This window comes from Lentzea rhizosphaerae (assembly GCF_042649515.1).
GTDB lineage: Bacteria > Actinomycetota > Actinomycetes > Mycobacteriales > Pseudonocardiaceae > Lentzea > Lentzea aerocolonigenes.
The window spans coordinates 207,797-260,215 of sequence record NZ_JBHRZI010000030.1; the positions used below are offsets into that span (position 1 = coordinate 207,797).

Annotated in this window: 55 protein-coding genes and 4 pseudogenes (1 of these 59 running past the window's edge); 32 read left to right on the forward strand and 27 right to left on the reverse strand. The window is 69.0% G+C overall.

What is annotated here, in order from left to right; translation table 11 throughout:
• Window positions 1-404: pseudogene (locus ACFOWZ_RS35170) on the reverse strand (phosphatase PAP2 family protein) (its annotated part extends 88 nt beyond the left edge of the window); the annotation flags it as partial.
• Window positions 405-506: 102 nt separating this feature from the next.
• Here ACFOWZ_RS35170 and ACFOWZ_RS35175 point away from each other — a divergent pair.
• The 3 genes from ACFOWZ_RS35175 to ACFOWZ_RS35185 are packed head-to-tail and all read left to right on the forward strand — an operon-like array spanning window position 507 to window position 2,969.
• The gene (locus ACFOWZ_RS35175; RefSeq protein ID WP_035912729.1) at window positions 507-1,181 is read left to right on the forward strand and encodes a response regulator transcription factor; all 675 of its coding nucleotides are present in this window, start codon (window positions 507-509) and stop codon (window positions 1,179-1,181) included.
• Between the two features lie 10 nt (window positions 1,182-1,191).
• On the forward strand, window positions 1,192-2,583 hold the full coding sequence (locus ACFOWZ_RS35180) for a sensor histidine kinase (RefSeq protein ID WP_382378253.1): 1,392 nt from the start codon (window positions 1,192-1,194) through the stop codon (window positions 2,581-2,583).
• Window positions 2,580-2,969: a hypothetical protein gene (locus tag ACFOWZ_RS35185; protein WP_382378254.1), complete on the forward strand. Its 390-nt coding sequence runs from the start codon at window positions 2,580-2,582 to the stop codon at window positions 2,967-2,969. Before ACFOWZ_RS35180 ends, ACFOWZ_RS35185 begins: the two co-directional genes overlap by 4 nt.
• A 164-nt stretch (window positions 2,970-3,133) precedes the next feature.
• Here the strand turns inward: ACFOWZ_RS35185 and ACFOWZ_RS35190 are convergent, their stop codons facing one another.
• From ACFOWZ_RS35190 to ACFOWZ_RS35220, 7 genes are all read right to left on the reverse strand, one after another.
• Window positions 3,134-3,952, reverse strand: a complete 819-nt coding sequence (locus tag ACFOWZ_RS35190; protein WP_382378255.1) for a shikimate dehydrogenase — start codon at window positions 3,950-3,952, stop codon at window positions 3,134-3,136.
• A complete protein-coding gene (mltG, locus tag ACFOWZ_RS35195) occupies window positions 3,952-5,178 on the reverse strand; it encodes an endolytic transglycosylase MltG (RefSeq protein WP_382378256.1) in 1,227 nt (408 codons plus the stop codon). The genes ACFOWZ_RS35190 and mltG overlap by 1 nt, the downstream gene beginning before the upstream one ends.
• Window positions 5,175-5,663, reverse strand: coding sequence for a Holliday junction resolvase RuvX (gene ruvX, locus ACFOWZ_RS35200; RefSeq protein WP_030471636.1), 489 nt, complete (start codon window positions 5,661-5,663; stop codon window positions 5,175-5,177). Before ruvX ends, mltG begins: the two co-directional genes overlap by 4 nt.
• Entirely contained in the window at window positions 5,650-8,319 is a 2,670-nt protein-coding gene (gene alaS, locus ACFOWZ_RS35205) for an alanine--tRNA ligase (RefSeq protein WP_382378257.1), read from the reverse strand. Before alaS ends, ruvX begins: the two co-directional genes overlap by 14 nt.
• 57 nt (window positions 8,320-8,376) lie before the next feature.
• A complete protein-coding gene (locus ACFOWZ_RS35210) occupies window positions 8,377-8,646 on the reverse strand; it encodes a hypothetical protein (RefSeq protein WP_030471638.1) in 270 nt (89 codons plus the stop codon).
• Complete coding sequence (locus ACFOWZ_RS35215) at window positions 8,643-9,035, reverse strand: DUF948 domain-containing protein (RefSeq protein ID WP_030471639.1); 393 nt, start codon at window positions 9,033-9,035, stop codon at window positions 8,643-8,645. The genes ACFOWZ_RS35210 and ACFOWZ_RS35215 overlap by 4 nt, the downstream gene beginning before the upstream one ends.
• A 93-nt stretch (window positions 9,036-9,128) precedes the next feature.
• Window positions 9,129-9,623 carry a DinB family protein gene (locus ACFOWZ_RS35220; RefSeq protein ID WP_382378258.1) on the reverse strand — a complete coding sequence of 165 codons (495 nt, stop codon included), beginning with the start codon at window positions 9,621-9,623 and terminating at the stop codon, window positions 9,129-9,131.
• Between the two features lie 134 nt (window positions 9,624-9,757).
• Between ACFOWZ_RS35220 and ACFOWZ_RS35225 the strand changes: the two genes are divergently transcribed.
• Window positions 9,758-10,336 (forward strand): GNAT family N-acetyltransferase, encoded by a 579-nt coding sequence (locus tag ACFOWZ_RS35225; protein WP_382378259.1) that lies wholly within the window; start codon window positions 9,758-9,760, stop codon window positions 10,334-10,336.
• Here the strand turns inward: ACFOWZ_RS35225 and ACFOWZ_RS35230 are convergent.
• The 3 genes from ACFOWZ_RS35230 to ACFOWZ_RS35240 form a co-directional block, all read right to left on the reverse strand.
• Complete coding sequence (locus tag ACFOWZ_RS35230) at window positions 10,333-10,968, reverse strand: maleylpyruvate isomerase N-terminal domain-containing protein (protein ID WP_382378260.1); 636 nt, start codon at window positions 10,966-10,968, stop codon at window positions 10,333-10,335. The genes ACFOWZ_RS35225 and ACFOWZ_RS35230 overlap by 4 nt on opposite strands.
• Window positions 10,969-10,987: 19 nt before the next feature.
• Window positions 10,988-11,374, reverse strand: a complete 387-nt coding sequence (locus tag ACFOWZ_RS35235; protein WP_382378261.1) for a RidA family protein — start codon at window positions 11,372-11,374, stop codon at window positions 10,988-10,990.
• A gap of 290 nt (window positions 11,375-11,664) precedes the next feature.
• A complete protein-coding gene (locus tag ACFOWZ_RS35240) occupies window positions 11,665-13,014 on the reverse strand; it encodes a replication-associated recombination protein A (protein ID WP_382378262.1) in 1,350 nt (449 codons plus the stop codon).
• A 37-nt stretch (window positions 13,015-13,051) separates the two neighbouring features.
• On the opposite strand from ACFOWZ_RS35240, the gene ACFOWZ_RS35245 reads away from it, so the two are divergent.
• The 3 genes and pseudogenes from ACFOWZ_RS35245 to ACFOWZ_RS35255 form a co-directional block, all read left to right on the forward strand.
• Window positions 13,052-13,630 carry a uridine kinase family protein gene (locus ACFOWZ_RS35245; RefSeq protein WP_382378263.1) on the forward strand — a complete coding sequence of 193 codons (579 nt, stop codon included), beginning with the start codon at window positions 13,052-13,054 and terminating at the stop codon, window positions 13,628-13,630.
• Window positions 13,631-13,694: 64 nt separating this feature from the next.
• Window positions 13,695-14,036, forward strand: a complete 342-nt coding sequence (locus ACFOWZ_RS35250) for a chemotaxis protein CheB (RefSeq protein WP_382378264.1) — start codon at window positions 13,695-13,697, stop codon at window positions 14,034-14,036.
• A pseudogene (locus ACFOWZ_RS35255) lies at window positions 13,997-14,110 on the forward strand (chemotaxis protein CheB); the annotation flags it as partial. The gene ACFOWZ_RS35250 and the pseudogene ACFOWZ_RS35255, both read left to right, overlap by 40 nt.
• A gap of 492 nt (window positions 14,111-14,602) precedes the next feature.
• On the opposite strand, the gene ACFOWZ_RS35260 reads toward ACFOWZ_RS35255, so the two are convergent.
• A complete protein-coding gene (locus tag ACFOWZ_RS35260; RefSeq protein WP_382378346.1) occupies window positions 14,603-14,932 on the reverse strand; it encodes a hypothetical protein in 330 nt (109 codons plus the stop codon).
• 104 nt (window positions 14,933-15,036) lie between these two features.
• On the opposite strand from ACFOWZ_RS35260, the gene ACFOWZ_RS35265 reads away from it, so the two are divergent.
• The 3 genes from ACFOWZ_RS35265 to ACFOWZ_RS35275 are packed head-to-tail and all read left to right on the forward strand — an operon-like array spanning window position 15,037 to window position 16,462.
• The gene (locus tag ACFOWZ_RS35265; RefSeq protein WP_382378265.1) at window positions 15,037-15,705 is read left to right on the forward strand and encodes a CheR family methyltransferase; all 669 of its coding nucleotides are present in this window, start codon (window positions 15,037-15,039) and stop codon (window positions 15,703-15,705) included.
• On the forward strand, window positions 15,648-15,989 hold the full coding sequence (locus ACFOWZ_RS35270; protein WP_382378266.1) for a PAS domain S-box protein: 342 nt from the start codon (window positions 15,648-15,650) through the stop codon (window positions 15,987-15,989). Before ACFOWZ_RS35265 ends, ACFOWZ_RS35270 begins: the two co-directional genes overlap by 58 nt.
• On the forward strand, window positions 15,884-16,462 hold the full coding sequence (locus tag ACFOWZ_RS35275) for a PAS domain-containing protein (RefSeq protein ID WP_382378267.1): 579 nt from the start codon (window positions 15,884-15,886) through the stop codon (window positions 16,460-16,462). The genes ACFOWZ_RS35270 and ACFOWZ_RS35275 overlap by 106 nt, the downstream gene beginning before the upstream one ends.
• Here the strand turns inward: ACFOWZ_RS35275 and ACFOWZ_RS35280 are convergent.
• Window positions 16,459-16,794: an STAS domain-containing protein gene (locus ACFOWZ_RS35280; protein WP_382378268.1), complete on the reverse strand. Its 336-nt coding sequence runs from the start codon at window positions 16,792-16,794 to the stop codon at window positions 16,459-16,461. The two genes, ACFOWZ_RS35275 and ACFOWZ_RS35280, sit on opposite strands and share 4 nt — an antisense overlap.
• Before the next feature lie 111 nt (window positions 16,795-16,905).
• On the opposite strand from ACFOWZ_RS35280, the gene ACFOWZ_RS35285 reads away from it, so the two are divergent.
• From ACFOWZ_RS35285 to ACFOWZ_RS35315, 7 genes are all read left to right on the forward strand, one after another.
• Entirely contained in the window at window positions 16,906-17,886 is a 981-nt protein-coding gene (locus ACFOWZ_RS35285; protein WP_382378269.1) for a YciC family protein, read from the forward strand.
• Window positions 17,873-18,472 (forward strand): DUF4129 domain-containing protein, encoded by a 600-nt coding sequence (locus ACFOWZ_RS35290; protein WP_382378270.1) that lies wholly within the window; start codon window positions 17,873-17,875, stop codon window positions 18,470-18,472. The genes ACFOWZ_RS35285 and ACFOWZ_RS35290 overlap by 14 nt, the downstream gene beginning before the upstream one ends.
• Window positions 18,469-19,500, forward strand: coding sequence for a DUF4350 domain-containing protein (locus ACFOWZ_RS35295; RefSeq protein ID WP_382378271.1), 1,032 nt, complete (start codon window positions 18,469-18,471; stop codon window positions 19,498-19,500). Before ACFOWZ_RS35290 ends, ACFOWZ_RS35295 begins: the two co-directional genes overlap by 4 nt.
• On the forward strand, window positions 19,497-20,459 hold the full coding sequence (locus tag ACFOWZ_RS35300; protein ID WP_382378272.1) for an AAA family ATPase: 963 nt from the start codon (window positions 19,497-19,499) through the stop codon (window positions 20,457-20,459). The genes ACFOWZ_RS35295 and ACFOWZ_RS35300 overlap by 4 nt, the downstream gene beginning before the upstream one ends.
• A gap of 1 nt (window position 20,460) precedes the next feature.
• Window positions 20,461-21,750: a DUF58 domain-containing protein gene (locus ACFOWZ_RS35305; protein ID WP_382378273.1), complete on the forward strand. Its 1,290-nt coding sequence runs from the start codon at window positions 20,461-20,463 to the stop codon at window positions 21,748-21,750.
• Window positions 21,751-21,839: 89 nt separating this feature from the next.
• Entirely contained in the window at window positions 21,840-22,670 is an 831-nt protein-coding gene (locus tag ACFOWZ_RS35310) for a Scr1 family TA system antitoxin-like transcriptional regulator (RefSeq protein WP_382378274.1), read from the forward strand.
• A 14-nt stretch (window positions 22,671-22,684) separates the two neighbouring features.
• Window positions 22,685-22,840 carry a DUF397 domain-containing protein gene (locus tag ACFOWZ_RS35315; protein ID WP_382378275.1) on the forward strand — a complete coding sequence of 52 codons (156 nt, stop codon included), beginning with the start codon at window positions 22,685-22,687 and terminating at the stop codon, window positions 22,838-22,840.
• Here the strand turns inward: ACFOWZ_RS35315 and ACFOWZ_RS35320 are convergent.
• Window positions 22,837-23,844 carry a stage II sporulation protein M gene (locus tag ACFOWZ_RS35320; protein WP_382378276.1) on the reverse strand — a complete coding sequence of 336 codons (1,008 nt, stop codon included), beginning with the start codon at window positions 23,842-23,844 and terminating at the stop codon, window positions 22,837-22,839. The genes ACFOWZ_RS35315 and ACFOWZ_RS35320 overlap by 4 nt on opposite strands.
• A gap of 19 nt (window positions 23,845-23,863) precedes the next feature.
• Between ACFOWZ_RS35320 and ACFOWZ_RS35325 the strand changes: the two genes are divergently transcribed.
• Entirely contained in the window at window positions 23,864-24,595 is a 732-nt protein-coding gene (locus ACFOWZ_RS35325) for an RDD family protein (RefSeq protein ID WP_382378277.1), read from the forward strand.
• A gap of 200 nt (window positions 24,596-24,795) precedes the next feature.
• Here ACFOWZ_RS35325 and ACFOWZ_RS35330 read toward each other — a convergent pair whose 3' ends face one another.
• From ACFOWZ_RS35330 to ACFOWZ_RS35355, 6 genes are all read right to left on the reverse strand, one after another.
• Window positions 24,796-25,869, reverse strand: a complete 1,074-nt coding sequence (locus tag ACFOWZ_RS35330) for a hypothetical protein (protein ID WP_382378278.1) — start codon at window positions 25,867-25,869, stop codon at window positions 24,796-24,798.
• A gap of 130 nt (window positions 25,870-25,999) precedes the next feature.
• Window positions 26,000-26,479 carry a hypothetical protein gene (locus ACFOWZ_RS35335; RefSeq protein WP_382378279.1) on the reverse strand — a complete coding sequence of 160 codons (480 nt, stop codon included), beginning with the start codon at window positions 26,477-26,479 and terminating at the stop codon, window positions 26,000-26,002.
• Between the two features lie 80 nt (window positions 26,480-26,559).
• Entirely contained in the window at window positions 26,560-27,174 is a 615-nt protein-coding gene (locus ACFOWZ_RS35340; RefSeq protein WP_382378280.1) for a GNAT family N-acetyltransferase, read from the reverse strand.
• A gap of 41 nt (window positions 27,175-27,215) precedes the next feature.
• A complete protein-coding gene (locus ACFOWZ_RS35345; RefSeq protein ID WP_382378281.1) occupies window positions 27,216-27,695 on the reverse strand; it encodes a hypothetical protein in 480 nt (159 codons plus the stop codon).
• A 66-nt stretch (window positions 27,696-27,761) separates the two neighbouring features.
• Complete coding sequence (locus ACFOWZ_RS35350) at window positions 27,762-28,670, reverse strand: phosphotransferase (protein WP_382378282.1); 909 nt, start codon at window positions 28,668-28,670, stop codon at window positions 27,762-27,764.
• On the reverse strand, window positions 28,670-29,086 hold the full coding sequence (locus ACFOWZ_RS35355; RefSeq protein WP_382378283.1) for a nuclear transport factor 2 family protein: 417 nt from the start codon (window positions 29,084-29,086) through the stop codon (window positions 28,670-28,672). Before ACFOWZ_RS35355 ends, ACFOWZ_RS35350 begins: the two co-directional genes overlap by 1 nt.
• A gap of 78 nt (window positions 29,087-29,164) precedes the next feature.
• Here ACFOWZ_RS35355 and ACFOWZ_RS35360 point away from each other — a divergent pair, with 78 nt between their 5' ends.
• Window positions 29,165-29,680 carry a TetR/AcrR family transcriptional regulator gene (locus ACFOWZ_RS35360; RefSeq protein WP_382378284.1) on the forward strand — a complete coding sequence of 172 codons (516 nt, stop codon included), beginning with the start codon at window positions 29,165-29,167 and terminating at the stop codon, window positions 29,678-29,680.
• Here the strand turns inward: ACFOWZ_RS35360 and ACFOWZ_RS35365 are convergent.
• The 4 genes and pseudogenes from ACFOWZ_RS35365 to ACFOWZ_RS35380 form a co-directional block, all read right to left on the reverse strand.
• Window positions 29,659-30,447 carry an energy-coupling factor ABC transporter ATP-binding protein gene (locus tag ACFOWZ_RS35365; protein ID WP_382378342.1) on the reverse strand — a complete coding sequence of 263 codons (789 nt, stop codon included), beginning with the start codon at window positions 30,445-30,447 and terminating at the stop codon, window positions 29,659-29,661. The two genes, ACFOWZ_RS35360 and ACFOWZ_RS35365, sit on opposite strands and share 22 nt — an antisense overlap.
• 36 nt (window positions 30,448-30,483) lie before the next feature.
• Window positions 30,484-31,074: pseudogene (locus tag ACFOWZ_RS35370) on the reverse strand (energy-coupling factor transporter transmembrane component T family protein); the annotation flags it as partial.
• The gene (locus tag ACFOWZ_RS35375) at window positions 31,071-31,370 is read right to left on the reverse strand and encodes a PDGLE domain-containing protein (protein ID WP_382378285.1); all 300 of its coding nucleotides are present in this window, start codon (window positions 31,368-31,370) and stop codon (window positions 31,071-31,073) included. The gene ACFOWZ_RS35375 and the pseudogene ACFOWZ_RS35370, both read right to left, overlap by 4 nt.
• Window positions 31,367-32,053 carry an energy-coupling factor ABC transporter permease gene (locus ACFOWZ_RS35380; protein WP_382378286.1) on the reverse strand — a complete coding sequence of 229 codons (687 nt, stop codon included), beginning with the start codon at window positions 32,051-32,053 and terminating at the stop codon, window positions 31,367-31,369. Before ACFOWZ_RS35380 ends, ACFOWZ_RS35375 begins: the two co-directional genes overlap by 4 nt.
• Before the next feature lie 154 nt (window positions 32,054-32,207).
• Here ACFOWZ_RS35380 and modA point away from each other — a divergent pair, with 154 nt between their 5' ends.
• The 3 genes from modA to ACFOWZ_RS35395 all read left to right on the forward strand — a co-directional run bounded on the left by modA (window position 32,208) and on the right by ACFOWZ_RS35395 (window position 36,616).
• On the forward strand, window positions 32,208-32,915 hold the full coding sequence (modA, locus tag ACFOWZ_RS35385) for a molybdate ABC transporter substrate-binding protein (protein ID WP_382378287.1): 708 nt from the start codon (window positions 32,208-32,210) through the stop codon (window positions 32,913-32,915).
• Between the two features lie 211 nt (window positions 32,916-33,126).
• Entirely contained in the window at window positions 33,127-35,223 is a 2,097-nt protein-coding gene (locus ACFOWZ_RS35390; RefSeq protein WP_382378288.1) for a glycosyl hydrolase family 95 catalytic domain-containing protein, read from the forward strand.
• Between the two features lie 43 nt (window positions 35,224-35,266).
• Window positions 35,267-36,616, forward strand: a complete 1,350-nt coding sequence (locus tag ACFOWZ_RS35395) for a pyridoxal phosphate-dependent decarboxylase family protein (protein ID WP_382378289.1) — start codon at window positions 35,267-35,269, stop codon at window positions 36,614-36,616.
• 234 nt (window positions 36,617-36,850) lie between these two features.
• On the opposite strand, the gene ACFOWZ_RS35400 is transcribed toward ACFOWZ_RS35395, so the two are convergent.
• On the reverse strand, window positions 36,851-37,426 hold the full coding sequence (locus ACFOWZ_RS35400; RefSeq protein ID WP_030474059.1) for a MarR family winged helix-turn-helix transcriptional regulator: 576 nt from the start codon (window positions 37,424-37,426) through the stop codon (window positions 36,851-36,853).
• A gap of 315 nt (window positions 37,427-37,741) precedes the next feature.
• Between ACFOWZ_RS35400 and ACFOWZ_RS35405 the strand changes: the two genes are divergently transcribed.
• A complete protein-coding gene (locus ACFOWZ_RS35405; protein WP_382378290.1) occupies window positions 37,742-39,076 on the forward strand; it encodes a glutamine synthetase family protein in 1,335 nt (444 codons plus the stop codon).
• A 10-nt stretch (window positions 39,077-39,086) separates the two neighbouring features.
• Window positions 39,087-41,573, forward strand: a complete 2,487-nt coding sequence (locus ACFOWZ_RS35410) for a DEAD/DEAH box helicase (RefSeq protein WP_382378291.1) — start codon at window positions 39,087-39,089, stop codon at window positions 41,571-41,573.
• 235 nt (window positions 41,574-41,808) lie between these two features.
• Here ACFOWZ_RS35410 and ACFOWZ_RS35415 read toward each other — a convergent pair whose 3' ends face one another.
• Window positions 41,809-42,930: a hypothetical protein gene (locus ACFOWZ_RS35415; RefSeq protein ID WP_382378292.1), complete on the reverse strand. Its 1,122-nt coding sequence runs from the start codon at window positions 42,928-42,930 to the stop codon at window positions 41,809-41,811.
• Between the two features lie 586 nt (window positions 42,931-43,516).
• On the opposite strand from ACFOWZ_RS35415, the gene ACFOWZ_RS35420 reads away from it, so the two are divergent.
• The 5 genes from ACFOWZ_RS35420 (at window position 43,517) to ACFOWZ_RS35440 (ending at window position 48,316) form a co-directional block, all read left to right on the forward strand.
• The gene (locus ACFOWZ_RS35420; RefSeq protein WP_382378293.1) at window positions 43,517-43,804 is read left to right on the forward strand and encodes a hypothetical protein; all 288 of its coding nucleotides are present in this window, start codon (window positions 43,517-43,519) and stop codon (window positions 43,802-43,804) included.
• A 287-nt stretch (window positions 43,805-44,091) separates the two neighbouring features.
• Window positions 44,092-45,003 carry a LytR/AlgR family response regulator transcription factor gene (locus ACFOWZ_RS35425; protein ID WP_382378294.1) on the forward strand — a complete coding sequence of 304 codons (912 nt, stop codon included), beginning with the start codon at window positions 44,092-44,094 and terminating at the stop codon, window positions 45,001-45,003.
• Window positions 45,000-45,395, forward strand: a complete 396-nt coding sequence (locus tag ACFOWZ_RS35430; protein WP_382378295.1) for a hypothetical protein — start codon at window positions 45,000-45,002, stop codon at window positions 45,393-45,395. Before ACFOWZ_RS35425 ends, ACFOWZ_RS35430 begins: the two co-directional genes overlap by 4 nt.
• Window positions 45,392-47,128, forward strand: a complete 1,737-nt coding sequence (locus ACFOWZ_RS35435; RefSeq protein WP_382378296.1) for a sodium/solute symporter — start codon at window positions 45,392-45,394, stop codon at window positions 47,126-47,128. Before ACFOWZ_RS35430 ends, ACFOWZ_RS35435 begins: the two co-directional genes overlap by 4 nt.
• Window positions 47,129-47,140: 12 nt before the next feature.
• Window positions 47,141-48,316: a histidine kinase gene (locus tag ACFOWZ_RS35440; protein ID WP_382378297.1), complete on the forward strand. Its 1,176-nt coding sequence runs from the start codon at window positions 47,141-47,143 to the stop codon at window positions 48,314-48,316.
• A gap of 63 nt (window positions 48,317-48,379) precedes the next feature.
• Here the strand turns inward: ACFOWZ_RS35440 and ACFOWZ_RS35445 are convergent.
• Window positions 48,380-48,775: pseudogene (locus tag ACFOWZ_RS35445) on the reverse strand (transposase); the annotation flags it as partial.
• Between the two features lie 593 nt (window positions 48,776-49,368).
• Between ACFOWZ_RS35445 and ACFOWZ_RS35450 the strand changes: the two are divergent.
• The 3 genes from ACFOWZ_RS35450 to ACFOWZ_RS35460 are packed head-to-tail and all read left to right on the forward strand — an operon-like array spanning window position 49,369 to window position 52,378.
• On the forward strand, window positions 49,369-50,187 hold the full coding sequence (locus ACFOWZ_RS35450; RefSeq protein WP_382378298.1) for a metallophosphoesterase family protein: 819 nt from the start codon (window positions 49,369-49,371) through the stop codon (window positions 50,185-50,187).
• Window positions 50,188-50,847, forward strand: a complete 660-nt coding sequence (locus ACFOWZ_RS35455; RefSeq protein WP_382378299.1) for a 4'-phosphopantetheinyl transferase family protein — start codon at window positions 50,188-50,190, stop codon at window positions 50,845-50,847.
• A gap of 52 nt (window positions 50,848-50,899) precedes the next feature.
• A complete protein-coding gene (locus ACFOWZ_RS35460) occupies window positions 50,900-52,378 on the forward strand; it encodes a glutamate--cysteine ligase (RefSeq protein WP_382378300.1) in 1,479 nt (492 codons plus the stop codon).
• Window positions 52,379-52,419 lie beyond the last annotated feature (41 nt).

The following is a 52,419-nucleotide window of genomic DNA, read 5'->3' on the forward strand; positions in this document are numbered from 1 at the left end:
CCCGCGCCGATCGCCCCGGGAATCGCCACGAGCAGCGCGAACCGCCGTGGCACCGCCATCGTCACCGCGATCACCGACGCCACCGCGGCCGCCGTGTGTCCACTCGGGAAGCTGTTGTGCACCAGCACGGCGTCGTCGTCCAACGGCGGGCGCACCAGCACGTAGAGCTTCAGAACCTGCGCCAGCAGCACCGAACCGCCGAGGACGAGCAACGGCGGGAAAGCCTTCTTGCGCGCCAACAGCACGACGAGGATCGCGGCGACGATGATCGCCATGTCCACGTTGGACGCCCACGACCGTTGGAGTGAGAGCTCGGGCAACGCGGCGTTCTCCGCCTTCTGCCCGAACGACGTCCACACCAGTGCGAAGTACGTGAAGAGGAATCCCAGCAAGCTTCCGGCCATGCGGTCGAGACTCCGCGAGCCGCTCAACGGGAGCGTCCACGCAATGTCATGGTTCCGCTACAGATCCGGCACAGGTGCCGTGACCCGCCGATAATGGATCTCGTGGCGATGGTCTTGCTGGTCGAGGACGACCCCGCGGTGCGTGAAGGACTCGGATTGGCGTTGCGCCGCCAGGGACACGACGTCCGGGCAGCGGGAACGGGTGAAGAAGGCGTCGACAGGCTGCGCGAGTCCAGGCCCGACATCGTCGTCCTGGACATCATGCTGCCCGGCATCGACGGCTTCGAGACGTGCCGGCGGATGCGCGTGCAGGCCGAGGTGCCGATCATCATGCTCACCGCGCGCGGCGACGACTTCGACGTGGTCGCGGGCCTGGAGGCGGGCGCGGACGACTACGTGGTGAAGCCGGTCGAGCCGCGCGTGCTGGAGGCGCGGATCCGGGCAGTGCTGAGGCGGACCGTCTCCGAACCGTCGACCGTGGAACGCCACGGCTCGTTGCTGATCGACCGGGCGGGCCTTCAGGTGCTGAAGAACGACGCGAAGGTCGCGCTCACCCCCACCGAGCTGAAGCTGCTGCTCGAACTCTCCCGCACACCCGGCCGCGTGCTGACCCGGCAGCAGATCCTGGAGGCCGTCTGGGAGCACGACTACCTCGGCGACTCCCGCCTGGTCGACGCGTGCGTCCAGCGGCTGCGCGCGAAGATCGAGGACGTCCCTTCGGAACCACGTTACGTCCACACCGTCCGCGGCTTCGGCTACCGCTTCGGCCCGCGATGAGGTTCGCGAGGTGAGGGCACTGTTCCGCGGCCTGAAACCCAGGCTGATGGCGGCCTTCCTGCTCCTGACGCTGCTGGGCGCGGTGGCGGCGACGGGCGCCTCGTACGCGACCGCCCGCAACCTCCTGCTGGAGGACGCCCAGAACGGCTTCATGAACCCGCTGGTGGACGACGTCCGCAACGCCGCGGAACGCCTGAAGGTCCCGCCGGCGCAGCAGGACCTCGACGACTTCCAGGCCTCCCTGCGCAGCCCGGCGGTCGTGGTCTTCGACGGACTGCGGTCCCGCAACGGCCCCGACCCCTCGATCGCGCCCGCCGAGATGCGCGAGATGGTGAAGTCGAGCAAGACGATCATCTGGCAGCGCCGCACGGACCTCGTCGAACCGTACGTGGTCATGGGCATCCCGCTGCTGCGCCCCGACGGCTCCTCCACCGGTGTCGAGGTGTGGGCGTGGGGAACCCTCGGCGGCCCGCAGCGCGCCATCGACAGCTTCTCGACCGCCGCCTGGGTGGGAGTGAGCCTGGTGCTGCCGCTGGCTCTCGGACTGGCCCTCTTCACCGCACGCGGGGTGCTGCGGCCGGTTCGCCGTCTGGGCGCCGCGGCGCGCGCTCTCGGTTCGGGCCGCCTGGACACACGCGTCGACGAACGGGGCTCCGACGAGCTCTCCGACCTGGCGCGGACGTTCAACAGGGCCGCCTCGCAGCTGGAAGCCTCGCAGGCCGCCGCACGCCGCTTCGTGGCCGACGTGTCCCACGAGCTCCGCACGCCGCTGACCGCGATGAGCGCCGTGACCGCCGTCCTGGACGAGGACGCCGACTCACTCCCCGAGGACACCGCGGTGGCGGCCCGCCTGGTCTCGGCCGAGACCCGCAAGCTCACCCGCCTGGTCAACGACCTGATGGAGATCTCACGCTTCGACGAGGGCCGCAACGTCCTGGAGCTCGACGAGTGGGACATCAGCACCGCCGTCCGCGACACCCTCGCCGCCCGCGGCTGGACCTCGTCCGTCGAGGCCTCGCTGCCCGACGGCGTGGTGGGCAGGGTGGACCGCCGCCGCCTGGACGTGATCGTGGCGAACCTGGTGGGCAACGCGCTGAAGCACGGGGTTCACGCGACCGCGCGACCCGACCGCAACACACCGGCACACGGCGGCGCTCACGTCCGCGTGACGGTGCGGCCCGACGGCATCGAGGTGGCCGACAGCGGCCCCGGCATCCCGGAGGAAGCCCTCCCCCACATCTTCGACCGCTTCTACAAGGCAGACACGGCCCGCTCCCGTTCCGAGGGCAGCGGACTGGGATTGGCGATCGCATGGGAGAACGCACGCCTGCACGGCGGGACGATCGAAGCGGCCAACGCACCATCGGGCGGCGCGGTCTTCACCTTGCGCTTGCCCTGGTGACCCTGTCGGCCTGCGGTGTGCGTCCCACCCCGGTCCTGACCGGCGCCGAGGCACCGACCGTGTCGGCGCACGAGCTGACCGTCTACCTGGTGAAGGCGGAGCTGGACGGCCTGGTGCGGCGCACGCGGTCGTACACCGGGACCGTGGACACCGCCACGGCGATCAACCTGCTGGTGGCCGGGCTGACCGACGAGGAGAAGAAGCTCGGCCTGGTGACGGAAGTGCCTGCCACGTCGTCGCGGGTGTTCGCGGTCTCGAACGTGATCGTGCTGCCCGAGGACATGGGGCCGCTGTCCAAGTGGGCACAGGTCCAGCTGTACTGCACGGCGATCGCGAGCCGGGCGAAGGTGGAAGGGGTGCCGGGGCCGGGCATCGAGTGCCCGTGACCACGCCAGCTCCGGTGGCGTCTGCAAGTACCACCAACTCAACATCAACAGGCGCTTTCCTACCGCCAACAGGCCTTGTCCGGTCACGCGGACGAGGACAGGTTGGGTGTAGTTGGCGGCGGTTTGATCAAGAGTTGGTGGTACTTGCAGACGCCCATTAGCCCCTAGGAACGCGAGGCCAGCTCGGCGGCCAGCGCCTCCCGCATGACCTCCTGCGGCGCCGGCTTGCCCGTGAACTGCTCCACCTGACCGAAAGCCTGGTGCAGCAACATGTCCAGCCCTGTCGCCAGCCGCGCGCCCGACTCCTCCACCGCCGCGGCGACCGGGGTCGGCCACGGGTGGTAGATCACGTCCAGCACGTACGGGGCGCGGGCCAGTGCGGCGGCCAGTGGAACCGTTGCCGAGGCCGGGACCGTGGAAACCACCACGTCCGAGGCGCCCGCGAGGACGGCCAGGTCCACAGAGGACAGTGACAGCACCTCGGCCTTGATGCCCACGCGGGACGCCGTCTCCAGCGCCTCGGAGGCGCGCGACGGATCCCGCACCACCAGGGACACCGACGAGATGCCCAGCTCGGCGAGGCCTGCCAGCGCGGCGGTGGCCGTGCCGCCTGCACCGATCACGACGCCGTGCGTGCCGTCGGAGAAACCCTTCTCCCGCAACGCTCCTACGACGCCGTCCACGTCGGTGCAGTCGGCGTGCCAGCCGGAATCGGTGCGCACCAACGTGTTCGCGGCACCGACGGCCGTGGCGCGCTCGGTCACCGAGGACGCGAACGCCAGCGCCGCCCGCTTCGTCGGCATCGTGCACGACAGTCCTACCCACTCCGGGCCCAGCGACGAGACCAGAGCGGGCACTTCGGCCTCTGCGCACTCCAGCCGCGTGTACTCCAGGTCGAGACCCAGTGCGGCGTAGGCGGCGTTGTGCAGCACGGGGGAAAGGGAGTGCTCGATCGGCGAACCGATCACCGCCGCGCGCAGCACTAGTAGACGCCTTCCTTCCGAGCCTTCGCGACCAGCGCGTCGTGCTCGTCGATCGTCTTCGAGAAGCACGTGGTGCCGTCCTTCTGGCACTTCACGAAGTACTTGATGTCGCCACCCTCGGGCTTCATCGTCGCCGCGACCGCCTGCTGCGACGGCGAGCCGATCGGCGTCGGCGGCAGGCCCTGGTTCACGTAGCTGTTGTACGGGCCGGCCTTCTCACGGTCCGCGTCGGACGTGCGGATGTGCGGCTGGTTGAGCTGGTAGTTGATGGTCGAGTCGAACTGCAGCGGCATGGGCTCCTTCAGGCGGTTGTAGATCACCTGGGAGACCTTGGTGAAGTCCTTCTCGACGGCTTCCTTCTCGATCAGCGAGGCCATGACCAGGACCTCGTACGGGCGGAAGCCGGTGTTCGCGGTGCCACCGGGGATGCCGACGCTCTGCAGCTTCTGCACCGAGGCCACGACCACGCTGCGGATCAGCTCCACCGCGCTGACACCCGGCTTGACCTGGTAGACGCCGCGCATGATCAGGCCTTCGAGGCGGTGCACGGGCTCGGCGCGCTTCACGTCGGCCAGCGCCCAGTCCGGGACGCCCAGGGCGACCGGGTCGGTCTGCTCGGCCGCTGCCTTGATCTCGTCACCGGTCAGGCACTTCTTCTGGCCGTCCTTCTCCGTGCAGCTCGCCTTGGCGAGCTGGGAGTAGATGCCGAGGACGGTCTTGCCGTCGGCCTGGATGTCGGTGAGCTTGATGCCGCCGACGATCTGGACGGCGGGCACGCGGGTCTTCGGGTCGATCATCCGGGCCACGGCCTGCTGGCCTGACATCTTCGTCTTCATCAGGTAGAAGCCGGGCTGGATCGACGTCACGCGGGCGTCGGTCTTGCTGGCCTCGAGGAAGGCGCGCGCGGACGCGATGACCCCGTTCTCGTAGAGGGTCGACGCGATCTGGCCACCGACCTCGCCGTCCTTGACCTCGACGATGACGTCGGCCTCGCCGCTGCCGGCGAAGTCCTCGTACGAACCGATGCCCCGCAGCTCGCGGTAGCCGTAATAGGCACCGCCCATGCCCACGGCGAGAACCAGCGCGACGACGAGCCACATGATCGTCTTCTTGCGCTTCTTCGCCTTGATGCGGGCACTGTTGTCACGCCCGCGCTCGCGCTCACGCTTGACCGGACGTCGTTCATCCACGTCGGGGTCGGTGAACAACCCGAGATCGTCGCTCACACCTCGTCCTTTCGGGCGGCCACAGAGCGTGCCCGTGCATCCAGCCAAGACTGCAGGATCTCGACAGCGGCAGCCTGGTCGACCACGGCACGCTGCTTCTTGCCCTTCACACCGCGCTGCGCCAGCACGCGGCTCACCACGACCGTCGTCAGCCGTTCGTCGCTGAGCCGCACCGGCACCGGTGCGATGCGGCCGGCCAACGCGGCAGCGTACGCGGTCGCCGCTTCCGCTGCCGGGCCGTGCCGACCGGCCAGTGTTCTGGGCAGACCGACCACGACCTCGACGACGTCATGCTCGGCCACGAGACGTACGAGCTCGGTGAGGTCCGAGCCGCGCTTCTCGTCACGCTGGAGGGTAACCAGCGGAGTCGCCAGAAAAGCACCCGGATCGCTGAGAGAAATTCCCACACGAACCGACCCGACGTCGACGCCGAGCCTCCTGCCGAGGCCCGGATCGTCGACTCCGGCGACATCAGCGCTGCTCAAGCACCTTGTCCAGTTCGTTCGTGAGGGCCGTGATGGCCTCGGGCACGCCGGCCGGGTTCGTGCCGCCGCCCTGGGCCAGGTCCGGCTTGCCACCACCGCGGGCGGCGATGGACGGGCCGAACACGGGCACGAGCTTGCCGGCGGCCAGGCCCAGGTCGCGGGCGGCGGCCGTGGTGGCGACCACGAAGCTCACCTTGTCGCCGTCGACCGAGAACAGGGCCACCACACCGGGCTTGGTGCCGAGGCGGTTGCGGACCTCGCCACCGAGCGTGCGCAGGTCGTTGCCCGACACGCCCTCCAGGCCGAGGGCCACGAGCGACAGACCGCGCACGTCCAGGGCCTTGTCGGCGAGCGACCCGGCGTTGCCGAGCAGCTGGGCGGCGCGGACCTTCTCGAGCTCCTTCTCGGCGGACTTCAGCCGCTCGACCAGGGACTCGATCCGCTCGGGCAGGCCATCGGAGCCGACCTTGAGCATGTCGGAGAGGTTCTGCACGATGGCGCGTTCCTTGGCCAGGAACCGCATGGCCTCGATGCCGACGTAGGCCTCCAGGCGGCGCACGCCGGAACCGACCGAGGATTCACCCAGCAGGGTGATCGGGCCGATCTGCGACGAGTGCTCGACGTGGGTGCCACCGCACAGCTCACGCGACCACGGACCACCGATCTCGATGACGCGCACGGTCTCGTCGTAGGTCTCGCCGAACAGGGCCACGGCACCCATGTCCTGGGCACCGGCCATGTCGGTGTAGACGATGCTGACCGGCAGGTCCTTGCGCACGGCGAGGTTCGAGACCTCCTCGATCTCGCTCTTGGCCTCGGTGGACAGCCCACCGGTCCAGGCGAAGTCGAGCCGCAGGTAGCCGGGCTTGTTGTACGAACCGCTCTGCAGGGCCGACGGGCCGAGCACCTGGCGCAGGGCGGCGTGCACGACGTGCGTGCCCGAGTGACCCTGACGGGCACCGACGCGCCACTCCGGGTCGACGCGGGCCTCGACGTGCTCGCCCTCGCTGATCTCACCGGACCGGACGCGCACCTGGTGCACCCACAGCTTGCGGGCGACCTTCTGCACGTCGAGGACCTCGAGCTCGGCGTTGCCCGTCACGATGGTGCCGGCGTCGGACTCCTGGCCACCGGACTCGGCGTAGAGCGGTGTGCGGTCGAGGACGACCTCGACGATGTCGCCTTCCTTGGCCGACTTGATCCGCTGGCCGTTCAGCACGATGCCGCGCAGCGTGGCCTCGGAGGCCAGCTCGGAGTAGCCCGTGAACTCGGTCGGGCCCTGCTCCAGCAGCTCGCGGTACACGGACTGGTCGCCGTGGCCGGTCTTCTTGCCGGCGGCGTCGGCCTTGGCGCGGGCGCGCTGCTCGGCCATCAGCTTGCGGAAGCCGTCCTCGTCCACCGACAGACCGGCCTCGGAGGCCATTTCCAGCGTGAGGTCGATCGGGAAGCCGTACGTGTCGTGCAGCTGGAAGGCCTTGTCACCCGGCAGGGTGGCGCGGCCGTCCGACTTCACCTCGGCGGCGGCGTTCTCGAAGATCCGCGAACCGGCGTCGAGCGTGCGGAGGAACGTGTCCTCCTCGGCCTTGAGCACCTGCTGGATGCGAGCGAAACCGCTGACCAGCTCGGGGTAGGCCTCACCCATCGAGTCGCGGACGACTTCGGCGAACTGCTGCAGCACCGGCTCGTTGACGCCCAGCAGGCGCGACGAGCGGATGATGCGGCGCAGCAGGCGGCGCAGCACGTAGCCGCGAGCCTCGTTGCCGGGCGTGACGCCGTCGCCGACGAGCAGCACACCGCTGCGGGCGTGGTCGGCGATGACGCGGAACCGGACGTCGTCGACCTCGCTGTCGCCGTACTTGCGGCCCGACAGCTCCTCGGCCTTGTTGATGACGGCGCGGACCAGGTCGGTCTCGTAGACATTGTCGACGCCCTGCAGCAGGTAGGCGACGCGCTCGACGCCCATGCCGGTGTCGATGTTCTTCGACGGCAGCTCGCCGAGGATCGGGTAGTCCTTCTTGGCGCCACCCTCACCGCGGATGTTCTGCATGAAGACGAGGTTCCAGATCTCCAGGTACCTGTCCTCGTCGACGACCGGGCCGCCCTCCTTGCCGTACTCGGGGCCGCGGTCGTAGTAGATCTCCGAGCACGGGCCGCACGGGCCGGGCACGCCCATCGACCAGAAGTTGTCCTCGACGCCGCGGCGCTGGATGCGCTCCAGCGGCATGCCGGCGACCTTCTGCCACAGCTCGATGGCCTCGTCGTCGTCCAGGTAGACCGTCACCCAGATGCGCTCGGGGTCGAAGCCGTAGCCGCCCTCGTCCTGGGACTTGGTGATGAGCTCCCAGGCCAGGCGGATGGCGTCTTCCTTGAAGTAGTCGCCGAGCGAGAAGTTGCCGGCCATCTGGAAGAACGTCAGGTGGCGCGTGGTCTTGCCGACCTCGTCGATGTCCGGCGTGCGCACGCACTTCTGGATGCTCGTCATGCGCGGGGCGGGCGGCGGGGCCTCGCCGAGGAAGTACGGCTTGAACGGCACCATGCCGGCGTTGACGAACAGCAGGTTCGGGTCGTCGAGCAGCAGCGAGGCGCTGGGGATGTACTTGTGCCCGGCGTTCTCGAAGTGCTCGCGGAAACGCTTGATGATCTCGTGGGTCTGCACGGGAATGTCCTTGCTATTTCAGGAAGTTGTCAGGGCGCGACGACGAGGCGAACGGTGCTAGTGCTTTCCGTTCGCCCTGGGCGCTCGACGCCCCGGCGTGAAGCCCGTCTGACGTTCCACGGTCTCCTGCAACTCCTGTTCCCGTTCGGCCATGCCCGCGCGCACCTCGGCCCCGAAGGAACCGATCGCGCCGGCGAGCTCACGCAGGCCTTCACCCACGTTAGCGCCGATACCGGCGGGAGTCGCCTGCTTTGTGACCTCGGCGGCCTTCTTCGCGACGAAGAGACCGGCGGCGGCACCCAGCCCGAACCAGAAGAGGCGGCTCATCGCGAACCTCGCTTCGGACGGCGCTTGGCGTGCTTGTTCGGCTGCTCCGCGGCCTTGCGGCGGGCCTTGACGGCCTTGCTCACGCCGTACGACAACGCGGCGGCCTTGACCAGCGGACCGCCGAGCGTGGCGGTGAACAGGCTGGTGAGCGCCGAGACGTTGCCCGTGACGGCGCGCGCGTTCGCCGTGATGCCGTCGACGCGCTCGAGCTGCGTGTTCACGTGCGTGAGCGTCGTGTTGGCCTCGGTGAACAACGGGTCCGTGTTCTCGTGTGCCTTGCGCATCGCGATCGTGGCCTCGTCGAAGAACCGTGCCGCCTTGATCCCCACGAACACCAGCACGATCACGAGCAGCACGAAGGCACCGGCGGCGAGCCACCCTGGCGACACAGATCCTCCTGGTGAACAGGCGTTCAGGCTTGGTTGCGGGTGAGATTACCGGGTGGGTCCGACACTCAGCTGAGCGGCACCTTCAGTTGATCTTCAACGGCCCGTGGCGCCGTCGATCTGCTCCCTGAGGATGTCGGCGTGGCCCGCGTGCCGGGCGGTCTCGGTGGTCATGTGCGCGAGGATCCAGCGCAGCGACATGCGGTTGCCGTCGATCGGAATCGCCATCAGCGCCTCGGGCCCGCCGGCGTTCTCGATGGCCCTGTCGCTGTCGGCGATGGCCGCGCGGTAGCCCTCGATCACCTCGTCGGCGGACGTGGTGGCGGGCACGGTCATGCCGAGCTCTTCCTCCTCGTCCCAGTGGTCGCCGCCGAGGTGGTGGTAGAACCACATGCGCTCGGCCTCGGTCAGGTGCTGGACCAGGCCGAGGATCGACGTCCCGCTCGCGACCAGCGGCCGGCGCAGCTGCTCCTCGGTGAGCCCCTCCGCCTTCTTCAGCACGCAGTGGCGCTGGAACTTCAGGAACGCGTGCGCGACGTCGAGCTCGTCCGTGTCGACGCGCGGCACCGGCTCGCGCTGGGTCTCGAACATGACCCGACCGTACGGGATGAATCAGACGACTCATTGACTCGCGCCGGTCACTGCCTGTGAAATACCCGTCACACAGGGCTTGACACCGGCGGCCCCGCACCGTGAAGTAAGGCAACCCTAAGTCTGGAGGCCACGTGAAGCCGGTGTCGCACCTGGACTCCTACCGCAGGCACGCCACGGCGGGCGCCCCTCCGGTCCCGGAGCTCACCGCCCCGTGGGAGGCCCGCCTCCCCCGGCCGGACGGTTACGACCTGCACCTCGTCCACCGCTGGAACTCCGCACCACACGTCGCGGCGTTCTCGCGGCAGGCGTGGCCCCTGCCGCGCTGGGAGGAGCAGCTCAGGACGCACCTCGGCGGCGACGACGTCCGGCCGTTGCTGATCAGCTGGCACGGCCGCCCGGTGATCTACGCGGAGGTCTACCGGGCGGCCCGCGCGGCCGTCGCCCGGTGCTACCAGGCGCGGCCGCACGACCTCGGGCTGAACCTCGCGGTCGGCGAGCTGGCGATGACCGACCAGGGCCTGGTGCGGTCGCTGCTCCCCCGGCTCACCGACGCGCTGTTCGAGGCCGATCCGCACTGCACGCGGATCGTGATGGAACCGGACGTGCGCAACACACGCGCCATCAGGTCGTTCGAGGCAGGTGGGTTCATGGCCGCGGACGAGATCATGCTGCCGAACAAGCTCGCACTGCTGATGGTCTGCAAACGCTAGAACGCGGTGATGTCCTGCGGTGCGCGTTCCTTGCGGCTGAGCGCGCGCACCAGGTCGATCGCCTTGTGCCGGTTGAGCGACATGCGGGTCAGCAGGTCGATCGCCGTCTCGTTCACGCGGCGCGGGAACTCCGGCGTGTCCACCCCGACGCTCACCGCGAGGTCGTCGGCGTGCACGACCAGTTCCATCACGCGGCTGACCAGGTACTCGTCGAGCGCCACGGCCCACGGACCCCAGTGCGGCATGCGGACGCCGCGGTTCTCCACGCCGGGCAACGTCTTCTCGAGTTCGTCGAGTGTCTGCTCGAACCTGTTGCCGAGCGCTTCCGGACCTTCCGCAGCGAGCTTCTCGCCACCCGCCCGGATGTTGGTGTGCATCTGCGAGTCGATGTCGAGCTCCGTCCAGTTCGCCCGCTTGTAGTGCTCCATCAGCGGAACGACCTCCTCGTCACCGAGGGGCAGGGAGAGCATCGTCGGCAGCGGCAACGCCTGGTACGCGAGGTGGCCCGCGAGCCCGCTGACGCGGTACTCGGCCAGCGCGCTGGGCTCGGTCCACTGCGCGGCCACCTGAGGGTCGCGCAGGAGGTCGAGGGCGATGCGGGCGGAGGTCAGAAAGTCGTCCCTGATCGTCACGCGACCGAACGTACTCGGCTCACCCGGCGGCGATCACCTCGATTTCGACCAGCCAGTCGCTGACCAGCGTGGCGGCGACGATCGCGGTGGTCGGCACGGGCCGGCCGCCCAGCGCTTCGACGCGTGCGGCGGCGTTGGCCTCCGCGTACGAGGAGTCGCGCAGGTAGCTGGTCAGCCGGACGATGTTGGCGACGGTCATGCCCGCGGAGGCGAGGATCGTGCGGATGTTCGACCAGATCAGGTCGAGCTGCTCGGCCAGGCCGGCGCCGGGCCTGCCGGCCGGGTCGAGGCCCATGGTGCCGGCGACGAACAACAGCCGTGAGGCACCGCGGACCTCCATGGCGTGCACGTAGTCGTCGGAGGCCGGGTACACGCCGTCGGTGGGGTTGTGCGGCACGAGTTCCATGGGGCGATCATGCGACATGGCCTCAACCGAAACACGGGACGCGGTGGCGGGCGACGTCGCGGCCATCTGCCGGTTCGGCCGCGGTTCCCCCGTCCCACGTTTGGCGCGAAAAGCACGTTCGGGCCATCTATCGGCCCGAACGTGCTTTTCGCGCCAACAACAAGGGGTGACACGCTGGCGACACGCCGAGAGAACCCTGACCGTTCAACCTCAGCAGCACTTCGCCGCCAACGAACGTGCGGCCGCCTTCTACGAGCGCGAGGGCTTCGAGAGCGAACGGGTCGGGCCGCTCACTCGCCCCTGATCACCCGGCGCAACCTCGGCAACCGCTCGGCGACCGCCCGTTCGGCACCCCGCCCGGTCGGCTCGTAGTAGTCGCGGCCCACCAGGTCGTCCGGCGCGTACTGCTGCGTGAGCACGCCCTCCGGAACGTCGTGCGGGTACCGGTATCCCTGCGCGTTCCCCAGTTTCGCCGCGCCCGCGTAGTGCCCGTCCCGCAGATGCGCCGGCACGGCACCGATGGCGCCCTTGCGGACGTCCGACATCGCCGCGTTGATCGCCGTCGTGACCGCGTTCGACTTCGGTGCCGTGGCTAGGTGGATCGTGGCCTGCGCGAGGTTCAACGCGCACTCCGGCAACCCGATGAGTTGCACGGCCTGGGCCGCCGCCACGCACGTCTGCAGGGCGGTCGGGTCGGCCATGCCGATGTCCTCGCTGGCGTGGATCACCAGCCGCCGCGCGATGAACCGCGGGTCCTCGCCCGCCTCGATCATCCGCGCCAGGTAGTGCAGCGCGGCGTCCACATCGGACCCGCGGATCGACTTGATGAACGCCGACGTCACGTCGTAGTGCTGATCGCCGTCGCGGTCGTACCGCACCGCCGCCTTGTCCACAGTGGACTCCAGCAGCTCCAGCGTGATCACGCCCGAGTTCGACGCCACCGCCGAGTCCGCCGCCGCCTCCAGCGCCGTCAGCGACCGGCGCGCGTCCCCGCCGGCCAGCCGGATCAGGTGGTCCTCGGCCTCGGGCTCCAGCACGACCTTTCCGCCCAGCCCGCGCTCGTCCGACACGGCACGGCGGATCACCGCGCGCACGCCGTCGTCCGTCAGCGACCTGAGCTGCAACACCAGCGACCGCGACAGCAGCGGCGACACCACCGAGAAGAACGGGTTCTCCGTGGTGGCCGCGACGAGCAGCACGATCCGGTCCTCGACGGCCCCCAGCAACGCGTCCTGCTGGGTCTTGGAGAACCGGTGCACCTCGTCGATGAACAGCACGGTCGACTCGCCGGACCGCACCAGGCGCCGGCGCGCCTCGTCGATGACCGCCCGCACCTCCTTCACGCCCGCCGACAACGCCGACAGCGCCACGAACCGGCGCCCGGTCGCCTTCGACACGAGCGTCGCGAGGGTCGTCTTGCCGGTGCCGGGAGGGCCGTAGAGCATCACGGACGCGGGCGTGGCGCCCTCGACGAGACGGCGCAGCGGCGCACCCGGCCCGAGCAGGTGGTCCTGGCCGACGACCTCGTCCAGCACCGCCGGACGCATCCGCACGGCCAGCGGGGCGTTGGCCGCGATGCGCTCGGCCTTCTCCTCGTCGGTCGCGCCGAAGAGGCCCTCGTCGAACAGACCTTCGCTCATGCGTTCGAGCCTAGGTCATGTGCGAGGATTGCGTTCCGTGCCCATCCCCAGAGCCGTGTTGCTGGCCGGACCGTCCGGATCAGGCAAGTCGACCCTCGCCGCCCACCTCGGCTGGCCGGTGCTCCGCCTGGACGACTTCTACCGCGACGGCGACGACCCGCTGCTGCCGAAAGACGAGCACGGCCGCGCGGACTGGGACGACGTGAACTCCTGGAACGCGGACAAGGCGTTGCAGGCGGTCATCGAGCTCTCCGAGACCGGCAAGGTCGAGGCACCGGTCTACTCGATCAGCGAGGACCGCGCGGTCGGCACGCAGACGATCGAGCTGGGCGACGCGCCGGCGTTCATCGCGGAAGGCCTGTTCGCGGATCTGCTCGTGAACGGCGCGAAGGAAGCAGGCGTGCTCCGCGACGCCATCGTGCTCGCGCCGAGCGCTCCGGTCACGTTCGTCCGCCGGTTCGCCAGGGACGTCGCGGAGGCCCGCAAGCCGGTTCCGACGCTGATCAGGCGCGGTCTGCGGCTGATGCGCGAGCAGCCTCAGGTCGTCCGGCGCTGCGTCGACGCGGGCATGCGGCGCACCACTCCGTCGAAGGCCAGAGCTGATCTGTCCGTGTGAGACCTGTGACCACGGGTACCCGGAGCGCACGCGAGTCGAGGAGTTCCGGTGCGCAGAGACCTGGGTGGTCGTCGGCGCTTCCGCGGGAGGTGTCGAAGCGCTGCGACAGCTGGTGGCCGCGCTGCCGAAGGACCTGCCCGCCGCGGTGGTCGTCGTCCTGCACATGCCCGCGGGTGGTTCGTCGGCACTGGCGGCGATCCTCGCCCGCAGCGGCCCCTTGCCCACGGCGACCGTGCAGGACGGCACCGAACTGCGCAACGCCCGGATCCACGTCGCACGCCCCGACCACCACGTCGTGGTGCAGGACGGCGTGCTGCGCCTCTCCGGGGGCCCACCGAGAACGGCCACCGGCCGGCCGTCAACACGTTGTTCCGCTCCGCCGCACTCGCGAGGGGTCCCTCGGTGATCGGCGTGATCCTGTCCGGAGCGCTCGACGACGGCACCGCGGGCATGGCCGCCATCAAGAGCAGGGGTGGCCTCACGGTCGTGCAGGACCCCGCCTACGCGGTCTACCCGGCATGCCGGAGAGCGTGCTGCAGCACGTCCAGGTCGACCACGTCCTGCCGGTGGTGCAGATCGGCCCGTTGCTGTCCCGACTGCTCCGGTTCTCTCGTGGAGATTCCCGGTGACAGCGTTCAGTACCGCTGTCTGGTCGGGCACGCCTGGACGGCGGACGCACTCATGGACGCACACGGCGGAACCCTGGAACGCGCGATGTGGACGGCGTTGCGCACCCTCGACGAGAAGGCCTTCCTCGCTCACCGGATGGTCGGCGTGTCACGGGCGCGGGACGGGAGCTGGTGGCCGAGCGGTACGTCCGGCAGGAGGAGGAAGCGCTGGCCGCGGCCGACGTCCTGCGCAAGTACCTGCTGCGAGGCGGTGTGCGCGAGGAGACCGGCACGTGAACGTCGAGACGACCGATCTCGCGGGTGTCGTGGTCGCGACCCCGGTGGGACGGCTCGACCTCACCTCCTACATCCCGTTGCGCGACGGCCTGCTCAAACTGGCGGCGGACGCGCCTGCAGCCCTGGTCGTCCGGCTCGGACCCGGCTTGGAGGTCCCGAGCACGACGATGCTGTCGGTGTTCACGACGATCGAGATGAGGATCTCGCAGTGGCCGGACATCCCGCTGGTGCTGCTCGCGGAGACCAGCGAGCACCGCGAGCAGCTGCGCACCAGCGGCGTCGCGCGGTTCGTCCGCACCACGGATGACATCAAAGAGGCAATCCACGCCGCGGAACGACCACCGCTGCGCAGGTTCCGGAGCGTGCCGCTGCCCAGCTCCCCGGCGGCACCGATCACGGCGCGTGCCGTCGTGCGGGCGGCCTGCGAGCTGTGGGACCTCCCGAGGCTCAGCGACGACGCGGTGCTCGTGGTGAGCGAGCTGGTCGAGAACGCGGCACCGGATGAGTCAGATCGACGTCGAGGACTACGGCGACTACATCGACCAGCTCCAGGTGAACGCGGACGAGTTCAGCGTCCTGTTCAACACGATCCTGATCAACGTCACGGCGTTCTTCCGCGACCCGGAAGCGTGGGAGTACCTGCGCCAGAACGTCATCCCGGCCCTGCTGGCCGAGGCGACGGGTCCCGAACGGTTCCGGCAGCAGGTCAAGATCTACGCCACGGACGTCGACGACGAGGCGCTCTCCCACGCCCGGCACGCCAGCTACGCCGAGCGCGACCTCCAGTCCCTGCCGTCCGAGCTGGCCACCAAGTACTTCGAGCACCAGAACGGCCGCTACAGCTTCCGCGAGGGCCTGCGCCGCTCGGTCATCTTCGGCCGCAACGACCTGGTCCAGGACGCGCCCATCTCGCCGGCCGGTTCCACTTCGCACTGGTGCCCGAGGGCGTGCTGTTCCTCGGCAAGGCCGAGATGCTGCTCAGCCACAGCCGCATCTTCGACCCCATCGACCTCAAGCGCCGCCTCTTCCGCAAGACCGCCACAGGTCCGCACCAATCGGCGAACTTCGTTTCGCACGCGATGGTGCACGATCGCAGGGTGGACCTGCGCGGTATGGACGAACTGCGGGAACACGCCTTCTCCGCGAGCCCGGTGGCCCAGATCGTGGTGACGGAGGAGGACGTCGTCGCGCTCGTCAACCGGCAGGCGGAGACCACGTTCGGCCTCTCGTCCAAGGACGTCGGCCGGCCGTTGCGCGACGTGGACATCTCCTACCGCCCGGTCGAGCTGCGCGGCTACGTCGAGCAGGCCCGGCTGGAGCGCAAGTCGTTGCGCATCAAGGACGTCGAGTGGCTGTGCGGCCCGGCGAGTCGATGTGGTTCGAGGTGCACGTCAACCCGCTCGTCGGCGCGGACAACACCATCCTGGGCGTCTCGGTCGTCTTCCACGACGTGACGGCCGCGCGCCGGCTGCTGGAGGACCTCGAACACGCCAACCGGCAGCTCGAGTCGGCCTACGACGAGCTCCAGACCGTCAACGACGCCCTGCGCGAACGCACCGGCGAGCTGGACCGCGTCAACGACTTCCTGGAGTCGATACTGACGTCGTTGCGGGCCGGTGTGATCGTGCTCGACGTGCAGATGCGGGTGCCGGCGTGGAACCGCGGCGCCGAGGAGCTGCGGGGCGTGCGGCGGGACGAGGCCGAGGGCGAGCACCTGCTGAACCTCGACATCGGGCTTCCGGTCGCCGACCTGCGCCCGGTGGTGCGGTCGGCGCTCAGCGACGGCACGTTCATGGAAGAGGTCAAGCTCTCCGCGGTGAACCGGCGCGGCCGCGAGGTGGTCATCCGGGTGGTGTGCAGCTCCCTGCGCGCGAACGGCGGCGAACCGGACGGCGCCATCCTCGTGATGGAGCAGCAGGAGCGCTAACCGGTCACGTTCTCCCCGCGCAGGAAGAACCCCGTGAGGCCGCTGAGCTCGAACGTCCGCAGCACGATGAACGAGCACTCGGCGAACACCAGGTCGATCCGGCGGCGGTCGCATTCGGCACGCACCTCGAGCAGCGTGCGGAGACCCGCTGAGCCCATGTGGTTCACGCCGGACATCTCGACCATGAGCACGGCGTGCGTGTGGTCGAGCTGCTCGCGCAGGAACGCCTCGAGCTTCGGCGCCGTGGCGAGGTCGATCTCCCCGGCCACGCTCACCACCGTCGACACACCCCTGTGGTCGGCGGTGAGGCGCAGTGGTTGCGGAGCGTCCACGTCTTCCATGCTCCCACAACTCGCCGGACACCGTTTCGTGATCGGGTTGCCCTGTGGCGGTGGGGCTGATCTGGCAGGATGCCGCTCACACCACGACGGGGGTAAGCCGCGATGACCGAAACGCCCGGCTGGTCCTCACCGGACCAGCAGCCGAACCAGCCGCAGCAGCAGCCGCCTCCCGGCTACTACGCGCCGCCACCTCCGATGCCGCAGCCGTCGATCAAGCCGGGCGTGATCCCGCTGCGACCGCTGGGCGTCGGGGAGATCGTCGACGGCGCGATCTCGACGATGCGCCGGTACCCGAAGCTGATCATCGGCGCGGCCGCGGTGGTCGCGGCGATCACGCAGATCATCGGTCTGCTGGTGCAGCTGCCGTTCCTGAAGGACCTCACCGCGGCGGTGTCGGTCGACCCGAACACGGTGTCGCAGGAGCAGTTCGTCCAGCAGCTCACCGACTCCCTGGTCGGCTTCCTCGGCGGTACGGCGCTCAGCGGGATCCTGGCGCTGCTCGGCACCGTGTTCCTCTCCGGCTACGTGACCGTGATCGTGGGTCACGCGGTGCTCGGCGAGCCCGTCACGTTCGCGCAGGCGTGGGACGAGTTCAAGCCGCGTCTGCTGCGGCTGCTCGGCGCGTCGCTGCTGTCGACTCTCGTGATCGCCATCGGCGTGATCTTCTGCATCGTGCCCGGCATCTGGCTCGGCGTGATGTTCTCGCTCGTCACGCCCGCGCTGGTGCTGGAGCGCTGCGGCGTCGGCACGGCGTTCGGCCGCTCGCGGGCCCTCGTGAACGGCGCGTGGTGGCGCACGTTCGGCATCCTGGTGCTCTCCTACATCATCGGCGCGGTGATCAGCATGATCATCGCTCTGCCGTTCAGCCTGCTCGGCAGTGCGGCCACCGGCTTCAGCGACGACCCGGCGGTGGCGCTGAGCGCCGGTTCCCTGGTCCTGTCCGCGATCGGCGGCATCATCGCGTCGACGATCACGCTGCCGTTCAGCGCCGCCGTGACCGTGCTGGTCTACGTCGACCGCCGGATGCGCGCCGAGGGCATGGACATCGAACTCCAGCGGGCCGCAGGACATGGCGGTATCTGACGTACCGGTAGATCTCGGCCGCGACGACGCGCGCGAGGCCGCCGCACGGGAGCTCAGCAACCCGGCGTACGTCTCCGACGACCCGAACCCGCTGGAGCGAGCGATCCAGTGGATCCTGGAGCGCCTCGGCGAGCTGTTCGCCGGGGCAGGGGGCATGAGCGGCATCACCGCGGTCACGACCCTCGTGGTGCTGGCGGTGATCATCGTGATCGTCGTCCGGCTCCGGACCGGCCGCACCGGCCGCGCACTGCGTTCCGGCGGCAAGGTGTTCGGCTCGACCGTCCTGACCGCCGACGAGCACCGTGCCGCCGCCGAACGTGCCGCGGCAGCCGGTGACCTGGCCGAGGCCGTGCGCGAACGCTTCCGCGCGGTGGTGCGGGAACTGGAGCAGCGCGGTGTGCTCGACCCGCGGGCCGGCCGCACCGTGGACGAGGTGGCACTGGAGGCGGGCACGGCCCTTCCGGTGCTGGCGAACGACCTGCGCGGAGCGGCCGTGCAGTTCGACGACGTCTGGTACGGCGGCAGGCCCGCGACGGCGGAGGGCTACCGGCAGCTGGTCTCCGTGGACGACAGGGTGCGCGGATGACGGCGGTCTCCCCCGACGCCGGGCGGATCTGGACGGCCGCGCGCGGCCCGTTGCTGATCGGCGTGATCATCCTGTTCGCCGCCGTCGTGATCACCTTGATGCGCGGCAGCGGCGAGGGCGGCTCGCTCGACCCGCGTTCGTACCAGCCGGAAGGCAGCCACGCGGTCGCGCGGTTGCTGGAGCAGAACGGTGTGCGCGTCGAGCTGACGGACAACGCGTCCTCAGTGGACGGTGCCACGCTGTTCGTGCCGCAGCCGAACCTGATCGACCCGCAGCGGCTCGCGGACCTGAGCCGCCGCGCCTCCTCGACGGTGCTGCTGGCTCCCGCCGGTGGAGTCGGCCGGGTGGAGATCGAGACCCGCCAGCCGGGTTGCCCGCTCGCCGACCGCGCCGGTGCGGCAACGACCGGCGGCTTCGTGTACGAGGGCGATCAGCGTTGCTACGACTCGACGTTGGTGCGCACGGGCACGGTGACGACGATCGGCAGCGGCGCGATCTTCACCAACCGCTCCCTGGACGAGGAGGGCAACGCGGCGCTCGCGTTGTCGTTGCTGGGTCAGCACGAACGGCTGGTCTGGTTCCTGCCGTCGGCCGCGGACCGGTCCGTGCAGAAGTCGTTCACGGACCTGATTCCGGACGGCTGGAAGTTCGGCGCGCTGCAGCTCGGCATCGCGGCCGTGCTGATCGCGCTGTGGCGGGCGCGGCGGCTGGGCCGGGTGGTGCCCGAACCGCTGCCGGTGGTCGTGCGGGCCGCCGAGACCGTCGAGGGCAGGGCGCGGCTGTACCGGCGGTCGCACGCGGCTTCCCACGCGGCTTCGGTGCTGCGCCAGGCGACTCGCGACAGGCTGACCCCGCTGCTGGGGCTGCCGGCCGGTGAGGACCCGTCGGTGGAGATCGCCGTCCGGACGTCGCGTTCCGCTTCGGACGTGCGGACGTTGCTTTACTCGCAGGAGCCGGTGGACGACCGGGGGTTGGTCGCGCTGGCAGCTGAGCTGGACGCTCTGGAGGACGAGGTGCGCAAGGCATGACGGCAGTGGTCACCACCGAGGAAGCACGCACGGCGCTGGTGGCGTTGCGCACGGAGATCGGCAAGGCCGTGGTGGGCAACGACGCCGCGGTGACGTCGTTGATCCTCGCGTTGCTGTGCAAGGGACACGTGCTGTTGGAGGGCGTGCCGGGCGTCGCGAAGACGTTGCTCGTGCGCGCGATGGCCCGCGCGCTGGACCTGTCGACCACGCGCGTGCAGTTCACGCCGGACCTGATGCCGGGCGACCTGACCGGCTCGCTGGTCTACGACTCGCACAACGCGGCGTTCTCGTTCCGCGAGGGCCCGGTCTTCACGAACCTGCTGCTGGCCGACGAGATCAACCGGACGCCGCCGAAGACGCAGTCCGCGCTGTTGGAGGCGATGGAGGAACGGCAGGTCTCCGCCGACGGCAAGACCCGGCCGCTGCCGTCGCCGTTCATCGTCGTGGCCACCCAGAACCCGGTGGAGTACGAGGGCACCTATCCGTTGCCCGAGGCGCAGCTGGACCGGTTCCTGCTGAAGGTGACCATGCCCGTTCCGCCGCGGGAGCAGGAGATCGACGTGCTGACCCGGCACGCGTCCGGCTTCGACCCGCGCGACCTGTCGGCCATTTCGCCGGTGGCGGGTGCCGCGCACCTGGAGGCGGGTTCGGCGGCGGTGCGTTCGCTGACCGTGGCGCCCGAGGTGATCGCCTACGTCGTCGACGTGTGCCGTGCGACCCGTCAGTCGCCTGCGGTCCGTTTGGGTGTGTCTCCGCGTGGCGCAACGGCGCTGCTCGCGGTGGCGCGCGCGTGGGCATGGCTGTCCGGCCGTGACTACGTGACGCCAGACGACGTGAAGTCCCTCGCACGGCCTGCTTTGCGGCACCGCCTGGAGCTGCGCCCGGAAGCCGAGCTGGAGGGCGTGACGGCCGACGGCGTGCTGGACGGCGTGCTCGCCCAGGTCCAGGTGCCGCGCTGACGTGGCGCTCACGGGCCGCGCGGGCCTGCTCGCGCTCATCGGGGTACTCGTCGTCGGACTCCTCTTGCCGTCGTGGCAAGGAATTCTCGTGTTCCTTGCAGTGCTCGTTGTGTGTGTTGCGGTCGACTTGTTGTTGGCGGCGAGTGTCCGGCGTTTGACGTTCACGCGCGCAGGAGCGACGTCTGTCCGTACGGGCGAAGTGTGTGAGGTCCAGCTGACCGTGCACAACCCCGGACGTCGGCTCCGTGGCGTCCTTCGTGACGCATGGGCACCTTCTGCCGGTGTGGTGACCGACCGGGTTTCCGTTGATGTACCCGCTAGTGGCTCACGTGTGTTTGCGTTTGAGTTGCGCCCGTTGCGACGCGGCGACCGCATGGCCGACCGTGTGACCGTGCGCTCCCTCGGCCCGTTGGGCATCGCCGCGCGCCAGGGCTCACACGAAGTTCCGTGGACCGTGCGCGCGCTGCCCCCGTTCCACAGCCGACGCCACCTCCCACCGTTGCTGGAACGCCTGCGCGAACTGGACGGCCGCCGCGCCTCCCTGATCCGCGGCGCCGGCACGGAGTTCGACTCGTTGCGCGCCTACGTCATCGGCGACGACGTCCGCTCGATCGACTGGCGAGCCTCAGCCCGTTCGTCCGACGTGGTGGTGCGAACCTGGCGCCCCGAACGCGACCGCCAGGTGACGATCGTCCTCGACACCGCCCGCACAGCAGCGGGCCGAGTCGCCGGCGCCCTGGGCGGCCTGCCTCGCCTGGACACGTCGATGGACGCGGCATTGTTGTTGTCCGCCTTGGCATCGCACGCCCGGGACCAGGTCGACTTCCTCGCCTTCAGCCACAAGGTGCGCGCCTCCGTACCCCGCGCCACGCTGCCCGTGCTGGTACAAGCCATGGCGCCGCTGGAGGCCGAACTGGTGGAGTTCGACGCCCGCGGCGCCGTGGCGGAGGTGCTGCGCCGGGCGAGTCGCCGTTCGTTGGTGGTGCTGCTGACGTCGTTGGAGCCGTCGATCGAGCACGGGTTGCTGCCGTTGTTGCCTTCGCTGGCTTCTCGGCACCGGCTGCTGATCGCGTCGGTGTCCGACCCTGCGGTGCACGCGATGGCCGCCGGGCGTGGAGACCTGGAGTCGGTTTATGCGGCTGCTGCTGCGGAACGGACGTTGGCCGAACGCCGCCGTCTGACCGCTTTGCTTGCACGGCACGGAGTTGACGTTGTGGACGCACTGCCGGATGATCTGCCACGCGCGCTTGCGGACCGTTACCTGGCGTTGAAGGCCGCAGGCAAACTCTGAACTTGTACCGCTTCCAAAAAGTACTTCCTTCGGGGCTATTCGGGCGGAAACGATGGAGCGCAAAGCCTTGCTGCTCCTAGTTTCTTGCCATGCCACGACGAAACTCCAGCGTGGTGGGCCGGGAGTTCGGCAACGGCGTCCGTGACGCCATCAAGCAGACCCAGATGACCCACCGCAAGATCGCCGAGATGCTGGACTGGGACGAGTCCAAGCTGTCCGACCTGATCCGGGGCAAGGGCGGGGTCGGTGAGGCCGAGGTGCTCCAGCTGCTCGCCTTCTGCCGGGTACCGCCTGCCGAGGTCCGCCACCTGCTCGCGCTGTACCGCGAGACCCGCGAGAACGGCTATTTGAAGATCCCCGAGGACGGCGTCCCGGACCTGGTGCGCAGCCTGGTCGAACAGGAGCGTCTCGCCAACGTGATCACGGTCTGGTCGATGAACCTGGTACCAGGACGACTCCAGACAGTCGACTACATGCGGGCCGTGGTCGCAGGGTCCGCCCGCGCTGAGTCGGTCGACTACGAGGAAGTCATCGCGGCCAAGATCAAGCGCCGCGAGCTCTTCCACTGGAGCCGGGAGTTCGTGTTCTACATCCACGAGCAGGCGTTGCGGCTTCCGGTGGGCAGTCCTGACGTGATGAAGGACCAGCTCATCCATCTTCTCGCAATGGCCCAGCGTTCATACGTTGCGGTGAGGGTGGTGCCGATCGCCGTCGGCGCACATGCCGGGCTGGGAGGCTCGTTCATGCATCTCGGCTACGAGAAGTTCGAGCCTGTCGTCTACCTCGAAGGGGAGAACTCCAGTCTCTTCCTCGAAGACAAGGGTTCACTCGCCACCTACACCAAGGTGCTGAAGCTGCTCGACCGGCAAGCTCTGGATGCGGAACAATCAAAGGAGCTGATCAACAGCATCCTGATCTGAGGAGATGTTCCGGCATGTCGGTCTGGCGCAAGAGCAGCTACAGCGCGAACTCGAACGACTGCGTCGAGATCGGCCGCGGCGTCGGCGTCCGCGACAGCAAGGCGCCAGCCACCCATCTCCCCGTGTCCTCCGCGGCCTGGTCGGCGTTCCTGCGCGCCCTCAAGGCCTAGACGGCGACCGGCGCGACGTCCTCCCGCTCACTCGCGTCCACGTCCCCGGTCTCCCCCTGCGCCGCCGCCCGCCGCCCCACCACGAACACGTACAGCAGGAACAGCACCTCGGCGACCACCCCGATCCCGACGCGTGCCCACGTCGGCAGCCCGGACGGCGTCACGAACCCTTCCAGCACACCGGAAACCAGCAGAACGACCACCAGCCCGAGCGCCACCGCCACCACCGACCGCCCCTCGGCGGCGAGGGCTTGAGCGCGCGTGCGTTTGCCGGGGTCGATCACCTGCCAGCCCAGCCGCATCCCGATGCCCGCCGCCACGAACACCGCCGTCAGCTCCAGCAGGCCGTGCGGCGCGAGGAGGCCCAGGAACAGCCAGCCCCGGCCGGCGCCGAACATCACGCCGATGCCCACGGCGACGTTCACCGCGTTCATGAAGAGCAGGTAGATCGGCGGGATCGCGAACAGCACGCCGAGCAGCAGGCACGCGGCGGAGATCCAGGCGTTGTTCGTCCACACCTTCGCGGCGAACGAGCCCGCCGGGTCGCTGGAGTAGTAGGACTCGTAGGCGCCGCCCGCCTTCGTCATCTCGCGGAGCTCGTCCGGGGCGGCGATGGTGGCCTGCACGTCCGGGTTCGAGGCGATCCAGGCCGCCAGAATGCCCGTGACGAGGTAGAACGCGACGCCGGCCGGCACCCACCAGCGCCAGCCGAGGTAGATCGCGGCGGGCAGGCGGTGGGTGAAGAAGCGGGTGACCACTCGCCACGCCGGGGTGTGCGTGCCGGTCAGCGCCGAGCGGGCGTGGGCGACCAGGGACGACAGGCGTTCGACGGTGGCGGGGTCCGGGGTCTGGCTGCGCACGATCGACAGGTGCGTCGTGACGCGCTGGTACAGCTCGATCAGCTCGTCCGCCTCGGGCCCGCTCAGCCGGCCCGATCGCTTGACCAGCTGTTCGAGGCGCTGCCACGACTCGCGGTGGCGATCGATGAACACGTCCAGATCCACGATGAGTCACACTATCCGCGTGGGGGACCTCGTCACCGGTGAAGCCGTAGTTCTGGACCTGCGCGTCGCTCAGCTCGCGAGCAGGGCGGTGGCGTTCGCGTTCGACGTCGTCGTGCAGTTCGGCCTGCTGTTCCTCGTGACACTGCTGGTGCCGATCGGGTTCGACAACGCGCTGCAGACGGCCATGGCGCTGTCGTTGTCGGTGCTCGTGCTGGTCGGCTACCCGACGGCGGTCGAGTCGCTGTCGCGCGGCCGTTCGCTGGGCAAGCTCGTCATGGGCCTGAAGGTGGTGCGCGACGACGGCGGCGCCATCCGGTTCCGGCACGCCCTGGTGCGCGCGCTCGGCGGGTTCTTCGTGGACTTCTGGGCGCTGGGCCTGGGCGGCGCGGTGGCGTTGTTCGTGTCGCTGTTCTCGCCGAGGGGCAAGCGCGTCGGCGACTACCTGGCGGGCACGATCGTGATCCACACCCGCGTGCCGAAGGGCCAGGTGGAGCTCGCCGAGATGCCGCCGCAGCTGGCGGAGTGGGCGCGCGGCCTGGACCTCTCACAGCTGTCCGACGAACTGGTGCTCGCGGCGCGGCAGTACCTCAGCCGCTACCACGAGCTGGGCGAGAAGACGCGGTACGAGCTGGGCGCGCGGCTGGCGGACGACGTGGGCGCGGCGATCCGATCGCCTCGGTTCGAGTACACGCATCCGCATCCGTATCTGGCGGCGGTGCTGGCCGAACGGCGGCGCCGGGCGGCGGGCTAGTGTCCTGCGCCGGAAATCCGTGATCTAAGTCATGTTTGGCGCGAAAAGCACGTTCGGGCGATCTAGCGGCCCCGACGTCCCGTTCGCGCCATACGGCTCCCTTGAGCGAACGAGGAGCCAAGGCCATCTAGCGGCCCGAACGTGCTTTTCGCGCCAAAACAACAGGACACGACTTGGCGGTTGATTTACGACGCGGGACACTAGGTCGAGAACTTCAGCGCCTCGATGATGATGCGCAGGCACACCTGGATGTCGTCCGGATCGGCCGCCTCCTTGTCCCGCAGCAGCAACCACGTGGTGCACAGGAAGTTGACCACCGTCGGCAGGTACTCGAAGTCGAAGCCCCCCGAGCCGCCCGCGATGTGGTAGTTCGCGGAGTCGGCCATGTTGTCGCAGTAGGTGTGGACCGCCCGGTAGATCGCGAGGAGGTCCTCGTCGGAGCCGCCGAAACCCCGGAACCTGAGGTTCGTCACCACGTTCTCCTCGCGGCGGTGCGCGTCGGAGTCGTCACCTCCCTCCTTCACCAGGTGCCTCGTCTGCACCGTCCGGAACAGGTTCGTCCGGCTGTCCGTGCACGTGAAGTGAATCTCCGCGATCTTGCAGAGCCAGACCAGGATCTCCGCGTAGCACCAGGCCCGGTCGAGGTAGTCGGGTGAGTCGAGCACCAGCAGGTCGCAGTTCTTCACCACCTCCGCGAGAGAGGCGAGCCCCGCGCGGAAGTTCTCCTGGTCGCCCGGCGCGAGCGGGCCGCCGGTTCGCTGGGGCAGGCAGCAGAAGTCGATCCACAGGTACATCTCGCCGGCGGCCCGGCGACGTTGCTGCGCCGGGGCGAGCCGCTCGACGATGCGCCGCAGCTCGGAGCCGGTGGGGTCCGGATGATCTCCGGTCCGCCACCGGTGTGAGACGAAGACGCAGGGTGACTCGGACAGGTCGGTCCCGCCCCACCACGAGAGCCTGCCGCGCAGCGCGAAGTCCGGGACGTCGCGGTGATCCACGAGCTCGTCGGCGACCTCGTGGTAGGAGGGCAGCCGTTCGTACCTGGTCAACACCGACAGCGGAACGAACTTGACGAACGGATCCGAACCCGGCTTGCGGGCGTACTTGTCGAAGACGTCGACCAAACAGGACTTCGCGAGCTCGAGCGGGAGCCCGACCTGGTCGAAGTAGGGGCGGAAGTACTCGAAGTCGATGACCCGGCCCTCGACGTCGGTGAACATGTCGGAGGCAGACTGCGCCCACACGTAGAGGCCGTTGAAACCGTCGTCGGTGGTCACCGAGGTCAACTCCACGGTTCGTAGCTGCTCCGCCGAGCCCCTTGTTTTCGGGCACGACAAAGCAGGGGCCCCAGAGGGACCCCTGCTTCAATTTTACCGGCGAGCACCGACAGTCTTCGACGCTCGTTGATCAGGTGCTGATGTCCTTGTAGTAGTGCACGCCTTCGTGGGACGGCGCGTAGTCGCCTGTGCTGGCGTAGACATCGATCGTGTCCTGCACGTAAACGGCCGAGTTCGCCCGGAAGTGCAGTTCCGGCCACGCCTCACCCGGCACGACGAGATCGGGGTGGTGGCAGTCGATGCCGCCCTCGGTGTCCTCACACGACCAGCCGTCACCCCACGACTGGACGTCGAGCTCATCTGGCACGGAGAGGAACACGGTGGCGCCCCGCTCGTTCTCCTCGCCGATGTCGGTGAGCAGCACCGAGAAGTCGAAGCTCCCCCTGCTGCTCCAGCCAGTTCCGTCTTCACTGACGGACTCCCAGACGTCCTGCGCCTTGTCCAGTGTCATCCGGATGTCGATCGGCGCCGTTTCGGCGGCGTGAGCAGTCGGCGCGCCCGCAAAGGCGACCAGTCCCGCGACAGCGGTGGACAGCAATGCCTTGATCATGGAACTCCCCCAGAGTTCAGCGATGGTCTCAACCAATCAGGACGCCCACCGGTCCGCCGGGTTGCGTCCACACCGAGACCTCAGACCGCCAGGTGCGCTGCCGTGATCGGTGATTCGACCTTCCACCCGAGCTTCTCGTACAGCGCGCGTCCCGCTTCGGTGGCGACCAGCACGGCGCGCACCGCACCGCGGTCCGCAGCAGCGCGGGACAGCTCCGCCATGACGACACTGCCCAGACCACGCCTGCGGTGAGCAGGGTCGGTCTCCACCACGTCGATCACGGCGGCGCGACCGCGCACCGCGACACGACCCTTCGCCGCGCACTCGCCGTCGGCCGCGCGGACGACGGCGTCGTGCACGTCGCCGGTGCTGTGCAGTTCGACGGTGTAGGGGTCCGGCGGAGTGGTGGCCGCGATCGGCCCCAGTCCGGTGCTCATCAGGTATTCCGGGGCTTCGACCGTCCACCTGGGACTCAGCGGCACCTGTTCCGCCGAGCCGCAGACCTTCAGCCACGTGCCGGGTTCGGTGAGTCCGCCGGCCCGCGGGCCGGCGGAACTCGGGTCCAGCAGGACGTACCGCACGCGGTGTGCAGGCAGGCCGACGTCGATTCGGTAGCCGTCAGGCTCCGTCACGGGATCAGGGGTGCCTCGGGACAACGCCCAGCCCCACACCCAGTCGCTGACAAGATCGATCACCGCACGATCTTGTCATCTGACGTTCGACCGCCCCTCGGCGATCAGGTGCTGGTGTCGTTGAAGTAGTGGACGCCTTCGTGCGCGAAGTCGTAGTCGCCCGTGGTGGCGTAGACGTCGATCGTGTCCCGGATGTAGGCGTTCGGCCACACCCGGAAATGCAGTTCCGGCCACGCCTCACCAGGTACGACCAGGTCGGGGTGGTAGCAGTCGATGCCACCCACGGTGTCTTCGCACGACCAGCCGTCGCCCCAGGCGTGGACGTCCAGCGGCGCCGGCGGCACGGAGAGGAACATGGTGACGCCCTGCTCGTTCTCCTCGCCGACGTCGGTGAGCAGCACCGAGAAGTCGAACAGTCCCCTGCCCTCCCAGTGCATCCCGTCCTCGTCGACGTACTGGCGCATCCCGGGGTTGTCGACCGTCATCCGGATGTCGATCGGCGCCGTTTCGGCGGCGTTCGCGACCGGTGCGACCGTGAAGGCGACCACTCCGGCGACAGCGGTGGACAACAACGTTCTGATCATGAAGCTTCTCCCCAGAGTTCGTTGATGGACTCACCCCTAAGTGGCCGGTCGGGCCGCGGTGTTGCGTCACACGCCGCAGTTCGCTCTGCGGAGACGTTCGGCCGCCTGCTCACGAACGGCTGCAAGAGACACCGGAGGATCGCCGTGCAACGCCTCCCAGCGCGCGTTGTGCACCGCGGTCCACAGGCTCGCCGCCCACGCCATCTCCAGCTCCTCCGCGGTGAACGAGCGCCCACGCACCTCCTGGTACGTCTCCAGGAACGCCGCCGAACTCTCGACCGGGACCAGCGAAGGCGGCGGCACGTTGGCGAACGCCCCCGAAGCCGCGCCCACGAGTGCCGCCTCCGGTTGCCACGCCAGGCTGTCCCAGTCGTGCACGGCCCACACCTCGCCGTCTCGCCACCGCAGGTTCTGCGCCTCGAAGTCGGCATGCCCCAGCACACACGGCAAATCGGTGGCGAGCAACCGTTTGCGGACCAGTGAAGCGACGTCCAGCACGAACGACGGCACCACACTCTGGTCCCGCGCGTCCAGGAAGTCGATCGACGGCCACAACCCCGGATCCGTGTGGTCCCACCGAGCCCAGCGCGGAGCAGGCACCGGCGGTGCAACGGACACATCGGCCAGCAAAGCCATCGACCGCGCGAACACCGCTGCGTAGCGCCGAGCGATCTCGGCCGAAGAGCCGCGGAGCATCGATCCACCCGCCAGAGACTCTTCGGCGTGCACTGCCAACGAGCCGACAACAACAACCGGCGTGAGGGGGCGGGGGCACGGAAACCCCCGCTCCGCCAGCGAAGTCTGCGCCGCCAGGCACGACGTGGCGCGGCCGTCGTCCGTGCGCGCCTTCACGAAGACCTCCCGCCCGTCCGTCAGCCGCACACCGTGGACCGAGGAGATCGACACGCGCTCGTAGAACACGTCGACCGGAGAGCTCCCCAGCCACTCGTCGCACCAGGCGGGCAGGTCGAGCATCAGACTCCCAGCAACTCGGTGAGCAGCAGCGGGTTCATGTAGTCGTCGTAGCGGACGATCTCACCGTCGCGCAAGTGGATGATCGCGACGGCGGTGAACGTGTAGTAGTCCTGCTTCACCTTCGACCAGCCGCGGTGCACGATCTCGGACACCGCCACGGACGGGTCGTTGGTGCGCCAGCAGTTCGCCTCGACGCTCTGGATCTCGATGCGCTCCCGCACCGACGCGCCGCGGACCTGGTTGAAGTACACGCGGATCTCCTCGCGTCCCTTGATCTCCTCCGGCTGGTAGTGCGTTGGGAACTTGTACGCCATCACCCCGTCCTCGGCGAAGAGGTCGGCGAACTGGCCGTGCGTCTCCTCCCCCGCCACCATCCGGCGAACGTGCTCGACGATCTCTTCGGGTGTGCGTGTCATCGGTACTGCCCCCATCTCTAGAATCGGAACGGTGACCCCGGTTAGGACGATACGGAACGCACGCCCCGGTTGGCAACGATGAGGGCCGATGCGGCGCGGAACCGCGAGAAGGTGCTGGACGCGGCACGGGAGCTGTTCGCAGAACAGGGCTTCGAGGTGCCGCTGGACGAGATCGCGGCGAAGGCCGGGGTCGGGCCCGGCACGGTCTACCGCCACTTCCCGACGAAGCAGGCGTTGTTCCAGGCAGTCACCGAGACGCGGGTGACGGCCATGATCGCGTCGGCCTCCGAACCCGCGGAGGACCCGAAGCAGGCGTTGTTCGCGTTCCTCGGGCGGATGGCGGACGAGGCGGCGGTGAAGCGGGACATGTCCGACGCGATCACCGTGTCACCCGAGCTGCGCAGGGCCCTCCACGCCACGCTCGGCGGACTGCTCGAACGTGCTCAGGAGGCGGGCGCGGTGCGCACCGACGTCACCGCCACCGACCTCGTGGTGCTGATGAAGGGGATGCTGCAGAGCCTGCACGAGGGAGGGAATCCCGCCGTGCTGCTGGAGATCGTGCTGAGCGGGCTTCAGTCGAGCCGGAAGCCGTAGGGCAGTTCGAGGCGGTGCCGCGCGAGCAGCGCGGCGTCGGCGAGGATTTCGCGGGTCGGACCGTCCGCGACGACCACGCCGTCGTCGACCAGCACGCTGCGGGGGCAGATCTGCAACGCGAACGGCAGGTCGTGCGTGACCATCAACATGGTGCGCCCCAACGACAACAGCAGTTCGGCGAGCTCGCGGCGGGCGACCGGTTCGAGGTTCGCGGACGGTTCGTCCAGCACGAGGATCTCGGGGTCGCAGGCGAGCACCGAGGCCAGCGCGACCCGGCGGCGCTGGCCTCCGGACAGGTGCAGCGGTGAGCGGTCCGCGACCGACTCCATGCCGACCGACTGCAACGCCTTCAGCACCCGTCCATCCACATCGGACAGACCGAAGTTGCGCGGGCCGAACGCGACGTCCTCGCCGACCGTGGGGCAGAACAGCTGGTCGTCCGGGTCCTGGAACACGAGTCCGACGCGGCGGCGGATCTCCTTCAGGTTCGCCTTCGTGACCTCCAGGCCCGCGATCGACACCGTGCCCGAGCCTCCGGAGAGAACTCCGTTGAGGTGCAGGGCGAACGTCGTCTTGCCGGCGCCGTTCGGGCCGAGCACCGCGACCCGTTCACCGCGCTCGACGCGCAGGTCGACGCCGAACAGCGCCTGGTGGCCGTCGGGGTAGGCGAAGGCGAGCTTCGAGACCTCCAGGGCGGGAGCGGCGGGGGTCTCCGGAACGATCACCGCGGAGCCTCCCGGCTTGCCCGTCCAGCCGCGCGACACCATCGCGAGGTGCACCCTCTCTCCGCGTTCGTAGGACCGGATGAACAGTGTGCCGACCGCCCTCGCGGTGGCGCCCGCCTGCCAGAGGAAGCGCGGGTCGTCGCCGCGCGAGATGCGGGCGACGCGCATGCGTTTCGCCTCGCCCACAACGACTTCGCCGTAGCGGAGCATGAGCGTGGCAATCATGATCAGCGGCGCGGGCACCTTCAGCGTCTGGAGCCCCTTGAGCAGGTCGCCAGGAGCCGTGGTCGCCGCGAGCGTGAGGCTGACCAGGACGCCCAGAGTGCCCTTGGCGAGGATGTTCCAGCCCGCCAACGACCCCTCGACCGACACCGAGAGGCCGAGGAAGTCGGTGCGCGGGTCCGTGCCGAAGATCGGCAGCAGGAACGCCAGCACGACGAACGGCACCTCGATCACCGCGCGCCTCACGAACCACAGCGCGGGAACCCGTGCGACGGCCCACACCGCGACGATCACCAGCAGGTAGAGGCCGAACAGCGGGAACCACGTGCGCGGGGTCGCCACGACGCCCAGCACCGCCCCGAACGCCACGAGGATCTTCACGTGGGGCGCGAGGCGGTGCACCGGCGAGTCGCCGGCGTGGTGCAGGACGTGGTGGCTACCGCTCACTGGTCCGCCAGGTCAGATGAAGGAGTCTTCTTGCGCAGGAACCAGAACAGGCTGAACGACACGGCCAGCACCACGATCACGCCGAGCACGCCGGCGAGACCCGTGAACTTGTCGTCGCCGCCGAGCGCGTAGTCGGCGAACGTGCTGCCCGCGAACGGGTGCTCCTGCGCGTGCGCGGCGATGCCGGTGTCCTCGACGGTCTTGTCCAGGCCGTCGGGGTCCCCGGACGCGAAGTACGACAGGACGCCCGCGATCAGCACGGACACCACCGCGAACCCGATGAAGAACTTCTTCACGACCGCACCTCCAGCGGCTTCCGGTTGCCCTTCAGCAGGTAGACGAGGTCGGGCCGGATCGCCGCGACCGACGTGACGGTGACGGCGGTGATCAGGCCCTCACCGATGCCGATCAGCGCGTGCAGTCCCCACATCAGCAGCGCGACCTTGCCGATCTCCACTCCCCCGACGCCGCCGATCGCGTACTCGACGACGAAGCCGGTCGCGGCGACCACCGTGTTCACGAACGCCGAGACGAACGCGACGGCGGCCAGACCGCCCTTGCCGCGCTCAGCGAGCTTGCGCAGGGCCACGGCGACTCCGAACCCGGTCGCGGTGCCGATCAGCGCCATGTTCGTGACGTTGGCGCCGATCGCGGTGAGCCCGCCGTCGGCGAACAGCAACGCCTGCACCACCAGCACGATCGTCACGCACAGCGCCCCGACGTACGGGCCGACCAGGATCGCCGCGAGCGCGCCGCCGAGCAGGTGACCGGAGGCGCCGGGCAGGATCGGGAAGTTGATCATCTGGACGGCGAAGATGAACGTGGCCACCAGGCCCGCCATCGGTGCCGTGCGGTCGTCGAGGTCGGCACGAGCCTTGACCAGCGCGAAGCCGACGCCCACCGCCGCGACGGCGAGGAAGGCGATCGACACCGGCGCGTTCAGCAGACCGTCGCTCATGTGCATGGCAACAGGTGACATGAGCGATCACGCTAATTGCCGGGTGGCGGCTATGGCCAGCTGTGTGCAACAACAATTTTCAGGTAAGTACGAGTTGGTGGTCACAACGAGGTCTTCGCACCGCGCGACCTCGCGGTTCGCTAGGGTGGCCGCCGAACTGGGGGGGGTTCCACAGATGAAGCGACTCACACTGCTGCTCATGGCCGCGCTGGCGGCCTGCTCACCCGCACCTGAGCCGGAGAAGCCCGCGATCACGGTGCACGCGGACTCGGCACTCACCGAGGTCTTCACACGGGTCGGCAAGGAGTTCGAGGACTCGCAGGGCGTCCGCGTCAAGTTCGTCTTCGGCGCCAGCTCGGCGCTGGAGAAGCAGCTGGACGGGGTCGATCTCTACGCCTCCGCCAGTCCCGACAACATGAAGTACGAGTCCAAGGTGTTCGCACTGAACAGGCTCGTGCTCGCGATCGGGAAGGACAACCCGAAGAACGTCAGGTTCTCCCCCGAGTGGAACCCGCAGACGACGTTCGCCATGTGCGTCGAGGAGGCCCCCTGCGGCGCCGCGGCCAGGCTGGCGCTGGCCAACGCCCGCTTCCGCGAGGGCACGCCCGCACCGAAGGCCGTCGGGCAGGACGTCAAGGAGACCTTCGCCAAGCTGGAGGCGGGCGAGGTCGACTCGGCGTTCGTGTACGCCACCGACGTCAAGCCGGAGCGCGGGTTCTTCACCGTTCCCGTGCGGGTGAGCGACCAGCCACCCGCGGCGGCGGTCCTCAAGTTCCCCGTCGCGCTGTTGTCCGGGACCCCCGAAGCGAAGAAGTTCTACAACTTCCTCTTCACCGCGCAGGCCCGGGCCGCACTGAAGGACGCCGGGTTCGAGCTGCCCTAGTCATCCGATGAATTCTGCGTAAGATCCCTTCCGCCGCCGCCACGGCACGGAGGGACGAACAGTGACAGAGCTGTCGCGTAGAACCTTTCTGTACGGGACAGGCGCGGCCGTAGGTGCTTCCGCACTCAGCGTGGGCACCTCGGTCGCGGCTCCCGCGCCCCCGGAAACATCGGGTCACAACGTCCACCGGGACGTGGTTCGTGATGCGCGCATGGAGTGGCGGAGACTGCCGAAGAACTGGGGCGACAGCCCGTTCCTCGCCAACGGTTTCCTGGGCGTCCAGGTCTACGAGGGCCGCACGCCGAACGAGCTGAAGCTCATGCTCAGCCACTCCGAGGTGCAGGACCAGCGCGAACACTGGGAGGCTGCGGTCGGCCTGTCCAGGCTCCCGATCGGCTACCTGACGCTGGCCTTCGCCGGCGCGATCACCGCCGTCGACTGGACGCTCGACCTGTGGAACGCCGAGCTCACCGGCTCGGTGACCACGACGCAGGGCAGCGCCACGTTCACGATGCTCGTGCACAACTCGCGCAGCACGTTCCTCGCGTCCGTGAAGGGCGAGGTGACCTGGGGTTTCCAGCCGTTGCAGTCGTCGACGACCCGCCAGATCCGCAGGCCCGCCGACTACACGGCCAATCCCGATCCCACACTCGGCACGGCCAATGGGGTCTCCTACGCAGCACAGCCCCTGCACGCGGGCGGTGGCTACACAACGGCCTGGCAGACCCGCAACGGCCGTTTCGCGGCCCACGTGGCGTACACACACCCCGCGGACACACACACGTCTGACGCGATCCGTGAGGTGCGCCAGGCGTTGTCGATCCCGTTCGAGGTGCTGACGATGCAGCACCGTCGCTGGTGGAACGCCTACTACTCGAAGTCGCTGGTGTCCGTGCCGGACAAGCTCGTGCAGCGTTTCTACTGGTTGCAGCTCTACAAGATGGCCGCCGCCACCCGTGACGACGCGCCCGTCATCACCGAGTGGGGCCCGTGGTTCCCCGAGCAGGGCAACAGCTGGACGGCCGTGTGGTGGAACCTCAACGTCCAGATCTCGTATCCGCTGGTCAACGGCTCGAACCACCACGAGCTCGACGCGGTGACGACGACGTTGAAGAGGTTCGAGCACAACCTCGAGCTGAACGTGAACCCGGCGTACCGCGACGGCAACTCGTACGCGATCTGCCACCCCGGCGACCGCACGTTGCGCTCAGGCCCGCGCTACTGCGGTGTGCCCGGAGTCGCGCCGAACGACCACACGGGCAATCTTCTGTGGGCCTGCCACAACGTGTGGCTCGGCTACCGCCACACGATGGACAAGAAGATCCTCAAGGACGTCCTGTTCCCGATCCTGACGAAAGCGGTCAACTACTACGCCCGGTTCCTCGTCGAGGGAACGGACGGCAAGCTCCATCTGCCGGAGACGCGCTCACCGGAGTACGCGAACGCCACGGACACGACGTACGACCTCTCGCTGATTCGGTGGGGTGTGCGCACGTTGCTGTCTATAGAGGAGAACGCCCGTTGGCGCGACATCCTCAATCGGCTCGTGCCGTACCACCAGGGCCCGAACGGCGTGTTGATCGGACGGGACGTGTCGCTCAACGACTCGCACCGCCACTTCTCGCACCTGCTGTGGTTCTACCCGTTGCGCGAACTCACGTGGGACATGCCGGAGCACCGCGACCTGATCGCCAAGACCTTCGACCACTGGGTCTCGCGGCAGCAGCTGTGGGCGGGCTACAGCTACGGCGCCGCGTCCGCGATGGCGTCGGCGATGGGCCGGCCGGAGGAGGCGCTGTCGTTCCTGCGCTACTTCCTCGACCGCAAGCAGGTCGGCACGAACGCCGTGCTGACCGAGAACTCCTTCTACCGCGAGGGCGGCAACCTCGCGATCGAGTCGCCGCTCATGTCCGGCCAGGCGGTGCTGGAGATGATGGTCCAGTCGCACAACGACGTCGTGCGCGTCTTCCCGTCTGTGTCGTCCACTTGGGCTGACGCGTCCATCTCGTCGTTGCGCACGCAAGGCGCCTTCTTGGTCGACGCCTCCCGTTCCGGCGGACGCACCGACTGGGTGCAGGTCCACTCGGAGGCGGGCTCACCTCTGATCCTCGAGCACGGGATCGCCGGAGAGATCGACGTACGGGACGGCTGGGGCCGCAGGCTGGAGTACAAGACGCGGGGTTCGGCGATCGAGATCCCGCTTCGCCGAGGTCAAACGGCCGTGGTCGCACGACGTGGCACACGCCCGGACGTCGCCCCACGCGATGTGGTCTCGAACGGCTCGTCTTCCCGCTGGGGTCTGCCGTAACGTACAAATTCGAACATTCAGCGGATGACGGGTGGGGTGTGCGGTGGACCTTCAGCACTGGCTCAACGAGGCGCTGGCCAACCACGAGAAGTGGACCGCCGAGTACGGCACCTTCACACCCCACTCGTCACTGCAGGTAGACCCGGCGGTCTTCGGCTCGGCGCTGGCCGAACTCCAGGACCGCCTGCGCGACAACTACCCGTTCTTCCACCCCCGCTACGCCGGCCAGATGCTCAAACCGCCACACCCGGCGGCGGTGGTGGGCTACCTGTCCGCGATGCTGATCAACCCGAACAACCACGCCCTGGACGGCGGCCCCGCGACCGCCGCCATGGAGCGCGAGGTCGTCTCGGGCCTGGCGTCGATGTTCGGCTACGGCGACGAACACCTCGGCCACCTCACCTCCAGCGGCACGATCGCCAACCTGGAGGCGTTGTTCGTAGCCCGTTCGCTGCATCCGGACCGTGGCGTCGCGTACTCCTCCGAGGCGCACTACACGCACTCACGCATGTGCGGCGTCCTCGGAATCGAGGGTTTCCCTGTGCCCGTGGACGGCCGCGGACGCATGGACCTGGACGCCCTCGAAGACCTTTTGCGCGGCGGCAAGGTCGGCACAGTCGTAGTCACGCCAGGAACTACCGCATTGGGCGCCATCGAACCGGTGCATCTCGTACTGGACGTAGCACGCCGCTACGACGCGCGGGTGCATGTGGACGGTGCGTACGGCGGCTTCTTCACGTTGCTAGCAGGCACTGACCTCGACGCAGCCCCATGGGAAGCCATCGCGTCGTGCGACTCCGTGGTGGTGGACCCCCACAAGCACGGCCTACAGCCCTACGGCTGCGGCGCAGTCCTGTTCCGCGACCCGTCCGTGGGCCGCTTCTACCTCCACGACTCCCCCTACACGTACTTCACGTCCGACGAACTGCACCTGGGCGAGATCAGCCTGGAGTGCTCCCGAGCCGGAGCGGCCGCGGCAGGGTTGTGGCTGACGCTGCGGCTGCTCCCGCTGACCCGCGATGGCCTGGGCGAGGTGCTGGCAGCGGGCCGCCGTGCCGCCGTCCGGTGGGCGTCGATGATCCGGGAATCCGAGCAGCTGGAGCTCTACCAGGAGCCCGAACTCGACATCATCACGTACTTCCCGAGGACCAGCCCGCTTGCTTTGTCGGCCGTGGACGCCGCCTCGCACCGGGTGATGGAAACCGGCATGAACGCCGCCGTCGACCCGATCTTCCTGAGCGTGGCACGGGCGTCGAAGTCCGCCTTCGCGGCACGGCACCCGCAGGTGGAGGCCGATGTGGACGGTGCGAGGGTGCTGCGCAGCGTGCTGATGAAGCCGGAGTCCGAGGACTACGTGGACACCCTCCACACCCGCGTCCTGAGCCTGCTCTGAGGTAACGCGGGGGCCTTTCGTTTCCCTGGAGGGAACGCAGGGCCCCCGCGTGCGATGCAGGTCGAGCCCTGGCAGGCGCGGTGCGAAGCCAAGCCGGGCTGTGCGTCATCGAGCAAGACCCCAACGCAACCGGACCCGGCCAGGCCACCACCTGAGCAACACCTGACCGGCCAGACCCGGCAACGCCGAATTGGGCGACTCACCCCCGGTGAGTCGCCCAACAAGCGCAGCACATCAGCCGTGCTTGGCCCGCCGCCCGGACCGGCGCGGCGGCAGCGGCGTGTCCCCGCGCAGGTCCAACCGGCGCTGCTCACCGTTGGCCTCGAGGTGCGTCACCATGCGGCGGAGCATCTCGGCCAGCGACTGCGCCTCCGAGGACTCCAGCGGGTCGGAGACGAACACCTCTTCCTCGTTGAACTTGGGGAAGAGATCCGCCATCAGCTCTTCACCCTCAGGGGTGAGCCGAAGGACCGCGAGACGCCCGTCGGTCGGGTGACCGAGGCGCTCCAGCAGGCCCCGTGACTGCAGCGTCTTGGCGACGCCGGTCAGGGTGCCCTTGGAGATCCCGGCCTCCTCGGCCACGTAGCGCGTCTCCATCTCGCCCCAGATCCACACGACCCAGAGCACGACGAAGCCGGTCCAGGTCAGATCGCTGGTGCGCAGCACCGAGTTCTCGAGGTGCTGGCGAATCGCTGTGGCGGCGCGGTGGATGTTCGACACCGCCGCCATCTGCTCGCGATGCAGCGGCACCGCACCGAGCTTGGCCTGGACGGCCTTCTCGGTCTCGGCAATCGTGTGGTGACCAGACAACTCAAAGTCTCCCGTGCTCGAGCTCAGGTGTTCCCGGCACAATACTTGCGGTTCCGAACTATGTCTGTGATGTGGTGCGAGTCGGTCCGCAACCACTTTGATCACGATCCCACATCGTGCATGATCTCGTGACAGTCGTCACCCGTCCAGTTACGGACTGTTGCCCCGTGGTGGACGATGAGTGTGGAGCACCGACTGGACCGATCGTGGTCCTTGCTCCACGGACGGGTCGATAGCGTTTGTCCCTCAACGTTATCCCCTCCGCGCCAGCGACACACTGTGCCGGAAAGGTAGTTCGACGTGGTCGGTGAACAGGTGACACGGGAACTCGCGGCAAGACTCGGCGAGGACGGGATCGACGTGGTGCGCGTCGTCTTTCCGGACCTGCTCGGCACCGACCGGGGCCGTGACGTCCTCGTACAGCATCTACCTGCGGTTACGCAGCGCGGTCTGTCGTTCTGCCGGGCGGTTTACAACACCACGCCCGGTGGCAAGACCGCTGAGAACGGCGGGGTGCTCGACGCCGGGCTGCCCGACGTCATCGTGGTCCCGGACCTCGACACGCTCCTCCCGATTCCGTGGGAGCCGGGCGTGGCGTGGTGCATCGGCGACGCGGTGAGCCCCGCTGACGAAAGACCTGTCGACGAATCGCCGCGGCAGGTGTTGCGCAGGGCGCTGGAAATATTCGAGACCACTGGGCTCACCCCGGTCGTCGGTCCCGAGTTGGAATATTTCCTCTGCGAGCCGGACGAAGATCGCCCGAACGGGTGGCGCCCCTACTGCGATGAGCCGGGCAACGTGTATGCGACCGGACGCAGGGGCGATTCAGACGGTCATCTGTTGAGAACTCTCCGCACACTCAGTTCGGCGGGTCTGCAAACCACCGGCGGCAACCACGAGTACGCGGGCGGGCAGTTCGAAATCAACCTCGTCCATTCGCCCGCCATGGACGCGGCCGATCGCGCGTTCCGGTTCAAGACGAGCGTCAAGGAGCTGGCCAGGAGAGAAGGCCGGCTGGCGACGTTCATGGCCAAGCCGTTCAACGACGGCGGCGGGTCAGGCTTCCACCTGCACCTCTCGTGCCACGAGAAGGACGGGCGCAACGCGTTCCAGGCGGCGGGCACCTCGCACGGGCTGAGCGACGAGGCGCGCTGGGCGATCGGCGGCATCCTCAAGCACGCCCCCGCCCTGGCCGCGCTGCTCAACCCGACGGTCAACTCGTACAAGCGGTTCGGGCCGGACTCGCTCGCGCCGTGGCTGATCGACTGGGGCCTCGACAACCGCAGCGCGATGCTGCGGGTGCCGGCCGAGCGGGGCGAGACCACCCGGCTCGAGCTGCGGCTCGGTGACGCGAGCGCCAACCCCTACCTCGGGATCGCCGGCCTGCTCGCGGCCACCTACCTGGGCATTCGCGACCGGATCGAGCCGCCGCGGCCGTCCGCGGGCTACGGCTACGACCCGTCGAAGGCCCCGACGCTGCCCGCCACGCTCCCCGACGCCCTCGCCTACCTGGAGGAGGACACGGCGATGGTCGAGGTGCTGGGGAAGGACTTCGTGCGGTCCTATGTGGACTTCAAGTGGGAGGAGGTGGCCCGGTTCCAGCGGTACGTGACCGACTGGGAGTTCACCGAATACGCGTACCACCTATAGTTCACCTGCGATGACTGCACTCACGGACCGGCTCACCTCGATCGCCGACGAAGACGAACTGTTCGACACCTTCTCCCACTGGGCCGCCGAACGCGGCCTGGCGCTGTACCCGGCGCAGGAGGAGGCCGTCATCGAACTCGTCTCCGGGGCCAACGTCATCCTCAGCACGCCGACCGGATCCGGCAAGAGCCTCGTGGCCATCGGTGCCCACCTCGTGGCGATGGCCGGCAACCAGCGCAGCTTCTACACCGCGCCGATCAAGGCGCTGGTCTCGGAGAAGTTCTTCGCGCTGTGCGACGTGTTCGGGCCGGAGAACGTCGGCATGATGACCGGCGACGCCAGCGTCAACGACCAGGCACCCATCATCTGCTGCACCGCGGAGATCCTCGCGAACATCGCGCTGCGCGACGGCGCCGAGGCCGACGTCGGCCAGGTCGTGATGGACGAGTTCCACTTCTACAGCGAGCCCGACCGCGGCTGGGCGTGGCAGGTGCCGCTGGTCGAGCTGCCGCAGGCGCAGTTCCTGCTGATGTCGGCGACGCTGGGCGACGTCACGTTCTTCGAGAAGGACCTGACCAGGCGCACCGGCCGGTCGACGGCGGTGGTCCGGTCGGCACAGCGCCCGGTGCCGTTGAACTTCCAGTACGTCTCCACGCCGTTGCACGAGACGATCGAAGACCTGCTGCACGGCCGTGAGGCGCCGATCTACGTCGTGCACTTCACCCAGGCCGCGGCGCTGGAGCGCGCGCAGTCGCTGATGAGCGTCAACGTCTGCTCGAAGCCGGAGAAGGAAGCGATCGCCGACATGATCGGCAACTTCCGCTTCTCGTCGGGGTTCGGCAAGACGCTGTCGCGGCTGGTGCGGCACGGCATCGGCGTGCACCACGCGGGCATGCTGCCCAAGTACCGCCGCCTGGTCGAGCAGCTCGCCCAGGCAGGTCTGCTGAAGGTCATCTGCGGCACGGACACCCTCGGCGTCGGCATCAACGTGCCGATCCGCACGGTCGTGTTCACCGCGCTGTCGAAGTACGACGGCACGCGGACCCGGATCCTGAAGGCGCGCGAGTTCCACCAGATCGCCGGCCGGGCGGGCCGAGCGGGCTACGACACGGTCGGCACCGTCGTCGTGCAGGCGCCCGAGCACGAGGTCGAGAACATCAAGGCGCTGGCGAAGGCGGGCGACGACCCGAAGAAGCGCCGCAAGGTCGTCCGCAAGAAGGCCCCCGACGGGTTCGTGTCGTGGAGCGAGTCGACGTTCGAACGGCTCGTGGGCGCCGAACCGGAGCCGCTGACGTCGTCGTTCCAGGTCTCGCACGCGATGCTGCTGAACGTGATCGGCCGCCCCGGCGGTGGCGCGTTCCAGGCGATGCGGCACCTGCTGGAGGACAACCACGAGGACCGCCCGAAGCAGCTCAAGCACATCAAACGCGCGCTCGCCATGTACCGGGCGCTCGTCGCGGCGGGCGTGGTGGAACGCGCCGGTGACGACTTCCGGCTGACGATGGACCTGCAGTTCAACTTCGCGCTGAACCAACCGCTGTCGCCGTTCGCGCTGGCCGCCATCGAGCTGCTGGACCGCGAGGCGCCGGGCTACGCGCTGGACGTGCTGTCCGTGATCGAGTCCACTTTGGACGATCCACGCCAGATCCTCTCCGCGCAGGAGCACAAGGCGCGCGGCGAGGCGATCGGCGCGATGAAGGCCGAAGGCATCGAGTACGACCAGCGCATGGAGCTGCTGGACGAGGTCACGTACCCGAAGCCCCTGGGCGAGCTGCTCGAGGCCGCGTTCCTGACCTACCGCCGCGGCCACCCGTGGGTCGGCGACTACTCGTTGTCCCCCAAGGGCGTCGTGCGCGACATGTACGAGCGCGCGATGACGTTCACCGAGTACGTGTCCTTCTACGGCCTGGCGCGCTCCGAGGGCCTGGTGCTGCGCTACCTCGCCGACGCCTACAAGGCGCTGTCGCAGACCGTCCCGGAGGAGGCGAAGACCGAAGAGGTGCAGGACCTGGTCTCGTGGCTCGGCGAGCTGGTCCGCCAGGTCGACTCGTCGCTGATCGACGAGTGGGAGAAGCTCACGAACCCGGACGCGCCCGAGCAGGAGGTCCGCGTCGACCTGCCACCGGCGGTGACGCGCAACGTCCGCGCGTTCCGCGTACTGGTCCGCAACGCCCTCTTCCGCCGCGTGGAGCTGGCCGCGAAGCGCGACTGGTACTCGCTCGGCGAGCTCGACCACGAGTCGGGCTGGACGGCCAAGGAGTGGATGGACGCCCTGGAGCCGTACTTCGAGGAGCACTCGGACATCGGCGCGGGCCCGAACGCGCGCGGCCCGGCGTTCCTGATCATCAACGTGGAGCGCGAGCGCTGGGTGTGCCGGCAGATCTTCGAGGACCCGGCGGGCGACAAGGACTGGGGCTTCAACGCGGAGATCGACCTGGCGGCGTCGGACGAGCTGGGCGAGGCGGCCGTGACGATCACGGACGTCGGCCGTCTCTAGCCGGTCAGAACTCCACCGGTGCCACGGCGCAGCGGTTCACCGTGACGTCAACGCCGTGGGTAGCGCCGAAGGCCATCCCGGGGACGAGGTACCAGCGGGCGGAGTGAGGGTCAGGTGCTCGACGCCGACGACGGCGCAGGCGGCCCGCTGCTCGGTGACGCGCAGGCGTGCCGCCTCTTCCGGGGGTGCGGCACGCCGGCCTTCCTTCCGCGAACGCTTGACGGCGTGTGAGGTCCTACGGAGATCGCCACAACACGGCGTGCGACGTGCCATCGGCGGTGTAAGCCACGCCGACGGAAGAGCCCGCCGCGTTGATCGCGTAAGCCGAACTCGAGTTGCCGCCGAGCGTGCCGAGGTCGGTGATCCGCCCGTGCCTGTCCCACCGGACGGCGTTGTTCCCGCTGTTCGTCGTTGCCGCACCGATCACGACGCCCGCGTCGTTGATCGCGACCGCTTGGCTGCTGGGCGGGCCCGGCCCCGGGTTGCCGCCGAGAGTGCCGAGGTCAGTGATCCGTCCGCGCCGGTCCCACCGCACCGCGTGGCGGGCGGCGATCCCCGCCTCCGCGGTGCCGACGACCGTTCCGGCGTTGTTGATGCCCGCAGCCCAACTGTCGCGTTGTCCTGGCAGCGAACCGAGATCGACGAGGTCGCCGTGCCGGTTCCAGCGCGCGGCGTGAGAGGTCGCGTCGGGTCCTCCCACGACGCCGGCGACCACACCGGCGTCGTTGATCCCGGCATTGGCGCTGGCCGTGCCACCACCACTGTCCAATGTGGTCGTCCGACCGCGGCGGTCCCAGGTGACAGGCTCCCGGGCAGGTGAGTCACCAGCTGCCACTCCCGCGTTGTTGATCGAGTGGACGCGGCTCTCGTAGCCGAGATCGGTGATCCGGCCGCTGCTGTCCCAGCGCACACCGTGCGAATTGGAACGAATGTTGACCGCCGAACGCCCGATGATCTCGCCCGCATCGTTGATCTGGACGGCCATGCTGCGAGAGTGACCAGGCAGTGCCCCGAGATCACTGATGCGTCCCTGCCTGTCCCAGCGCACCGCGTGGACGTCTCTGTTCGCGGTGCCGGCCTCACCCACGACCACGCCCGCGTTGTTGATCGCGAACGCCGTGCTGTAGCTGCCGCCTGGAAGCGTGCCGAGGTCGACGATCCCTCCCGCCGGGTCCCAGCGCACAGCGTGCGTCTGGCCGTCCGCGGTACCTGACCAACCCACGACCGCGCCGGGGTCGTTGATCGCGACCGCCGTGCTGTAGCTGCCGCCCGGCAGGGTGCCGAGGTCGACGATTGCCGGAACCGCGTGCGCGGGTGCGGGCGTGAAGCCTGCGGCAGCGCACATGACCGCGCTCATCACGAGCCACGTCCGTCGTCTTTTCCCCAACCACGCCACCGGGACACCTCCTGCCACGAGTCGAACGCTCCGATCAGCGTCCTCCGTCCGCGGTTCTCACCCGCAGAACCGAACGTGCTCAAACGAGGGGACCATCGACTCTGTCGAACGAGAGGTGACCGCCCGACGCGGCGCCGGTGTCGAATCAGGATCCGGCCGACGCGAGGAGAACCGTCAGATAACGATGTATGAACCCGAACGACTGAACTCCGGCAAAAGAGTTAATGCCGCGCCCGAGAAGTCGCACTACCCCGAACGCAATGCCGTGATTGATGCGACCCGCGACACATCGGTTCGGCCCAACAGCCATGGCGCCACCTGGCCTACCAGGCACGATCGGCTAAATGCGGTAATTTTAGTTTCAACTACAGGGCACGCCAGTTGAGACGAGCACCTGTTGAGACGGAATGCGCGCGTGATTGACCGGGTGCCGAAGGTCCGGCAACATCATTGTGCCGGCCCTCAGCGGTCGAGATATGGTGTTGCGCAGTGGGGGAAATGTTGGCACTCGTCCTCACCCTCTGGCGCGCACGACGGGAGGATTGAAGTGGACCCGGCACTGGACGCGCTGCGCGACCGGCTGGCGGAGATCATCGCGTCGCCGCCCGAGAACACCGACGAGCTCGTCACCGCGTTGAGCGGTCTCGCCAAGCTGTCGAACCAGTGGTCCGAGGCCATCCAGGCGTTGCGTGCTCCTACGCGCCGGCTCGTCGGGCCTGCAGCGGCGGCGTCGGTGAGTGTGGCCGCGCGGCGGGCCGAGGAGTCTTTCATCGAGCTGGAGATCACGCTCGGTGACGCCCTGGCCGCCCAGCCGCGGGCCGTTCGCCAGCACTGACGGCAGATCGTCGGAGACGGTTTCCGTCTGCCATCCGAGACGCACCCGTTCGGAGGGTTTCCGCACGTCCTCCGCCTGACGGATGATGCGGCCGATCGGGCTCGGCGGACGGAAAGGGGTACGGCCGTGCACACTTCGGGCTACCAGACCCCCGAGGCGGGTCACCCTCCGTGAAGGGGCATGATCGCGTATCCGACGCCCTCGGCTCACCAGGCGCGCGATGACCGAGCGTGGTCTAATCGCCGCCACGTGAGGATCGGCCGTACACAGTTTGGACTCGATCTCGAATGACCTCAGGTCTGCCCTGCCCCATCTGCGAGGGGCCGGATCGACGTGGCAGCCTCGAGCGCTCCCTCCGGGTGCTCGCCGTCGACGACGAGGCGCCCGCGCTGGAAGACCTCGTGTACCTGTTGCGCTGCGATCCGCGCATCGCTCACGTCGAGGCGGTCACCGACGCCACGAAGGCGCTTCGGGTGCTGCACCGCGCGATGGACGCCGGGCAGCCGTTGGACGCGGTGTTCCTCGACATCCGCATGCCGGGGCTGGACGGTCTCGACCTCGCCCGGGTGCTGTCGCGGTTCGCGCAGCCGCCGCCCGTGGTGTTCGTGACGGCGCACCAGCAGCCCGCTGTGGAGGCGTTCGAGCTCAAGGCGCTCGACTACCTGCTCAAGCCGGTGCGGCCCGAACGGCTCGCCGAGTCCGTGCACCGCATCGTCCACGAGGTCTGGGACTCCAAGAACGCGTCGGAGCCCACCACGCCCACTCCCGCGCAGCCCGCCAACGCGACGCCGCCGGAGATGGGTGACGAGGTCATCCCCGTCGAGCTCGGGGGCGTCACGCGCTTCATCCGCCTCGCCGACATCCGGTACGTGGAGGCGCACGGCGACTACGCCCGCCTGCACACCGCGACCGGCAGCGGGCTGGTGCGCGCGGCGTTGAACGGGCTCGAGGAACGCTGGCGCAGCGCGGGGTTCGTGCGCATCCACCGCAGCCACCTCGTGTCGCTCGGCCACATCGACGAGCTGCGGCTCGAGGACGGGCACCTGAGCGTCACGATCGGCGGCGCGGTGCTGCCGGTCAGCCGCCGGCACGCGCGGCACCTGCGGCAGCTGCTCGTGCGGCGCGCCCGGCCGACGCCGGTGCAGGGGAATGCCGCGCCCGCCGGGGTCGCGCAACCGAGGAACGGACTCGGGTCGTGACCACGCCACCACCGCACCAGAAGGGGCCGGCCCAGCGCGTGGTGGTGACGAGTCCGCGCACGCGGGCACCCCGTGCGCGCCGCCCGTACTCGGGCACGCGCGAGATCAACGAGCAGAGCGAGCTCGGCGCCGTCTACATGCGGACCCTGATCCGGGCACAACGGCGGCTGGGCCTGTCGGTGTGCCTGGTGGCGTGCGGGTCGCTCGGCCTGCTGCCCCTGCTGTTCTCGATCGACCCGGAGCTCGGGAAGGTCCGCGTCTTCGGGCTCGGGCTGCCGTGGTTCCTGCTGTGCGTGGCGACGTTCCCGATGCTCGTGCTGGCCGGCTGGTTCTACGTGCGGCAGGCCGAACGCAGTGAGCGCGAGTTCGCGGAGCTGGTCGAACGTCCATGACGAGTGGGTACGCCATCGTGGCGGTGCTGGTCGTCGCACTGGGCACGATCCTGATCGGGACCTACGGGCTGCGCGTCTCCCGCACCACGTCCGACTTCTACGTCGCCTCGCGCACGGTCTCCCCGTGGTGGAACGCCTCCGCGATCGGCGGCGAGTACCTGTCGGCAGCGTCGTTCGTCGGCATCGCCGGGCTGATCTTCGCCTACGGGCCGGACATGCTGTGGTTCCCCGTCGGCTACACCGCGGGTTACCTGGTGCTGCTGACGATGGTCGCGGCGCCGTTGCGACGGTCCGGCGCGTACACGCTGCCGGACTTCGCCGAGGCCCGCTTCCGCTCCCGCGTCGTGCGCGGGGTCGCGTCGGTGCTGGCGCTCGCGATCGGCTGGCTGTACCTGTTGCCGCAGCTGCAGGGCGCCGGTCTGACGCTGAACACGGTGACCGGCGCACCGGACTGGGTGGGTGCGCTGGTCGTCACCGTCGTCGTGACGGTGAACGTGATGTCCGGCGGGATGCGGTCGATCACGTTCGTGCAGGCGTTCCAGTACTGGCTCAAGCTCACCGCGATCACCGTGCCGATCGTGTTCCTGATCGTGGCGTGGCAGGTGCACGGCGCGAAGTCGCTGACCGAGCCGAAATACCCGGAGTTCCCGGCGGAGACCAGGGTCACCTTCAGCCACCAGACGGTGATCCACGCCGAACAGTCGATCTTCATCAACGGCACCGGCGAGATCGACGGCACGCGCGTCGAGAACGCCGGCCTCACGCTGACCGACGGCTACCACCGGATCGGGCAGGGCTCGGAGTTCACGTTCCCCCAGGGCGTTCCCGTGCCACACATGTCCACAATGGACCACAACACCAACGAGACGTGGTCGCTGCCGATGTCCAGCGGCGCCGACTTCCCGTTGTACGGCGCCTATTCGCTCATCATCGCGACGTTCCTGGGCACCATGGGCCTGCCGCACGTGATCGTGCGCTTCTACACCAACCCGAACGGCACGGCCGCGCGCCGCACGACGTTGATCGTGCTCGGGTTGCTGTCCGTCTTCTACCTGATGCCGCCGATGTACGGCGCTCTCGGCCGGCTCTACACGCCCGAGCTGCTGATGACCGGCCAGACCGACGCCGTGGTGCTGGTGCTGCCGACCCGCATGATCGAGGGCATCGGCGGCCAGCTGCTCGGCGCACTGGTGGCGGGCGGCGCGTTCGCGGCGTTCCTGTCGACGTCGTCCGGTCTGGTCGTGTCGCTGGCGGGCGTGCTGTCGCAGGACGTGCTGCGGCTCGGCGGGGTGCGCGGGTTCCGGATCTCCACGATGCTCGCGGGCCTCGTGCCGCTCGCGATGACGTTCGTGGCGACGGGGATGCCGGTCGCGGACATGGTCGGTCTGGCGTTCGCGGTCGCCGCGTCCTCGTTGTGCCCGTTGCTGATGCTGGGCATCTGGTCGTCGCGGATCACGACGATCGGTGCCATCGCGGGCATGCTCGCGGGCGGCGTGCCCGCGCTGACCGCCGGCCTCGTCACGATGTTCACCGACACCGGCGACGCCTGGTACGAGGTGCTGCTCTCGCGACCTGCCGCGTGGACGGTGCCGCTGGGCTTCACGGTCATGTACGTCGTCTCCCTGCTCACCCAGCGGCACGTGCCACCGGGCGTGCAGCGCACGATGGTCAAGCTCCACGCGCCCGAGAACCTCGGGCTGGACGGCGCGGGCGCCTCGGACGAGCGAAGCTAGAGGTGTTGTGAAATGCAGGACTTCCTCACCGCCGCCGCGATCCTGATCGTGGGCGGAGCGGCCGTGCTGGTGCTGTGGCGGGGCACGCGCAACAGGCAGTCGCTCTCGACCGAGGCCCAGCGCGTCACCTACGAGACCCTGCACACCGCCTGGTCCGCGGCACCGCCGTTGCGCGCGGGCCTGGTGCCCGACGCGGCGAAGAAGTCCGCGCGGCACCTGCGGACGTTGCTGGACACCCCGGCTCTCGCGCTGACCGACGAGACGGAGGTCGTGGCGTGGGAGGGCGTGTCCGAGCACCACGCCGCCGAGGCCATGGCCCAGGCAGAGGACGTGTTCCTCACCGGCCGCACCCAGGCGTTCGACATCGGCTGCACCGAACCGAACTGCCCGATCAACTGCGCGGTGGTGGCGCCGCTGACCGTCGAGGGCCGCGTGGTGGGCACGCTGGCGGCGTACTCGCGGGAGGCGTCGGCGGGCCTGGTGCGCGCGACGAACCAGGTGGCGCGGTGGGCGGCCGGGCAGCTGGAGCTCGCGGAGCTGGACCGGTCGCGGACCCGGCTGGTGGAGGCCGAGGTGCGTGCCCTCCGCGCGCAGATCTCGCCGCACTTCATCTACAACTCGTTGTCCGCCATCGCTTCCTACGTCCGCACGAACCCTGAGCGCGCACGGACGCTGCTGCTCGACTTCGCCGACTTCACCCGCTACTCGTTCCGGCGGCACGGCGACTTCACGACGCTGGCCGAGGAGCTGCGGTCGATCGACCAGTACCTCGCGCTGGAACGGGCGCGGTTCGGCGAACGGCTGAAGGTGACCTTGCAGGTGGCGCCGGAGGTGTTGCCGGTGACCGTGCCGTTCCTGTGCCTGCAGCCGTTGGTGGAGAACGCCGTGCGGCACGGGATGGAGGGCAAGATCGAGCCCGGCCACATCCAGATCTACGCCAACGACAGCGGTGCCGAAGCGCAGATCACCATCGAGGACGACGGCATCGGGATGGACCCGGAGAAGCTGCGGCGCACGCTGGCCGGGCAGGTCGACGAGTCGGCGGGGATCGGGCTCGGGAACATCGACGAGCGGCTGCGGCGGGTCTACGGCGACGAGTACGGGCTCGTGGTGGAGACGGCGTGCGGGCTCGGCACGAAGATCACGGTGCGGGTGCCGAAGTACCAGGCGGGGATCAACGGCATGTGAGGCACCGGGGTCACCCTTCCTCGTGGCGACCCCGGCGCACCCCCAGAATCCTCAGCCGGCGGCCTTCGCGGCACGACGGTCCGCCGCGTCCAGCACCGCGCGGACCCAGTCGAGCTCGTCGGTGCCGCACGCGCCCTCGGCCGCCGCGCGCCGCAACCGGACCCAGAGGCCCAGGTCGGTCCACTCCTGGAACCGGCGGTGCACGGTCGGCACGGTCACGCCGAACGACGCGGGCAGGTGCCGCCACGCGCAGCCGGACGACAGGACGAACACGATCGCCGTGAACACCGAACGGTTGCACACGCGGCCACGGCCACCGCCCTGGCGGCGCACCTTGGCGGGCGGGATCAGCGGCTCGACCACGGCCCACAGGTTGGGCGAGACGAGGCGGGCCGAGAGCTGGTCGATGACGTCACCGCGGCCGGGGTCGCCGGTCTCGGGCCACGCGCCGACGCGCATCCAGGTGTCCTGGCGCGGCGCGGCGTCGGCGGGGCGCGGGTCCTGGCGGGCGGACTCGGCGCGCTGACGGGAGCGGAGCAGGGTGGCCAGGGCGGTGTCCTCGGCCGTGGTGCGGCGTTGCGGGACGGCGTAGGTCTGCTGCTGGGCGTGGCGGGTGATCTCGGCGCCGACGGTGCGGCGGAACGACGGGTTCGCCGCCAGGCGCGGGTCCACCGGCTGGCCGTAGCGGACCGGGACCTGGCCCTGGCGCGGGGGGACGGCTCGTGGGGGCACCTGACGGGCCGGGACCTGCCGCGCGAGCCGCGGGTCCGGGGTGCGTGCGAACTGTGACTCGGTCATGGTGTGGTCCTCCGCCAGGACTTTTCCGTCAGGTGACAGCGCTCACAGTAAGAAGGGGTTCAGAAAACAGGTAAGGAGGTAGGCCATGAAAGGCGGTGAGCGGACGTGCCGCGGCGGTGCGCGGCTCGCCCTGTTGAGACGAGTGGCGCACGGTCTGCGACGAACGGATAACCGGTCGTGGCACTTGCCCCACTATCGGGTGGCCGATTGGCCGATCATGATCGAGTCGTTGACGCGCGAAGTACCGTTCGACTGTGAAGCTTTTGGCCACCAGCGACCTGCACGTCTCCTACCAGGACAACCGGCAGGTGGTTGAGGCGATCGCTCCGCCGGACCCGAGCGACTGGCTGATCATCGCCGGGGACATCGGCGAGAAGTTCGCGGACATCGAGCAGACCCTCGCCCAGCTGCGCCCGAAGTTCGGCCGGCTCATCTGGTCTCCGGGCAACCACGAGCTCTGGACCACCAAGGACGACCCGAACCAGGCCCGCGGCGAGATGCGCTACAAGCAGCTCGTGGAGCTGTGCCGCAGCCTCGACGTGATCACTCCCGAGGACCCGTACGTCACGTTCCCCGGTCCGAGGGGACCGGTCACTGTCTGTCCACTGTTTCTCGGCTACGACTACTCCTTTCGGCCACAGGGCGCCACGGACGTGAAGTCGGCCCTCGCCATCGCGCACGAGGCAGGGGTGGTGTGCACGGACGAGTACTTCCTGCACCCCGACCCGTACCCGTCGCGTGAGGCCTGGTGCCGGGCACGCGTCCAGGAGACCGAGGAACGTCTGGAAGCGGTCAGCGGTCCCACCGTGCTGATCAACCACTACCCGCTGGTGCGCGACCCCACGTTCGTGCTGCGCTACCCGGAGTTCGCGCTCTGGTGCGGCACGGCGCTGACCGCCGACTGGCACCGCAGGTTCAACGCCGTCGAGATGGTCTACGGCCACCTGCACATCCCCCGCACGACGCACTACGACGGCGTGCGCTTCGACGAGGTCTCGCTCGGCTACCCGCGCGAGTGGAAACCGCGCGGCACCACACAGGTGAAGCTGCACGACGTCCTGCGGGAGTCATAAGTGCTGGAACAACTACTTCCCCCGCCCGTCGCGGCGGTTGAGCGGTACAACGACGAGCAGCCGGTCGAACTCTTCCCCGAGGAGGAGTCGCTGCTCGGCAACGCGGTGCCCAAACGCCGGAACGAGTTCGGCACGGCCCGCGCGTGCGCCCGCGACGCGATGCGGCTGCTCGGCGTCGAACCGGCCGCGATCCTGCCCGGCCCGAAGCGCGAGCCGCTGTGGCCGGACGGCGTCGTCGGCAGCCTCACTCACTGCTCGGGCTACCGGGCCGCGGCACTGGCGCACCGGGCCGACTTCCAGACCATCGGCATCGACGCCGAGCCGCACGCCCCCGCCCCCGACGGCGTGCTCGGGGCCATCGCGATCCCGGCGGAACTCGACCGGATGCCAGGGCTGAAGGCCGAGGACCCGAAGATCTGCTGGGACCGGCTGCTGTTCAGCGCCAAGGAGTCCACCTACAAGGCGTGGTACCCCGTCACACAGCGGTGGCTGGGCTTCGAGGACGCCGACATCACGCTGAGCGCCGACGGCACGTTCCACTCGCGCATCCTGCTGCCGGACTCCCCCGTGGCCGGGTTCGACGGCCGCTGGCTCGTGCAGGGAGACATCCTTGTCACCGCCATCGCCGTCCCGCACCGAGAGACACGGGTGTCGGATTGATCAACCATGGTGCACAGTGGTGAGCTGAACCCTCGACCGCCGGGAGGCCACCATGGGCGAGGACGTCGCGAAGCACGAGTTCACGCGCGAGGACCGGACTCGGTACCGCACGAAGGTGCGGCGGTGCCTGGACGTGTTCGCCCGGATGCTGCGTGAGGCGCGGTTCGACTTCGAGAGGCCGATGACCGGCCTGGAGATCGAGATCAACCTCATCGACGAGCACGGCGACCCGGCGATGAAGAACCACGAGGCGCTCGAGGTCATCGACGACCCGGACTTCGTGACCGAGCTCGGCCAGTGGAACATCGAGATCAACGTGGCGCCGCGCCGGCTCGCGGGCGGCGGCATCACGGCGTTCGAGGAGACCGTCCGCCGCAGCCTCAACAAGGCGGAGGAGAAGGCGCGCGAGATCGGCGCGCACATGGTCATCAACGGCATCCTGCCGACCCTGCGCAGCAAGCACGTCACTCCCGACCAGCTGTCGAGCAACCCCCGGTACGCGCTGCTCAACGAGCAGGTGCTGGCCGCGCGCGGTGAGGACCTGCAGATCTCCATCGACGGCGTGGAGCGCCTGCACCTGACCGCCAGCTCGATCGTCCCCGAGGCGGCCTGCACCAGCACCCAGCTGCACCTCCAGGTGTCGCCGGAGCAGTTCCCCGCCTACTGGAACGCCGCCCAGGCCATCGCGGGCGTGCAGGTGGCGATCGGCGCGAACTCGCCGTTCTTCCTCGGCAAGGAGCTGTGGCGCGAGACGCGGATCGCGCTGTTCCAGCAGGCGACCGACACGCGCGGCGACGAGCTCAAGGCCCAGGGCGTGCGCCCGCGGGTGTGGTTCGGCGAGCGGTGGATCAACTCGATCTTCGACCTGTTCGAGGAGAACGTCCGCTACTTCCCCGCGCTGCTGCCGATCTGTGACGAAGAGGACCCGCTCGCCGTGCTCGACCACGGTGACACGCCGGGTCTGAGCGAGCTGAAGCTGCACAACGGCACCATCTACCGCTGGAACCGGCCGGTGTACGACGTGGTGCGCGACCGTCCGCACCTGCGCGTCGAGAACCGCGTCCTGCCCGCCGGTCCCACGATCGTCGACACGCTCGCCAACGCTGCTCTCTACTTCGGACTCGTGCGAGCGCTGGCGGAGGACGAGCGTCCACTGTGGTCGCAGATGAGCTTCCAGGCGGCCGAGGAGAACTTCAACGCCGCCTCGCGCAACGGCATGGACGCGCAGATGTACTGGCCGGGCGTGGGCACCGTGCCGGTCGTCGAGCTGGTGCTGCGCCGGTTGCTGCCGCTCGCGCACGAAGGGCTCATCCGGTGGGGCGTCGACTCGGCGGAGCGGGACCGTTTGCTGGGCGTCATCGAGCAGCGGTGCCTGTCCGGCATCAACGGCGCCACCTGGCAGGCCAGGGAGTTCCACCGGCACTACGACCACTCGCACCTGGACCGCGCCGACGCTCTCCGCGCCATGCTCCGCTCCTACGTGGAACTGATGCACGCCAACGAGCCCGTCCACACCTGGCCCCTGACGTGATGAACGGCGCTTTTGTCCACTTGAGGTGGACAAAAGCGCCG

Coding starts and splice junctions, on each gene's coding strand:
- ACFOWZ_RS35210 (WP_030471638.1), bottom strand. CDS start 8,646: ATGAGCCGCCTCTTCTGGTTCGGGCTGGGTGCCGCCGCCGGTCTCTTC.
- ACFOWZ_RS35220 (WP_382378258.1), bottom strand. CDS start 9,623: ATGTTCGAGACCCAGCGCGAGCCGGTGCCGCGCGTCGACACGGACGAG.
- ACFOWZ_RS35235 (WP_382378261.1), bottom strand. CDS start 11,374: ATGGAACTCGTGCCGCACAACCCCACCGACGGCGTGTACCCGGCCTCC.
- ACFOWZ_RS35240 (WP_382378262.1), bottom strand. CDS start 13,014: ATGAGCGAAGGTCTGTTCGACGAGGGCCTCTTCGGCGCGACCGACGAG.
- ACFOWZ_RS35265 (WP_382378265.1), top strand. CDS start 15,037: ATGAGTCAGATCGACGTCGAGGACTACGGCGACTACATCGACCAGCTC.
- ACFOWZ_RS35270 (WP_382378266.1), top strand. CDS start 15,648: ATGGACGAACTGCGGGAACACGCCTTCTCCGCGAGCCCGGTGGCCCAG.
- ACFOWZ_RS35285 (WP_382378269.1), top strand. CDS start 16,906: ATGACCGAAACGCCCGGCTGGTCCTCACCGGACCAGCAGCCGAACCAG.
- ACFOWZ_RS35290 (WP_382378270.1), top strand. CDS start 17,873: ATGGCGGTATCTGACGTACCGGTAGATCTCGGCCGCGACGACGCGCGC.
- ACFOWZ_RS35295 (WP_382378271.1), top strand. CDS start 18,469: ATGACGGCGGTCTCCCCCGACGCCGGGCGGATCTGGACGGCCGCGCGC.
- ACFOWZ_RS35300 (WP_382378272.1), top strand. CDS start 19,497: ATGACGGCAGTGGTCACCACCGAGGAAGCACGCACGGCGCTGGTGGCG.
- ACFOWZ_RS35310 (WP_382378274.1), top strand. CDS start 21,840: ATGCCACGACGAAACTCCAGCGTGGTGGGCCGGGAGTTCGGCAACGGC.
- ACFOWZ_RS35315 (WP_382378275.1), top strand. CDS start 22,685: ATGTCGGTCTGGCGCAAGAGCAGCTACAGCGCGAACTCGAACGACTGC.
- ACFOWZ_RS35335 (WP_382378279.1), bottom strand. CDS start 26,479: ATGATCAAGGCATTGCTGTCCACCGCTGTCGCGGGACTGGTCGCCTTT.
- ACFOWZ_RS35345 (WP_382378281.1), bottom strand. CDS start 27,695: ATGATCAGAACGTTGTTGTCCACCGCTGTCGCCGGAGTGGTCGCCTTC.
- ACFOWZ_RS35350 (WP_382378282.1), bottom strand. CDS start 28,670: ATGCTCGACCTGCCCGCCTGGTGCGACGAGTGGCTGGGGAGCTCTCCG.
- ACFOWZ_RS35355 (WP_382378283.1), bottom strand. CDS start 29,086: ATGACACGCACACCCGAAGAGATCGTCGAGCACGTTCGCCGGATGGTG.
- ACFOWZ_RS35360 (WP_382378284.1), top strand. CDS start 29,165: ATGAGGGCCGATGCGGCGCGGAACCGCGAGAAGGTGCTGGACGCGGCA.
- ACFOWZ_RS35365 (WP_382378342.1), bottom strand. CDS start 30,447: ATGGTGTCGCGCGGCTGGACGGGCAAGCCGGGAGGCTCCGCGGTGATC.
- ACFOWZ_RS35380 (WP_382378286.1), bottom strand. CDS start 32,053: ATGTCACCTGTTGCCATGCACATGAGCGACGGTCTGCTGAACGCGCCG.
- modA (WP_382378287.1), top strand. CDS start 32,208: ATGAAGCGACTCACACTGCTGCTCATGGCCGCGCTGGCGGCCTGCTCA.
- ACFOWZ_RS35390 (WP_382378288.1), top strand. CDS start 33,127: ATGGAGTGGCGGAGACTGCCGAAGAACTGGGGCGACAGCCCGTTCCTC.
- ACFOWZ_RS35410 (WP_382378291.1), top strand. CDS start 39,087: ATGACTGCACTCACGGACCGGCTCACCTCGATCGCCGACGAAGACGAA.
- ACFOWZ_RS35415 (WP_382378292.1), bottom strand. CDS start 42,930: ATGAGCGCGGTCATGTGCGCTGCCGCAGGCTTCACGCCCGCACCCGCG.
- ACFOWZ_RS35425 (WP_382378294.1), top strand. CDS start 44,092: ATGACCTCAGGTCTGCCCTGCCCCATCTGCGAGGGGCCGGATCGACGT.
- ACFOWZ_RS35435 (WP_382378296.1), top strand. CDS start 45,392: ATGACGAGTGGGTACGCCATCGTGGCGGTGCTGGTCGTCGCACTGGGC.
- ACFOWZ_RS35440 (WP_382378297.1), top strand. CDS start 47,141: ATGCAGGACTTCCTCACCGCCGCCGCGATCCTGATCGTGGGCGGAGCG.
- ACFOWZ_RS35460 (WP_382378300.1), top strand. CDS start 50,900: ATGGGCGAGGACGTCGCGAAGCACGAGTTCACGCGCGAGGACCGGACT.